At 53.4% G+C, this 57671-nt stretch carries 52 protein-coding genes and 4 pseudogenes (2 of these 56 running past the window's edge); 30 read left to right on the top strand and 26 right to left on the bottom strand.

Annotated features, from left to right (window positions below):
- The 3 genes from AC0V6Z_RS09115 to AC0V6Z_RS09125 all read right to left on the bottom strand — a co-directional run.
- On the bottom strand, positions 1–152 hold the 5' portion of the coding sequence (locus AC0V6Z_RS09115; protein ID WP_472638206.1) for a DUF3489 domain-containing protein. Its footprint begins 49 nt before the window's first position; 152 of the gene's 201 nt are visible here — the first part of the coding sequence; its start codon is at positions 150–152; the stop codon falls past the left edge of the window.
- A gap of 151 nt (positions 153–303) precedes the next feature.
- Entirely contained in the window at positions 304–699 is a 396-nt protein-coding gene (locus AC0V6Z_RS09120; RefSeq protein ID WP_472638207.1) for a DUF5681 domain-containing protein, read from the bottom strand.
- Positions 692–1162, bottom strand: coding sequence for a DUF5681 domain-containing protein (locus tag AC0V6Z_RS09125; protein ID WP_472638208.1), 471 nt, complete (start codon positions 1160–1162; stop codon positions 692–694). The genes AC0V6Z_RS09120 and AC0V6Z_RS09125 overlap by 8 nt, the downstream gene beginning before the upstream one ends.
- A 29-nt stretch (positions 1163–1191) precedes the next feature.
- Here AC0V6Z_RS09125 and AC0V6Z_RS09130 point away from each other — a divergent pair, with 29 nt between their 5' ends.
- Positions 1192–4509 carry an NACHT domain-containing protein gene (locus tag AC0V6Z_RS09130; RefSeq protein ID WP_472638209.1) on the top strand — a complete coding sequence of 1106 codons (3318 nt, stop codon included), beginning with the start codon at positions 1192–1194 and terminating at the stop codon, positions 4507–4509.
- Positions 4510–5105: 596 nt separating this feature from the next.
- On the top strand, positions 5106–5603 hold the full coding sequence (locus tag AC0V6Z_RS09135) for a hypothetical protein (RefSeq protein WP_472638210.1): 498 nt from the start codon (positions 5106–5108) through the stop codon (positions 5601–5603).
- Positions 5604–5685: 82 nt separating this feature from the next.
- On the opposite strand, the gene AC0V6Z_RS09140 is transcribed toward AC0V6Z_RS09135, so the two are convergent.
- The 4 genes from AC0V6Z_RS09140 to AC0V6Z_RS09155 all read right to left on the bottom strand — a co-directional run bounded on the left by AC0V6Z_RS09140 (position 5686) and on the right by AC0V6Z_RS09155 (position 9401).
- Positions 5686–6378: a LamG domain-containing protein gene (locus AC0V6Z_RS09140; RefSeq protein WP_472638211.1), complete on the bottom strand. Its 693-nt coding sequence runs from the start codon at positions 6376–6378 to the stop codon at positions 5686–5688.
- A gap of 23 nt (positions 6379–6401) precedes the next feature.
- Positions 6402–7421 (bottom strand): MAC/perforin domain-containing protein, encoded by a 1020-nt coding sequence (locus tag AC0V6Z_RS09145; RefSeq protein ID WP_472638212.1) that lies wholly within the window; start codon positions 7419–7421, stop codon positions 6402–6404.
- Complete coding sequence (locus AC0V6Z_RS09150; protein ID WP_472638213.1) at positions 7390–8583, bottom strand: hypothetical protein; 1194 nt, start codon at positions 8581–8583, stop codon at positions 7390–7392. The genes AC0V6Z_RS09145 and AC0V6Z_RS09150 overlap by 32 nt, the downstream gene beginning before the upstream one ends.
- Positions 8584–8933: 350 nt before the next feature.
- Entirely contained in the window at positions 8934–9401 is a 468-nt protein-coding gene (locus AC0V6Z_RS09155) for a hypothetical protein (protein WP_472638214.1), read from the bottom strand.
- Positions 9402–9705: 304 nt separating this feature from the next.
- Here AC0V6Z_RS09155 and AC0V6Z_RS09160 point away from each other — a divergent pair, with 304 nt between their 5' ends.
- The gene (locus AC0V6Z_RS09160; protein WP_472638215.1) at positions 9706–10422 is read left to right on the top strand and encodes an IS6 family transposase; all 717 of its coding nucleotides are present in this window, start codon (positions 9706–9708) and stop codon (positions 10420–10422) included.
- A gap of 59 nt (positions 10423–10481) precedes the next feature.
- A pseudogene (locus AC0V6Z_RS09165) lies at positions 10482–10745 on the top strand (DDE-type integrase/transposase/recombinase); the annotation flags it as partial.
- 202 nt (positions 10746–10947) lie between these two features.
- Here the strand turns inward: AC0V6Z_RS09165 and AC0V6Z_RS09170 are convergent.
- Together AC0V6Z_RS09170 and AC0V6Z_RS09175 are read right to left on the bottom strand one after the other, a co-directional pair.
- Positions 10948–12360: an ATP-binding protein gene (locus AC0V6Z_RS09170; protein ID WP_472638216.1), complete on the bottom strand. Its 1413-nt coding sequence runs from the start codon at positions 12358–12360 to the stop codon at positions 10948–10950.
- Entirely contained in the window at positions 12357–13079 is a 723-nt protein-coding gene (locus AC0V6Z_RS09175) for a response regulator (protein ID WP_472638217.1), read from the bottom strand. Before AC0V6Z_RS09175 ends, AC0V6Z_RS09170 begins: the two co-directional genes overlap by 4 nt.
- 224 nt (positions 13080–13303) lie before the next feature.
- On the opposite strand from AC0V6Z_RS09175, the gene AC0V6Z_RS09180 reads away from it, so the two are divergent.
- The 6 genes from AC0V6Z_RS09180 to AC0V6Z_RS09205 all read left to right on the top strand — a co-directional run bounded on the left by AC0V6Z_RS09180 (position 13304) and on the right by AC0V6Z_RS09205 (position 18396).
- Positions 13304–13729 (top strand): alpha/beta hydrolase, encoded by a 426-nt coding sequence (locus AC0V6Z_RS09180; protein ID WP_486176469.1) that lies wholly within the window; start codon positions 13304–13306, stop codon positions 13727–13729.
- Complete coding sequence (locus AC0V6Z_RS09185) at positions 13656–14150, top strand: alpha/beta hydrolase (protein ID WP_472638219.1); 495 nt, start codon at positions 13656–13658, stop codon at positions 14148–14150. The genes AC0V6Z_RS09180 and AC0V6Z_RS09185 overlap by 74 nt, the downstream gene beginning before the upstream one ends.
- Before the next feature lie 51 nt (positions 14151–14201).
- Complete coding sequence (locus AC0V6Z_RS09190; protein ID WP_472638220.1) at positions 14202–15461, top strand: serine hydrolase domain-containing protein; 1260 nt, start codon at positions 14202–14204, stop codon at positions 15459–15461.
- Between the two features lie 251 nt (positions 15462–15712).
- Positions 15713–16438: an alpha/beta hydrolase-fold protein gene (locus tag AC0V6Z_RS09195; protein ID WP_486176513.1), complete on the top strand. Its 726-nt coding sequence runs from the start codon at positions 15713–15715 to the stop codon at positions 16436–16438.
- Positions 16439–16486: 48 nt separating this feature from the next.
- Positions 16487–17488 carry an alpha/beta hydrolase gene (locus tag AC0V6Z_RS09200; RefSeq protein WP_472638222.1) on the top strand — a complete coding sequence of 334 codons (1002 nt, stop codon included), beginning with the start codon at positions 16487–16489 and terminating at the stop codon, positions 17486–17488.
- Positions 17485–18396 carry a hypothetical protein gene (locus AC0V6Z_RS09205; protein ID WP_472638223.1) on the top strand — a complete coding sequence of 304 codons (912 nt, stop codon included), beginning with the start codon at positions 17485–17487 and terminating at the stop codon, positions 18394–18396. The genes AC0V6Z_RS09200 and AC0V6Z_RS09205 overlap by 4 nt, the downstream gene beginning before the upstream one ends.
- 116 nt (positions 18397–18512) lie before the next feature.
- Here the strand turns inward: AC0V6Z_RS09205 and AC0V6Z_RS09210 are convergent, their stop codons facing one another.
- The 7 genes from AC0V6Z_RS09210 to AC0V6Z_RS09240 form a co-directional block, all read right to left on the bottom strand.
- The gene (locus AC0V6Z_RS09210) at positions 18513–18977 is read right to left on the bottom strand and encodes a transferrin-binding protein-like solute binding protein (protein WP_472638224.1); all 465 of its coding nucleotides are present in this window, start codon (positions 18975–18977) and stop codon (positions 18513–18515) included.
- A complete protein-coding gene (locus AC0V6Z_RS09215; RefSeq protein ID WP_472638225.1) occupies positions 18892–19587 on the bottom strand; it encodes a transferrin-binding protein-like solute binding protein in 696 nt (231 codons plus the stop codon). The genes AC0V6Z_RS09210 and AC0V6Z_RS09215 overlap by 86 nt, the downstream gene beginning before the upstream one ends.
- A 65-nt stretch (positions 19588–19652) precedes the next feature.
- Positions 19653–19997: a hypothetical protein gene (locus AC0V6Z_RS09220; protein ID WP_472638226.1), complete on the bottom strand. Its 345-nt coding sequence runs from the start codon at positions 19995–19997 to the stop codon at positions 19653–19655.
- Positions 19978–21036 carry a hypothetical protein gene (locus AC0V6Z_RS09225; RefSeq protein WP_472638227.1) on the bottom strand — a complete coding sequence of 353 codons (1059 nt, stop codon included), beginning with the start codon at positions 21034–21036 and terminating at the stop codon, positions 19978–19980. Before AC0V6Z_RS09225 ends, AC0V6Z_RS09220 begins: the two co-directional genes overlap by 20 nt.
- Before the next feature lie 28 nt (positions 21037–21064).
- A complete protein-coding gene (locus tag AC0V6Z_RS09230) occupies positions 21065–21346 on the bottom strand; it encodes a hypothetical protein (RefSeq protein ID WP_472638228.1) in 282 nt (93 codons plus the stop codon).
- On the bottom strand, positions 21333–22028 hold the full coding sequence (locus AC0V6Z_RS09235) for a surface lipoprotein assembly modifier (RefSeq protein WP_472638229.1): 696 nt from the start codon (positions 22026–22028) through the stop codon (positions 21333–21335). The genes AC0V6Z_RS09230 and AC0V6Z_RS09235 overlap by 14 nt, the downstream gene beginning before the upstream one ends.
- A complete protein-coding gene (locus AC0V6Z_RS09240; RefSeq protein ID WP_472638230.1) occupies positions 21970–22377 on the bottom strand; it encodes a tetratricopeptide repeat protein in 408 nt (135 codons plus the stop codon). The genes AC0V6Z_RS09235 and AC0V6Z_RS09240 overlap by 59 nt, the downstream gene beginning before the upstream one ends.
- Before the next feature lie 447 nt (positions 22378–22824).
- Here AC0V6Z_RS09240 and AC0V6Z_RS09245 point away from each other — a divergent pair.
- Positions 22825–23025: pseudogene (locus AC0V6Z_RS09245) on the top strand (IS6 family transposase); the annotation flags it as partial.
- Here AC0V6Z_RS09245 and AC0V6Z_RS09250 read toward each other — a convergent pair.
- From AC0V6Z_RS09250 to AC0V6Z_RS09280, 7 genes are all read right to left on the bottom strand, one after another.
- Positions 22988–23347 carry a hypothetical protein gene (locus tag AC0V6Z_RS09250; RefSeq protein WP_486176514.1) on the bottom strand — a complete coding sequence of 120 codons (360 nt, stop codon included), beginning with the start codon at positions 23345–23347 and terminating at the stop codon, positions 22988–22990. The pseudogene AC0V6Z_RS09245 and the gene AC0V6Z_RS09250 sit on opposite strands and share 38 nt — an antisense overlap.
- A gap of 203 nt (positions 23348–23550) precedes the next feature.
- Positions 23551–24465: a metal-dependent hydrolase gene (locus tag AC0V6Z_RS09255; protein WP_486176470.1), complete on the bottom strand. Its 915-nt coding sequence runs from the start codon at positions 24463–24465 to the stop codon at positions 23551–23553.
- A 117-nt stretch (positions 24466–24582) separates the two neighbouring features.
- Positions 24583–27336 carry a winged helix-turn-helix domain-containing protein gene (locus tag AC0V6Z_RS09260; protein WP_472638232.1) on the bottom strand — a complete coding sequence of 918 codons (2754 nt, stop codon included), beginning with the start codon at positions 27334–27336 and terminating at the stop codon, positions 24583–24585.
- A 79-nt stretch (positions 27337–27415) separates the two neighbouring features.
- Complete coding sequence (locus tag AC0V6Z_RS09265) at positions 27416–27871, bottom strand: styrene oxide isomerase (protein WP_486176471.1); 456 nt, start codon at positions 27869–27871, stop codon at positions 27416–27418.
- Between the two features lie 53 nt (positions 27872–27924).
- The gene (locus AC0V6Z_RS09270) at positions 27925–28257 is read right to left on the bottom strand and encodes a 2Fe-2S iron-sulfur cluster-binding protein (RefSeq protein WP_472640882.1); all 333 of its coding nucleotides are present in this window, start codon (positions 28255–28257) and stop codon (positions 27925–27927) included.
- A gap of 25 nt (positions 28258–28282) precedes the next feature.
- Positions 28283–28459, bottom strand: a complete 177-nt coding sequence (locus tag AC0V6Z_RS09275) for an OmpW family outer membrane protein (protein WP_472638234.1) — start codon at positions 28457–28459, stop codon at positions 28283–28285.
- Between the two features lie 19 nt (positions 28460–28478).
- Positions 28479–28979, bottom strand: a complete 501-nt coding sequence (locus AC0V6Z_RS09280; RefSeq protein WP_472638235.1) for an OmpW/AlkL family protein — start codon at positions 28977–28979, stop codon at positions 28479–28481.
- A 233-nt stretch (positions 28980–29212) separates the two neighbouring features.
- Here AC0V6Z_RS09280 and AC0V6Z_RS09285 point away from each other — a divergent pair, with 233 nt between their 5' ends.
- Genes AC0V6Z_RS09285 through AC0V6Z_RS09300 form a run of 4 tightly spaced genes read left to right on the top strand, consistent with a single transcriptional unit; the run spans position 29213 to position 32126 of the window.
- Positions 29213–30820 carry a class I adenylate-forming enzyme family protein gene (locus AC0V6Z_RS09285; RefSeq protein ID WP_472638236.1) on the top strand — a complete coding sequence of 536 codons (1608 nt, stop codon included), beginning with the start codon at positions 29213–29215 and terminating at the stop codon, positions 30818–30820.
- Complete coding sequence (locus tag AC0V6Z_RS09290; RefSeq protein ID WP_472638237.1) at positions 30820–31287, top strand: glutathione S-transferase N-terminal domain-containing protein; 468 nt, start codon at positions 30820–30822, stop codon at positions 31285–31287. Before AC0V6Z_RS09285 ends, AC0V6Z_RS09290 begins: the two co-directional genes overlap by 1 nt.
- Positions 31280–31513: a glutathione S-transferase family protein gene (locus tag AC0V6Z_RS09295; protein ID WP_472638238.1), complete on the top strand. Its 234-nt coding sequence runs from the start codon at positions 31280–31282 to the stop codon at positions 31511–31513. Before AC0V6Z_RS09290 ends, AC0V6Z_RS09295 begins: the two co-directional genes overlap by 8 nt.
- 1 nt (position 31514) lies before the next feature.
- Positions 31515–32126 carry a 2-hydroxychromene-2-carboxylate isomerase gene (locus AC0V6Z_RS09300; protein ID WP_472638239.1) on the top strand — a complete coding sequence of 204 codons (612 nt, stop codon included), beginning with the start codon at positions 31515–31517 and terminating at the stop codon, positions 32124–32126.
- Here AC0V6Z_RS09300 and AC0V6Z_RS09305 read toward each other — a convergent pair.
- Both AC0V6Z_RS09305 and AC0V6Z_RS09310 read right to left on the bottom strand, forming a co-directional pair.
- Entirely contained in the window at positions 32123–32347 is a 225-nt protein-coding gene (locus AC0V6Z_RS09305) for a hypothetical protein (RefSeq protein ID WP_472640883.1), read from the bottom strand. The genes AC0V6Z_RS09300 and AC0V6Z_RS09305 overlap by 4 nt on opposite strands.
- Positions 32348–32436: 89 nt before the next feature.
- A complete protein-coding gene (locus AC0V6Z_RS09310) occupies positions 32437–32577 on the bottom strand; it encodes a DDE-type integrase/transposase/recombinase (protein ID WP_472638240.1) in 141 nt (46 codons plus the stop codon).
- Between the two features lie 653 nt (positions 32578–33230).
- On the opposite strand from AC0V6Z_RS09310, the gene AC0V6Z_RS09315 reads away from it, so the two are divergent.
- The 5 genes from AC0V6Z_RS09315 (at position 33231) to AC0V6Z_RS09335 (ending at position 42424) form a co-directional block, all read left to right on the top strand.
- Complete coding sequence (locus AC0V6Z_RS09315; protein WP_486176472.1) at positions 33231–34376, top strand: DUF6923 family protein; 1146 nt, start codon at positions 33231–33233, stop codon at positions 34374–34376.
- Positions 34377–34378: 2 nt separating this feature from the next.
- Positions 34379–35176, top strand: coding sequence for a hypothetical protein (locus AC0V6Z_RS09320; protein ID WP_472638242.1), 798 nt, complete (start codon positions 34379–34381; stop codon positions 35174–35176).
- Positions 35169–38915: an SdrD B-like domain-containing protein gene (locus AC0V6Z_RS09325; RefSeq protein WP_472638243.1), complete on the top strand. Its 3747-nt coding sequence runs from the start codon at positions 35169–35171 to the stop codon at positions 38913–38915. The genes AC0V6Z_RS09320 and AC0V6Z_RS09325 overlap by 8 nt, the downstream gene beginning before the upstream one ends.
- Positions 38915–39976: a hypothetical protein gene (locus AC0V6Z_RS09330; RefSeq protein WP_486176473.1), complete on the top strand. Its 1062-nt coding sequence runs from the start codon at positions 38915–38917 to the stop codon at positions 39974–39976. The genes AC0V6Z_RS09325 and AC0V6Z_RS09330 overlap by 1 nt, the downstream gene beginning before the upstream one ends.
- 183 nt (positions 39977–40159) lie before the next feature.
- Positions 40160–42424, top strand: a complete 2265-nt coding sequence (locus tag AC0V6Z_RS09335) for a TonB-dependent receptor (RefSeq protein ID WP_472638245.1) — start codon at positions 40160–40162, stop codon at positions 42422–42424.
- A 211-nt stretch (positions 42425–42635) separates the two neighbouring features.
- Here AC0V6Z_RS09335 and AC0V6Z_RS09340 read toward each other — a convergent pair.
- Positions 42636–43337: pseudogene (locus tag AC0V6Z_RS09340) on the bottom strand (IS6 family transposase).
- Between the two features lie 318 nt (positions 43338–43655).
- Here AC0V6Z_RS09340 and AC0V6Z_RS09345 point away from each other — a divergent pair.
- From AC0V6Z_RS09345 to AC0V6Z_RS09390, 10 genes and pseudogenes are all read left to right on the top strand, one after another.
- Positions 43656–43967, top strand: coding sequence for a TonB-dependent receptor plug domain-containing protein (locus AC0V6Z_RS09345; protein WP_472638246.1), 312 nt, complete (start codon positions 43656–43658; stop codon positions 43965–43967).
- Entirely contained in the window at positions 43967–46630 is a 2664-nt protein-coding gene (locus tag AC0V6Z_RS09350) for a TonB-dependent receptor (protein WP_472640884.1), read from the top strand. The genes AC0V6Z_RS09345 and AC0V6Z_RS09350 overlap by 1 nt, the downstream gene beginning before the upstream one ends.
- 280 nt (positions 46631–46910) lie before the next feature.
- Entirely contained in the window at positions 46911–47765 is an 855-nt protein-coding gene (locus AC0V6Z_RS09355) for a TonB-dependent receptor plug domain-containing protein (RefSeq protein WP_472638247.1), read from the top strand.
- A complete protein-coding gene (locus AC0V6Z_RS09360; protein ID WP_472638248.1) occupies positions 47716–50064 on the top strand; it encodes a TonB-dependent receptor domain-containing protein in 2349 nt (782 codons plus the stop codon). The genes AC0V6Z_RS09355 and AC0V6Z_RS09360 overlap by 50 nt, the downstream gene beginning before the upstream one ends.
- A gap of 126 nt (positions 50065–50190) precedes the next feature.
- Positions 50191–50931 carry a FadR/GntR family transcriptional regulator gene (locus AC0V6Z_RS09365; RefSeq protein WP_472638249.1) on the top strand — a complete coding sequence of 247 codons (741 nt, stop codon included), beginning with the start codon at positions 50191–50193 and terminating at the stop codon, positions 50929–50931.
- A gap of 106 nt (positions 50932–51037) precedes the next feature.
- Complete coding sequence (locus AC0V6Z_RS09370; RefSeq protein ID WP_472638250.1) at positions 51038–53311, top strand: polysaccharide lyase 6 family protein; 2274 nt, start codon at positions 51038–51040, stop codon at positions 53309–53311.
- A gap of 56 nt (positions 53312–53367) precedes the next feature.
- Positions 53368–55506, top strand: a complete 2139-nt coding sequence (locus AC0V6Z_RS09375) for an alginate lyase family protein (protein ID WP_472638251.1) — start codon at positions 53368–53370, stop codon at positions 55504–55506.
- A gap of 116 nt (positions 55507–55622) precedes the next feature.
- A pseudogene (locus AC0V6Z_RS09380) lies at positions 55623–55790 on the top strand (cupin domain-containing protein); the annotation flags it as partial.
- Positions 55791–55872: 82 nt separating this feature from the next.
- On the top strand, positions 55873–57270 hold the full coding sequence (locus AC0V6Z_RS09385) for an MFS transporter (RefSeq protein WP_486176474.1): 1398 nt from the start codon (positions 55873–55875) through the stop codon (positions 57268–57270).
- A protein-coding gene (locus tag AC0V6Z_RS09390) for an SDR family NAD(P)-dependent oxidoreductase (RefSeq protein ID WP_486176475.1) crosses the window boundary here: on the top strand, positions 57188–57671 show its 5' portion. The gene runs 269 nt beyond the window's last position; 484 of the gene's 753 nt are visible here — the first part of the coding sequence; the start codon lies at positions 57188–57190; its stop codon lies off the right edge, out of view. Before AC0V6Z_RS09385 ends, AC0V6Z_RS09390 begins: the two co-directional genes overlap by 83 nt.

Raw genomic sequence — 57671 nt, forward strand, 5'->3', positions numbered from 1 at the left:
TTCGTAACCTCGATTGCGTGGCCGTCTTTGCGCAGCCGCGATATGGCAGCGCGGACAGTGTGCGGCTGCCATTCAAGCGCTTTCGATGCATCGACAAGGCTCACGCCCTCTTTCCGCTTCATCAATTGGATCAGTTTGGCCTTCTTGCTCATGGCTTGTCTCCGTTTCTGTGGGACATTGGCGTCCCACTGAGACAAGCCCAGAACCGCTAGCGGTTGAGGGCGGAACTGCTATCGGATTAAGGCTCAATCCGGTGCGTTTAAGGCCGGGCCATTGGTGCTCGAACTGGAGGCGAAGTCAAGTCTAGGTTTGCTTGATGCGCTCTACTCTGAGGGGAGAATCCTCTGGCCCATACGTGCCTTCACTGATCCATAGGCCTACGGTCAGTTTTGCCTCAGCCTCCTCGCAAAACTTCGCATTCCAGTCGTTGAACGCCTCAAGAGCCTTTTCATCGCCAGCCAAAGCCAGATTGCGCAGTTGCAAGAACAGCAAATCTAACGTTCGTACTGGTTGTTTAACACCGTCGATGGTTACTATGCGTTCCTCGTTGGCGATCTCGCGCAGAATGGTCTTTCTGTTTCGTGAGCCTTTTTGTCGACCGCCAGCGTTGCCGCTCTCGCCTGACCGAAATCGACCGCTTTTAGGAGGGTTGCAATAGCCGACTTCGGCGTTGTCATTGCCATTGTTATTATCAGCCATGTTGCTTCCTATACTCTGATAAAGGGTGGGTCTTGGACTCGTTCATGGGCAGACCATCATCTGGTCCGTGCCATGGAGGAGGGCCGTATTTCTCAAGCATCGCCCAATATTCATCTGCGTCCCATCGCCTCGGAAAGCGTACAATGGGGATGTGTTTTGAGTTGGACGGTTGCACGACAAGTCCGACATCTTCGAACAGCTTTAGGGCTTTCAGCAATTTACGGGTGGATGTGGTCTTTGCAGCTTCCTCAGTCTTCTTGCGCAGCCCAACTTCTAGGGCTGACATTTTCTTCACCTTGCCGTTGGATCGCACCGTTACCGGTTTGGTGAGGATGGAGCTTGGATCATACCCGACTTTGCCTTTAGGCTTCGGTGGTCGGCCAGCCGGATTACCGCTCTTGCCCTTGGAAAACTGATGCTCTTTGGGCGGTTTGCAATACCCGGTTTCATAGTCATCAGACATGAGTCATCTCCTTTTCAAGACGAGCCTCTGTGATTTGGTCAAAGGTGGCATCCGAGCTAAGCAAGCGTGGCCTTAAGCCCAGTCTCAGCCTGCAGCCGCTTGATGATGATATCACAATAGGCAGGATCGAGTTCGAGCCCGGAGAGCGCTCAAACCTTCTTGACGCTTTGTTGGATCGCGCGAAAGATCAACTAGACCAAGCGAGCGTTAGGCAGCAGGCTATCACCTCTAATGGCCGTCCAGAACGGATCTTGCTCTTGGGCGGTCCAGGCCAAGGCAAATCGACGTTATCGCAATTCATGGCGCAGATTGCGCGCGCTTCAATATTGACCGCGGATAGCTCGAAAACAGTCCCAGCCGAAATTGCAAAGATCGCCGAGACAACTCTAAAAAGAGCGGAAGAATCTGGATTGGCAATAAGTCTGCCTAAACGCTTCCCGTTGCGGATAGACTTGCCGAATTTCGCTGACTCGATCACGGATGACGATCCTCTCTCCCGGTCGCTTATGGGCTATCTATGCGGGCATATTGGGAGAGTGGCAGGAAGCGAAGTTCACCCCGATGATCTTCGTAGATGGATCAGCACCTATCCGACGCTACTCATTCTCGATGGCCTAGATGAGGTGCCCCCCAGCGCAAATCGGGACTCCGTGATCCGAGCTGTTAGTGAGCTTTGGGACGAAGCTCCCGATGCTGACCTGATGATGGTCATAACTACGCGACCGCAAGGGTATAATGATGATCTTGATCCGCGCCTCTACACAAAACTCGAGATGGTGCCGCTAGCGCCTGAAGAGGCGGTAAACTACGCGACAAAGCTAGCCTCTCAGATACTGAGCGATCCAGTTCAACGAGAGCGCGTACTTACCCGCATTGACGACGCTTCCAAAAGTCCAACCACATCGAGACTGATGGTAAGCCCGCTACAGGTGGCTATCTTATTGGCGCTAATCGACCAGAGAGGAGATGCGCCGTCGGATCGCTGGAGCCTCTTTGAGAAGTACTTCAACGTTGTTCTTGAGAGAGAGCAAGGCAAGGTGGGGCAAGTCGGAGAAGCCATGAGACTGTGGGGAAGAGCAATCACAGTCTTACACCACAAAGTGGGCTTTATTCTCCACGTTGACGCCGAGAGCCAAGGTAGCAGTGAATCTTTTGTCACTGGCGACCAGCTTTCACAGTTGATCAGAGGTCAACTGTTGGATGAAGAGTTCGAAGGAGAAGAACTCGAAGCGGCCGCAGAACAACTGCAAACTGCTTCGACCGAACGGCTAGTCCTCATTGTTCAAAACCAAGAGGATCAATACAACTTCGAAGTTCGATCATTGCAAGAGTTTATGGCTGCTGCCTACTTAATGACAGGCCGTGAAGTCGTTGTTCAAAGGCGCCTGGAGAGAATAGCTAATCGCTCGCATTGGAGGCACGTCCTGCTGATTGCGGCCAGCAAGTGCTTCTCTGTAACCGATAGCCAACATTACCGAGACACAGTAATTACTCTATGTCAGACAATGAACATAGAGGCCGAAGCAGTCGACCGGCTCGTAAGAACGGGGTCTCAATTGGCATTCGCCTTGTTGGAGGACGGTTTAGCATACGATCAGCCGAAATACAGACGCCTTCTCCTCGCAATGGCCGTTCAGCTGGCTGAAGCTGGACCACTAGCGATACCCGATAAGCTCGCGCTGCAATGTGAGCAAGAATTGGATCGGTCAGCAATACTAGTCACATCAATGCTCGGTTCTACGATCCCAACTATTCAGAGAGGCGCAAAACTCCTGCTGCTCAACTGTGCATCGTATGATCAAGACTGGGCAAATGAAAAGCTCGAGGAGACGTGGCCGGTAGGTGCAGACGGCGCGGTCGAAATTTTTCAGTACTCAGGAAAGCTGCAACCTGAAAATTCCAGATCTCGGCATATGAGAAAGGTCTTCGAGCGCTCAAAACCTCTCAATTTCTTCAAGTCTGTTCGATCTAGTAATATACCATCACTTCGAAGTTGGCAGCGAGAACTGGTCCGTGTTTTTCCGATCATGGATGTATTGGAATCCAGAGAGAGACATCCGATAAAACTTACGCTTGATGAAAAACGACTACCGCTCACCTTTCAGGTTGCGCCGATAGATCCGCCAACTTCGCTTCAGCAAGCATACGCCGACATCCCAGAGACCGACGAATGGGAGCCGCTGCAGCTGTTGCGCAGTTTCGGCTCCAAGCCATCAGTTGACAGTCTTGCGGAGCTCCTAAAATGCGCGACTAGCCAGCTGGAGCTGTTTCGAAAACTACCCCACCTTCCCTGGGTCTTCTCAAGTCTGTTGGCTGGAAAAGACGGCCCGCGTGAACTGACCGACTCTGCAAAAAGAGTTCTAGCTGGCGACTACGGCCAATACGAAGATTGGCAAGCAGCTGAAGAGCGTTGGAAGCGCCAAGGTATAACGATCGAAGATCTTGCCGTTTGGTCGAGCGGAGAGTTTTTCGAGAAGAGAGTGGCAACAGTTGGTCTCGGTATGCATTCTGTTAGTATCAGTCATGAAGTAGCTGAAGAGCAATGGGTAAGCCGCCTCTTAGAATTCGCTAACGAAGCTCAAAGATCGCCTAAAAAGCAACTCCTGGGCACCGTACAGTTCGCATTGAGCATAGCGGCGCCTTCAGCGTCTCAACGGTTTGAGGAGTTTATAGGGCCAGACGAAGCATTGCTGCTCCTGCAAGAATGCCAAGGTGCGTGGCAGAGGCAACATTGGATCGATTGGCTCCCTTTTGCTCGAGCCGACGTCTTTAGCAATAAGAGTGTTTTGGCGCGCCTGGACCAGGTGGGGCGCGAAGGCAGCTTCTCTCTACTTGATCCCTACAATGGCCCGTCGACACCTTTCGCAAAACTAGCAAAGTCAACTTACGAATTCCCGGGCGTTATTCCAATACTAACCTCTTTCTTGGCAATAAGTCCGCAACTTACGGCTGAAGACATTTTCCCAAGAACGAGATTAGCTAAGCATGCGAAGTCCGAAGACAGTTACATTTCAGCATGCGCGCAGCTACTTCAAGCGATTGTGCAACAGAAGGGTTTGCCGGTTGGATTCGACCTTGAAGCAAGGCCCGACAACGGAAGCCGATGGGACATGCGAGAGCTCTTGGGTTGTTTCTTGGAGCCAGATAGACTGTCACGCGATCATGGCATGGAACTGGCCAATGAGGTTGCTGCGAAGCTGCTAAAATCGCAGTCAATCCCACAAGACTCTTTCTTTAAGCAGATGCAAGCCCATGCAGACCGTCGGTCGAGTGAAGTAAAGCTCGAAAGCTGTTGGAATGATCTGGATTTGGGCAGCCGTTTGTTTGAGCACTTTTCTAGGCCCTGATCAAAAGTGGATTCACAATCGGTTCGAGATGTGATTCAAGATAGTTTTTGCGGGGGTTATCTCGGTGCGGTTGGCGGATGCGCAGTGGGCATTCTTTGAACCCTTTTTTTGGCGATACTACAATTATGGCCGCGTTTGCGTCGTTAGCTAGAGGTCTGCTTTCGATCTCTGAACCGCCGAGACCGGACTGTCTGCCTTCGGCCCAGTTTTGGTCGTGGTCTAACGACCGCAAATGGGGGTGTTAGTTGACGGTCCGCTTTCGAATGACAGGCCGCAATCAACTTTGAACGCCAGCTCATCGACAGACAGACTTGCAAAAATTGACCGCTCTGGAGTCCTAACCAAGAGGCACATCCTCATGGCTTGATAAAAGGAAGGGATAGGGTGCTCTATATCTAGCGGAGACGATTTCCTCTGTGAGTGACAGCGCCATCGTAACAGCTCGGAGAAACTCCACTGTTCATTTTTTGGGCGCTAAACATGAACCTCCCCTTTGCATTGGGTAAGCGTTCGGTACATGTTGACCCAATTAAATGCAGATTCGGTCGCACGAACAAAGAAGCCAATGTGCTTCATTTTATGATAGGGGTAGGATCATGGCTAAGATTGCGACGATGATAACTGCAGCAACGATTTCAGGCGCATTAGCGATAAGTTTCGTACCAGAAGCTGTCGAAGCACGGGGCAAGGGCGCGAAGACAACGGCGTCGAGCGCAAGCAAGACTCGTCCAGGCGCGAGCAAGTATTCCAAAAAGACCACCAAGCGCGCTCCGGCCCGCACCGCCGCATCTGTGCTCAATCAACGAGCTCGCAATGAAGGCGCGCGCAACATCGTAGCTTATAAGAGCGCTAAGAGCACCCGCAGCAAGTCTTCAGCGTCGCGGCAGATGGGTAAAGGAAAGCCTGCCAAGGCTATCAATAATGTCTCGAAGCCAGGCATTCTGACTCGGATCGGCAATTGGTTCAGCAGCCTGTTTTCGGGAAAGCCCAAAGCAGCGCCGCGCAAGGTCACTTTCCGTGATCAGCAGCGCCCAAGTGCAGAGCTTCAGCGGCTAGTCCGTCTCCCCAATGGGAAAGTTGGGCAACGCCCATAATAAAATCTCTTAAGCTTAGAAAAAGGGCCCCGTAGTTCAAACTGCGGAGCCCTTTTCTCTTTGGTGTGACGTAAACAGGATTTTACTGATCGATCACCACGATATCCTGATCGACAAAATTACTGATCATTGTGAGGTATTCGAGATCGGGATGAGGGTCGCTGACATCGAGCACATCCTTGAGTCGATACTTGATTAGATTGTCCGCCGTGACGGCAACATCCCAAATCCGTATGCCACCGATTGCGCCAACAAACCCGTCCTCCTCGCCGTAGGCTGAACCAATGTAAAACCCTTCGCTAGGAACGGCCTGGAGCGTTAGATCAAGCTCACCTGCCAGCTCACCATCAACCAGCACCGCCGCGGGGCCGCCCAGATCGATCAGTGCCACATGGTGGGCCTCTCCATCACTGAAATCGAATGGTACGACGTCAGTTTGCTCGCCTGATGTGACCGCTAGCCCATCGCGCTCACGTTGTATTGCGACGAGATAAGATGCGCCTTCTTCGCCAGCATTGGACAGCACGACTGGATCAAAGTCAGGTGCGTCTTCCCAGCCAGCCTTAACCCAGAATTCAATGGTCGATTGCTCAGCAGGAGCAAGGCGGTCATCCGGTTCGAACGCCAGCGTTTCCGTGCCATCGAGCGTTAGCATGTCGAGTGCATAACCTTCTGCGGCAACGGTCTCACTTTCGACTCCGCCGCTGCATGCGGGCAGAGTAACAAGCGCCAGGCCCATCACCGCACCAGTCATCATCCGTCTTCGAATTAGCATATGTCTTCCCCCAATAGCTTTAGTCAGCGGACCCTTTTTACTTCGGCGATCAGATGGAGTTCCGGTAGGCTTGCGGAGCGCTTCCTGATCACTTTGGTGACATCTTGGGTTCCGCCAACCTTGAAGATTGGCGGAACCGAGAAGCCCCAGCTTGTCTTATTTGCATAGGTACGGTTGTTCCGGACCAGCGTGACCCGTTCAGTTTTGAGGTTTACATGCCAATTTAGTGTTGCCTGGCTAATCTCCTCATAAGTGCCGGTCAGTCTGATAGGCTGAAGGTCGAGAGACTTGCTGCGAGGTTCGCCGTACCAGCAATTGATCTTCATATCACTCCATGTGCGAGTGCCGCTGTTCTTGGAGCCAAAGATCTGCGTGCCATTGCCAAGCTCTAGCCTTACCGATCCATCGATCAAGTGCTGAGGATTTGTTTCCAAACCCTTGGGCAGTCCGTTGGCGCCATTGCGGCAATAGATGCGCAGCGGCTTGATCTCATATGTCATTTCTACGCGCGGGCGTTTGTCGCTCAAACCCTGTCCAAATTGCTCAAGATAGGCGGCGGTTGCTTCGCGCAATTCGGTGCGAACCTTTTTATAAATTTCGGGCTCGCCCGGAAAGTTAAGCGGGTTCAAAAGCTCGTAGAGCGGCCGGATATCAGCCAGGATCGGGTAAGGCGTGCCGCTACCAAATCCATCTTGATTCCAGCTTCCGGTGCCACCAACCGCTAGGAAATCTTTGTACTCTGTTGATTCCAGCAAAGAGTTCGCTTCCCGATTTTCCTCAAACCGGCCCGCCGATATTGACGCTCCAAAGCCGCCTATTGCAAGACCAGCATTACCATTGATATCCTCCGACTTTGACTGCCATTCATTGAGCTGACTTTCTTCAAACTCAGCATACATCTTGGCAGCGGAGCCATAAGTTACGGCATAGGGATAGTGAGTGCCAAAGCGCTCGATCAGCTCGTCATAGCGGCCATACCGCCTTGCATCTTCAATCGCGTCCACAAACTCATCAGACAGCCGGGCAAAAGGTTGGTCGAGCACGAGTGCATAGATCTTGTGCTAAGCCATAGCCATTGGTGATGGACCGGGCGTTTGCTTCACGCATGCCCTCGGTCTTGCTGTCAGTGTAATTGGCACCAATGCCGCCTGCAGCAGCTTCTCCTTCGAATCCGACATTCATGCCCAGGCTGACAGTGACTGTGCGTTGATATTCGCGCTCAGTCCGAATTAATTCTGAGCTCATTACTGAGCCCTGCGCGCCCTCGGAAACAAGTTTGAAGCCCAAGGGCACCGTGCGTTTTTCGGTAACGGTGTATTTGTCGGGGTCGGCGGCTTCGAACACGCGGCCCTTGCTGTTCGTATTCAGCTGAAACAGATCCTGTGAATACGCGTCATACCCCTTCAGACTGGCATCGAGATTGTCGAGATTGCGCTCAATCATCCAAGCGTTGGTCGATGCCGTTTCCTTGTCGCCAAACGCGTCGGTTGTCGGACGATAGTAGTTCGTGCCTTCGATCCGGAGGCGGACGCGGCCTGTGCGTGTGACATCGACGTCGATCCGTCGCATTGAACTGGTATTCACCACATCTGAACTTAGGTTTTTGTTGAGAAGATAAGTTTTGCGCGTGCCGTTAGCAGTGAAAACATCCGCGAGAGGTGTTTCGTCTTCCTGGCGGGCCGTGACCACATTTTGCGGGTCGGTTGCGTCTCTGATCGTAAGCAAAGAGGCGTCCTCTTCTGCCTCAATCATCAACACCCGCGGTGTAACGAATGTGCTGTGAAGCAGCGACGGATCAAGCGAACCGCCAGACATGCTTGAGAACCCGTCAACTTCAATCGAGGTGTCGAGCGCAAGAGGTAGATCTTCGGTCCAAATGCCATCGAGCCGGAAACGGCAATCGCCCGCTTCGATCGCGGCCGCAACATCCATGCCTTCGTCAACATCTTGAGAGGCCGTGACACGTGCACGGGTCACGCTAGCGCTGACCACGCCAGACTTGGCGGTCGTATCGTCGTTGGCATTAGTGAGACCGCAATCCGTGCTGATCGCTTCGGTCACGAGTTTGGAAGGTTCCGCGAGTTGGATCGGCTCGTTTCCGTTCCCGCTGTTGTTTGATGGATTAAGTAATCCGCTGCCAGCATAGACCCCCACACCTGCGATTGCCGTTGCTCCAAGAGCCAGTGCTACGCGTTTCCAATTCATCGCTTACCCCCATCTGCAAGTACGTAGAATTTCAGTAATCAATTTCCCGAATCTGACCTGTGCATCACATGCCCTACGAGAGTGCGTTCACATAAAGCGCTTTTAGTATGAATGCCCTCTGTATTGCGAACCTGATTCGCTTTCCACGCGTCATCAAGGCTCAATTCGATGCAGAAGTCCACTTATGGGTCGTGAGCAAAATGTCGGCATTTAGCGGATCAGCGAGAGATGCCGACAATCGCCTTACAGGTCGCAGCGGTTGAGCAAGCCTGGGCAGCTTATGGGGGTGAAAGGACGGCTTGCTTTAGGCTCCGTGGTCACCGAAACGGAAGGATCACTATCGAACTAAGTCATCGTTCGAAGGAATATGGCACGCAATTAGTGATCTCTTTGAACTTCGGTTCCTTTGACAGAATGAGGTTATAAGTCTCCGCATCGGTCCAAGGTATGGCAGGTTCTGTTTCGGTTTCACCCTCGATATCTGAAAAGACCCCGAGACTGTGAGAATCATAGTAGAAATTGTATTCGCAAGAGAATCCATGCGGAATCGCTTCATTAAAGCCGTGCGAAATGAACGGCCGCAGATCCTCTGCGGCAATATTGATCCGAGCTTGGCTTTCGATACTTCGAAAACTATCAAAATTGCCGTCTCCAAAGCCGTTGGGATTAAGAGGAGTTGCCTCCTCCTGATTGCGCTCAGCGCCAAATGCATGCTCGATGAACCAGCCACGCCACCACATCACCGCTATCATAAGAGCTGCAATGCCAAACCCGAGCCAAACCAGTCTATTCCGAACTATGAGGTCAAACCTTTCCATGCACTATCTCCATGCTTTCAAAAATTTGCATCAAGCTATTCACTCTTCCAAATACTCGACTAGGTCGATGCTCGTGACCTTGCGATGAGATAGTTACCGCTCTTAATACGTATCATGTAGGGCGCCTAAACGTCTATGGCAGCGCCCACGTTATGGCCCCCTTTCTGGATAAGAGCATGTTTGTTCTTACGGACGAAGATGACTTTCTCTTTGGATGGGTTTCATACGGTCTTGTCAGACTAACTGGTCTTGTCAGACTAACTGTACCTATTGCGGAATGAGGCGGCGAGGGTAGGGCGATTGGATGCCCAGACGCCGCAAACCAGACAGCCCATTCAAGCGCTTTAACTCATCACCCGAGGTCATCCGGCTTGTGGTTATGATGTATGTCCGCTTTCCACTGAGTCTGCGGAACGTCGAGGATTTGCTTTCCGAGCGGGGGATCGACATTTGCCATGAGACGGTGCGGCATTGGTGGAACAGGTTTGGCCCGATGTTCGCCGCTGACATAAAACGCCAGCGGATCAGCCGGATGCGAGGTTTCCGCCATTGGCGCTGGCACCTCGATGAAATGTTCGTGAAGATTAACGGCGAGACACACTACCTCTGGCGGGCGGTGGATCAAGAAGGCGAAGTTCTCGAGAGCTACGTCACCAAAAAGCGCGACAAGAAAGCTGCACTTCGCTTCATGAAGAAGGCACTTAAGAACCACGGAAGTCCGGCTGAAGTCGTCACCGATGGGCTTCGATCTTACCCGGCCGCCTTCGACAATCTCGGCATTGAAGGTCGTAGGGAAATGGGTAGGTGGTTAAACAATCGAGTTGAGAATTCGCACTTACCATTACGACGAAGAGAACGTGTCATGCAGCGATTTCGGAGGATGAAGAGCTTGCAGAAATTCGCCTCAGTTCACGCCAACGTCCACAACCACTTTAATACCGACCGCCACCTCACCGATAGACAGACTTACAAGACCAACCGCACAGCCGCACTGGCTGAGTGGCAAAATCTCATGGCCTGATCGATGGCGAGGGTAGGGCGCTCTGCGTCTAGCGGAGACGAGTTCGCATTAGACTGACAGCACCGATGCGAGAATTGGGCAATGAATGCCGACGTGAAATGGGAAGATGGAAAAACAACCGGGCTGAGAACAGCCACTTGCCGTTCCGACGAAGAGAGCGAGTTATGCAGCGTTTCAGAAGGATGAAGTCGCTCCAGAAGTTCGCTTCAGTTCACGCCAACATCCACAATCACTTCAACTCCGAACGCCACCTCATCGATAGACAAACTTACAAAACCCGCCGCTCAGCAGCATTTGCTGAGTGGCAAAACCTCATGGCTTGAGAAACGGCGAGGGTAGGGCGCCCTATGTCTAGCGGAGACGAGTTCGCGTTAGACTGACAGCACCCGCTCTCGCCCCAAAAGGAAGTGTTTTGAGAGACTCCACGTCTGACACCAAAGACTATGGATTTGCCACTTTTCGTCTTTGGATTTCAGCTTGAACTACGGCAAAGCGATGCAGCCATTTTCCGAACAAGCGGCTAAGTCATGCGGCGCGGCATCGGTTAAAGGGCAGCTGAATAACGGCCTTCAAGCCCTTTGGCTCATTGCACTCAAGCTTCAAAACTCCATCGTGGCCGTCAACGATGGCCTTGGTAATCGACAGGCCAAGGCCAAGACCTCCCTTTTCACTTTCTCGAGCTTCTGAAAGACGGGTAAAAGGGTCAAGGACCTTAGCTCTTTGATCGTCTGGAATACCAGGTCCGCTATCTAGGACCCAGATTTCGATGCACTCATCGCCTTTGACCAGTTCTACATCTGCGCTTCCGGCATATTTCACCGCATTGTCAATCAGGTTTCTAATCGCACGAGCAAGAGCGATGGGGCGACAGTCGTAGTGCATGTCACCTTCGCCTTTGAAGCTAACCTGATGCCCGAGTTCCTCAAACTCGCTGCACTCACTTTCAATGAGCGCCCGTAGATCGACATGCTGCTTGGACTCATATCTCGACTCGCCACGCACGTAGTCGAGCGCGGACGCAGTGATGCGCTCTATTTTTTCAATGCTGGCGATTATCTCCTCACGCGCTTCCTCATTTTCAATCAGCTCGGCCTTTACCCTCAAAGCCGTAAGCGGTGTACGAATATCATGGCCAACTGAGGCCAGCATTTGTGTACGCCGCTTCATCTCGTCACGCACTTCGCGCTGCATCATGTTGAATCTTCTGATCGCATTCCTGATATCGCCCGGCCCGTTTTCCTCAACATCCTCCACTTCCAGATTTGAGCCAAACCGCGACACGGCTTTGGTCAAGCGAGAAAGCGGCTGCGTAAGACGGCGAACGAAGAAGATTGCGATGATGCCGACTAAAAGGAAGAAAAGATCGATCCGTATGGCAGAAAGAATTGTATCTCCACCGAAGTCGAATTTTTGCTCAGTGACGCCCAGATTGAACCATTCTCCTGTTTTGAGCCGAATACTGATCACCACGCCTTCAATCGGAAAGTTGATCTGGTCAGGTTCGCATTTGAAAAAAGCAAAATCGCGCTGGGTGAATGCGGCGTTCGCGACAGAAACGTCGTTCATCGACTTATCCAAGGATATGGACTTCGGCATCTTTCCGAAATTTGCCAGAACAGAGCGCCGAATGTCCTTTGCAGCCGCTGTCTCCGACGGGTTCGCGTAGGGCTTATCCGTTACCGTGAAGCCTTCATCGCAGGACGAAGCTGTCTCAACAAATCCCGGTATTTCTTCCGGCCTCATTCGGTCTAAATTGACGACTCTAAATATTATCGTCTTGGCGATGTAATCGCTTTTCGCCCACTCCTCCGTAGAGCGAATTTGGCTAACCTGATAGATGGCCGAACCTGCCAATAGGACCACGAAAGCCAAAACAAGAATTACAAGAATTTGGTTCTCGGCTGTATCAAATGCAAAGCTGGATGTTTTCTTTCTCAAGACCAGGCAAGCTCCGCTGAAAACACATATCCGCCGCCCCATTTTGTCTGAATAATGGCTGGGTTTTTGGTGTCTCTCTCGATCTTGCGCCGCAAGCGGCTGATCTGATTATCAATTCGACGATCAAATACCGGTGCGCTTGCGCCACGTGTCAGGTCCATGAGTTGATCTCTGGAAAGAGTAGTGCCCGCATGTTCAATTAGAGCCATAAGAAGCGCATGCTCTCCCGAGCTTAGCGGTACGACCAGATCATCTTGCCCGACGATCTGTTTTTGGGAGAGATCGAATTGCCAACGATCAAATTTGACCTTGCCGTTGAGACGCTCCGAACGCGGCGGAAGCATGAGGGTGCGCCGAAGCACGGTCTTGATACGGGCCTTGAGTTCCCTGGGGTTAAAAGGTTTCGAGACATAATCATCTGCACCGAGCTCCAGTCCGACAATTCGGTCAGCGTCATCCTTCAGGGCTGTAAGCAAAATGATCGGTATGCGAGTGGTTGCTTGCAATCGCTTGCAGATGGAAAATCCATCTTCACCCGGCATCATTACATCAAGCACGATTAGGTCAATTTTCGCCTTGGACATGATTTTATCCATCTCACGACCATTTTCAGCGTGACTGACCCGATACCCGCTCTCACTCAGATATTTTGCAAGCGGGCGGCGGATATCGCGCTCGTCATCAATAATAAGGATATGTGGGCTCTGGGTTTCAGTCATAGACTTTTTCGTGCAATTTACGGCGGTGGTAATACTGCAGTGGACCGCAGCACGGATAGATCTTTTGTATCAAAATGTCTCAAATCTCCGCCTCGCGAAACCTTGGTACAATAATGGCCTTTCGGTCAGCGTCCTTCATCGCATAGCTCTCTCACACCCACGCTGGAAAGGTCGCAAGTACAATCGCGTTCTTTGTCCACATCGCGGAAGTGCAGGAGAAGATGATGAAGAAAACCGCCGTCGTACTTTGTCTTTTGGTCTTGCCCTTCACCAGCTTACAGGCCGTCGGACTCAAGCCTTACGAGATGCCTCGAACGGAGGTCGTGCCGATCCAGGAAAGCGGCACAGACCGGCAATATGAACTCTATATCAAGCTGCCCGAAGACTATACGGAATATACCCACGCCAGATACCCGGTGATCTACACTACCGATGCAGTGGTGCACATGGATATGCTGTCTGGTGCCACCGAGTTCTTGATGCCCAATGTTATCTTGGTCGGCATATCATATCAGACAAATCACCCGGAGGCGCGGGCCAATATCAGCCGGTTTCGGGACTACACGACGACCGAGCATGACAACCCGGAAATTCAAGCTAGACTTCAGCCTGGGCAGGCTAGGCAATCATCTCTCGTTTATTCGCGATGAGATTATTCCGCATATCGACGAAAACTACCGCACCAACCCTAGTGAGCGCACCTATTTCGGGTATTCTCTAGGCGGAGAATTCGGCGCGTATATCCTGCTTTCACAACCGGACAGTTTCAAGAATTACATCCTCGGCAGCCCTGCCCTTAATGACCGCAGCGCGCAATACATCGATGAACTCGAAGTCGAGACGTCATCCGCAATGCGAGCTCTGAACGCCCACGTTTTTGTGTCTCTTGGTGAATTGGAGGTCGACGCGAGAGAACGCGTCGACAATCTGATGTCAGTTCTAGAGCGAAGAAACGGATCTGGCGTGGCGCTTACTGGCCTCCAGATAATCGAAGACTCGAACCATGCCACGGCCTTTCCTGAAACCGTAATCCGCGGCGTCAAATGGTTGGCGCGGTTCAATAGCGAGTAATTCTCTACGCTTACCCAGCGACAAGAAGATGAGCCTTTCAAAGGATAGATCATGAAGCGTGCCTTACATCTCATTCCTCTCACGATGGCCTCCCTCATAATGATCGGCCTGCCAACTCAGCTCATAAAGGCAGAAGAGGCTGCGCAAGAAACTAAGCACTGGGGCGATCCCAATGTGGACTATGTTTCATCAGCGTGGCCAATTGAGGCAGACAGCGATCTATTAGACATCCGAGAGGTGCCAGTACTCGGCAGCGGCTTTTTCGAGGTTGCTCCTGAGGACAGAGACGACGGCATTGCCGTCGGCGAATTGGGCGTAGACGGCGGCGACCGACAGATGGTTTTGGGTCTGGCGGAGGAATTGTCCCTCGGTCAGCACGGTGCAGTCGACAGTTTGCTTATCTCTCACAAAGGCAAGCTTGTTTTTGAGTCCTATTATCAACGGGGCCGGATCAACCTTAGCCACCCACAGGCATCAGCAACGAAAACCTACACCAGCCTCGCGTTGGGGCGCGCGATCCAGCTGGGCTATCTGACCATGGACGATCTGCACAAACCCGTGATCAGCTTCCTCACCGATATTGATCGATCCGACCTTGTCGAAGGCGCGGACAAAGTCACGTTACACCAAGCACTGACCATGCGCTCGGGTATTCGCATCGAAGATGCAAAGGCAGAGGAATTTGAGCAATATCGTGACCTAATCGATGGGCAAAAACTGGTTCAGTCCATATTCGAGCAAAGCGATCCGATAACCGATGAGGTGCTGACCGAGTTTGCTTACGGGAACTACAGCAGCATGATCGTCATGCAGGTTATTGATGCCGTTGTGCCCGGCAGTGCCGAGAGTTTCATCAAAACCGAACTCCTCCAGAAGATGGGCATCGCCGGTTACGAGTGGCGTATCGGTCTGGGCGGCCTGCCAGCAGGAGGTTGGAAATCCAGTTTCACCTCGCGTGATATGCTCAAGTTTGGCACCGTCGCAATGAGCAAAGGGCAATGGAACGGTGAGCAGCTGATCCCAGAAGCGTATATCTCCAAAGCGACCAGCAGAATTCTCTATAACGGTGATGATCGCATCTATGGTGGCGGCAAAGATGTCTCTGGTCAGGGATATGGCTATTTCTTGTGGAGTGCCGACTTAAAAGTCGGCGATAAGACGTATTTCGCAACTTCAGCGCAAGGTGGCGGTGGACAGTTCATAATCCTGATTGAGGAACTGGACCTGGTCATTGTGACAACAGCGGGGATGCGAGACCCTAAGGCTCTGCAGATAGCAGCGGAACGGATCGTCCCGGCTTTCGTGGACTGAGATGCCAACCGTTGTGTCGCAGTTGGCGATGGTCGCAATGATTTGCTCGCGAAGACCGTGACATTGATTCAATACAAAGAAAGGCCAGAGGGATGCAGCACAATCTCGGGTTTCATACTGCCAGCAGTTCCCAAGCTTCGCTAGCTATCGTCACTCTCCGAAGTTTGAACGCTTCGCTTGCCATGATGTTCGCGGTGTTGATTTCAGCATGTTCGGGTGACTTTGCTGTGGAGCCAACCGACGTGCGTCAGATGCGCTTTGCCACTGAGTCAAGACATCGGGGCACACCATGGCACGTTACAGTCACACTTCCCGAAGGCTACGATACTGCAAGCGAGGAAAAATACGCCCTTCTCATGCACTTTGCATTCGATCAGGAAAGCTATGAATGGACGCGGGAAGTAGTGGACGGGTTCAACGCCCGCGGAGGTCAGCATGACATCATTCTTGCGTCGCTTGACTATGTTGATGGCTCTGTTGAAGTCGGCGACGAACAGGCGAGCGAAAACGCCAACAAGACTCTGGCGCATGTCGAAGATGCAGTGCTTCCGTTTCTGCGTGAAGAATATCGCGTTGATGGGAACGTAACCTTCGCTGGATGGTCACGCTTTGGTCGCTTCGCGACCTACGCTCTAGCGCGAAGGCCGGAATTATTCGACGCAGCTATCGTCAGGAGCAGCGCACCTGATGATAGCGACCTTCATGATCGAGTGCGCGAGATGCTGGAGAGCAAACCCCAACTGGAGCTTTTTGTCTATCATTCGATCGGCACCGAAGGGAATGAAGCGGACAGGCGACCAATCTTTGAGCGGTTCAAACAGGTCCTACAGGGTGTGGCCCCGAACGGGGTTCGGTGGAAGTCTGAGGTTATTGATGCGGCCGATCACGTGGATACCTTTAAACAAGGTCTGCGTTCCGGTCTCTCAGCCTATTTTGAGGCCTCCGAACAATTGATCGACCAAAACGGCGAACCATAGGCATGAGGGCTTTCTGAAGTGGGAAGCGTCGTTAGACCCAAGAAAGTAATGCTCGGCCTCGTGATAGCAGTCGTGCTGTTGCTAGGGGGCGGCATACTGACTCAGTGCTATCTTGAACGCAAAGATGCAGCCCAATATCCAGCGCCAGGTGTTATGATAGATGTGAATGGCACAAGGCTGCACCTTCGCTGCATCGGCGAAGGCAGTCCGATGATCGTGATGATTGCCGGTGCTGGCGCGCCATCAGTTGTGTCGTATGAGTTGCAGGATCGCATCGCGCCGCAGACAAGAGTGTGTTCGTATGACCGGGCCGGGCTTGGTTGGAGCGAGCCTGCAAATCGCGAACAAGGCGTCGCCGAGGTGACCCGCGACCTCCATGATCTCCTCGCCCTAGCCGGAGAAAAGGGACCCTTCGTTCTCGTTGCTGAATCATATGGAGGAATGATAGCTTTGCTAGCTGCAATGGACTGGCAAGATAACGTGGCGGGCCTTGTTTTGATTGACGCCTCGGAACCTGATCTCTGGTTTGAGAAGACAGCAGTTACAATTGGTGCGCTTGGGCGGCACACAGCCTTGATGAAATTTGGATGGCGTACTGGAATAGTTCGAGTTGGCCTAGATTATGGCCAGCCTGATTGGATTGACGAAATGTCGATCCAGAACAGGGAATGGTTCCAAGCGATCTATTCCCGCGACATGCCCGGTTACGGAGAATACGATTCAGCCTTCAGGCTTACTGATCCGAAGATTTATGATCGGCTTGAATCGGAAGGATTGGGGAGCCTTCCAATCACCGTTCTGGCGCGCGGGAAAGTACCGAGTGGTCTGCCCCCTGAATTTGAGGACGAATGGAGGACAGCCCAAGAAAAGCTGTCAGGATACTCAAACGCGTCCGAGCTAATCATTAGGCAAAATTCAGGTCATGCGATTGCAGGTGAAGATCCGGATTTTGTGGCGGCACACATCATACGCATGATTGAGAATATCCGAGGTCAGGCGCCGGATGCATTCGATTCCTTGGCAGAACAAGACAGGAGCATAGGAGAATGAAGAGGCGCATCTTACCATCAATTCTAACCGCACTCGGCGCAGTGATCTTTGGCGGTTGCAGCCCTGATCAAAATGACAGCAGAGAGCTTATGGAGCCATACTTCGGGCAAAAACCGCCCGGCCTTGTCCCCGAGGTGTTCGCGCCCGGCATTGTATCCCTGCCCGGACGGCACGAGGGTTCCGTCTCATTTTCTCCCGATCTTGATGAAGTCTATTTCAACGCGAACAACGAAGCCAGGGAAGCTCATATCTATTTTTCGAAATTTGAAAGCGGCGAGTGGTCTTCGGTCAAGAAGGCCGACTTAACCGGCGGGCAGATCGATGAGCAAATGCACCCCTCTGTGACACCCGATGGGAAGAGGCTCTATTTCGCAGCGATCAGCTCAGATCTGACATACAACAAGATATGGTACGCTGATCGCGTCGAGAGCGGTTGGGGTGAGGCAAGGCAATTGCATTCACCCATCAACGAGGATCAGGTTTTCTTTCCCAACCAATCTGCGAACGGTGATCTCTATTATTTCAGCATAACGAATTTCCAGAACCGTCGCGCTTATGGGGAAGATGGTTCATTCTCGGAAATTGAGCCCGTTGGGGTTGATTTCGGAGTTCACGCCTTCATTGCACCGTCGCAAGACTACATCGTGCTCAACGCTCGAAACCAGAAAGACGAAGGTCGAAGCGACAATGACCTCTATGTCTCCTTCAAAACAACCAACGACGAATGGACCAGGCCGGTCAATCTAGGGGATGATATAAATTCCACCGGAAGTGAGAGAGCTCCCACGATCTCTCCCGACGGCAAGTACCTCTTCTACGGAAGTGATGAAGAAGGAGGTGATGGGGATGCCGATATCTATTGGGTGAGCACACAAGTCATCGAAAACCTGAGATCCGCAGTAAACTAAGGCAAACGATCAACTCTCAGTCTGTGCCAAATGTCCTGACGACGGACATTAGAGTGACTGCGAGGCAATCAAGCTCGTGCATTTACGTAATGCTAAATCGCTATCACCGCCAAAATCTATTGCCTTTTCCCGACAGTCACACCTTCAATGAATGTCCGACCCTCCGGCACATCATCTATGATATCGAACACCGCCCCAAATTCTTCGGCACCAGGGCCAAAGAACGCGCCATTGAGCGACCCAACGTAACTTTCGCTTTGAAGTGCGCTACCGAAGAAACCGTTCGTCGCGATCATCCCGCCGAACAGATAGGTTCCGATCGAAGTGTTCATCGCATCGGCTTGAGACAGTACGAACGTCATATCGAGCGTTCCAGCACCAAAGTCAGCGATCACGCTCGAAGTGCCCGTAATCTCTCCTTGATAGCCAGTTGGAGCGACTTCTCCGATGGCGAACACCACGCCGTCATACGTCCCTGTTCCCGCCTGCGGCAGGCTAGGCAGTCGGCGTTTGCACCCCGAAAACGCCCTGTGTTTGCCCGGCCAAATTACCAGCGGGGGATTGCAAACCGATCTGCGCAAAAGACGTATACGTCAATGCGATGGTCGTGTTCTCATCCCCGGGGTTAAGAATTCGGTCGGTCACACCGGGCTCGCCCGCGCGGTTGTAGACCGAAAAGGTATCGTCAGATTGGGCAGCATCTAAATCGGCCGACGAGAGCGTGATCCTGAATTCGGAAGGCGAGTCCGGATTAACCGCGATCTCATACGTGCCAGCGGTCGGATCAAAGCGCACATCATCGCCGCGCGGCAATCCGCCGCCGGTCGTGAACAGTGCGTAGGCTTCGACCGGTTCGGTCGCCCCGGCAAGCGTTTGGCCGCCGGTCAGCGCATCGTCTTCTGCGCCGATGAAAGTGCCAACAACGCTACCGTTGTCGTCTGAGGCGGTGAACGTCCCACCGGCCTCCTCTGCCGCTGGGCCGAAGAATGAACCATCGAATGTGCCGGTGTAATTGCCCAATCCATCGAACGACAAGCTGCCGCCAAACGAATTAATCCCCGATGCAATGGTCCCGGTTCCGGCCAAAGCCGCCGTCACGCTTTGTGACGGGACTCCAGATAAGAAGATGTTTTCTGATATGTCGAGGCCACCGCTAAGGTCAATCGTGCCTGTTTCGAAGTCTGCGCGCAAAACGCCTGTGCCAGTGATTAGCAGGTCGGCGTTGAAATCAGGGTCTACCCCGCTTCCCGCAAACCTCAGAGCATAGTCAGCGCTCCCTGTGGTTGGGAGATCGCCAGCTGGAGTTTCGAAACCGTAGATGAAAAACGAATGGCGCGACAGCCGGCTGTCTGGTCGTCAGGCGCAAAAAGCTTCCAGCCCGAGGCATTCACATATGTCAGGCGATCGGATTCAATGCTGGCAGAATCGCTTGGCCCCAGATTGAGAAAGCCGAACTGCGGGTCGAGCAGAGCATCGACCCCGTCGCCGACGAAAAAGAACCTGCCCGATGCAGCGTCAAATCTAACTGTGAGACGGCTATCAGCGGTTCCGATCGAATCGAAATCAAAGAAACCGTTCTGGCTAAGCACGATCCGTTGCATTGAACGATAGCACAGCTTCCGATGCCGCGAACGTTTGACTATTGTCGAGCGGCGGATCGGTATCATTGAACTGGGTGTTGGGCGGAGTTACCTCCTGGCGACCCATGATCGTACCGGTCGCAACACGCTCTGTCCCGGTATCGACGACAGAGAACGCGCCTCCAATCTCCTCAGCGGCAGGACCGAACAGACGCCCTGCGATCGCGCCATCGAACTGGCCAAAATCGCTCAAGGTGAAAGTTCCAGTAAACTCTCCGGTCGTCGCTGACAGGCTCGCCAGACCGCTGAATGCGCTGCCGGGGCCAAGATTGGGTGCGAGCGTCAGGCTGCCGAGAATAACGAGGCTACCCGAGGCGAAATCGATCGACGCCACTCCGTTGCCACCGAGAGGGGATACATTCTCCCCGATCGTAATCGCCCCTATCAGATCTACGGCATAGTCAGCCGATCCGGTCCTGGGCACGTCTGCATCGGGCGTTTCCACGCCATAGACGATCGAATCGATCCTGCCCGATCCTGATGTTGCGTCCGTGGTTGTCGACTGCCAGAACGCGCTGCCGACATATTGATACGTGATCGGGCCAGATGTGCCGGGCCGCGTTAACGTAAGCGTATCGGTCGTGTCTCCATTGGTGATGGAATACACGACGACAGTATCGCTGCTTTGCGAGTCATCGATATCGCTGGCGACAAATGTGATCGTGCCACCGGGCGTTTCGAGCGTGTAGGCTTGCGTGTCCGCGTCATAAATGATGCTCGCGGTGATCGCGCCTTGTGATGTGGTAACAGTGGTGGCGTCAGCGGCCAGTGATGCAGAGGCCGCAACATTGGTGAAGTCTTCGCTCAGCAATGTGCCGGTGAGATCACCATTGGCATCGCTAGGTGGCGGCGCTGGAGCCGGTGCAGGCGCTGGGCTGCCTCCTCCACCCGTCGGCGGCGGCGTTGGCGTGCTCGAAACGCCTCCACCACCACCACATGCAGACACAGCAAAAGCGAGCCCGCTCGCAAACGAGCAGAGCAAAATTTTTTTCGATTTCATAATGCGGCCCAACTCCCCCAAATCAGAATCAGAACGCTAATACAAAACCAAGCTCGGTGGCAACCCTTTGAAAATCGTTAACTCCAACACTGGAGCGATTGTCCTCGAACCGCACTCGGGCAACGGGCGCGAAAGGACCAATGCGCAGATTTCGGAACGTGCCCGAAAGGCCCAGTGTAACGCGATCATCGACTCGCCTTTCTGGGAACAGCAGCAGTCTCTCGTCGAACTCCAGCAGATTGTAGCCAGCGCTGGCTACAACTGTGATCTCGCCAAATTCGCGGAAAGCATAAATATCAATGCCGAGCATCCACGCTCGAAAATCCGGGGTCGTTGGCAATTGCGCGCGCGCCCGACACGCGAATCCCACCCCCTGATTTTGTAGAGAAAGCGCGGTCGACCCCTGCTGCAAGGTTAAACCTTTCGGCTGACCGAAGATCGTTAAAGCGGTCATCCGAGCGTACGTAGGCCGCATCGACCCGCAGTTGTGCTCGTTTTGCCAGTACGTGGCGATAATCTGCAGTCGCGCCATAGGCGAACGTAAAAGGGCGCGTGCCAAACCAGCGCCATGATGTGGTTGCATTCACGCGAATACGGTCGGTCCCGGAACGAAATTCTGGTCCTGCCTGGAGCGCTACAATGTAGTCGTCGAATTCGGATTCACGGTACAGCCGCCCGCGCGCATTGGCGGTGATATTGAGGCTGGTCGTTCGTGAAACGGCTTGTCGATATTGAGCCTGGCCTTGGAGGGCGAGGCCTACTCCTGATGTCTCCTGAGCGTCATCGGAGAGTGTGAAGTCACCGATCACTGTCTCGAGCGAATCCGATCGTGTGGCACGGTTGATATTGCTGTCAGGGGCCAGCGCGACTTCGAAATTCAGGCTAAACGGCTTCGCTGCATTCATCGATGACGCGAAGAAACGCACAGCGCGTTCAACATCTGGCGGCAGGCCGAGCGGCTTGCGCAGCCCGCAGTTCGCGCTCGGCCTCACGCAGATTTCCCATCATTATTTGCACCCGCGCCAATTCGAGGCGGACGCGCGCAACATCGGGTTGTTCGTCCAAAATCTCGCGAAGCAGGATTGCTGCGCCTTGTGGGTTGTCGAGGTCATCAGCGAGCATCATTGCCAGCCGAAAGCGGGCTTCGTTACGCAGCTCTAGCGGACTGTTTGCGATCAGGGCTCGATACGCATTCTCTGCGGTTTCGTAGTTTCCAGCGGCGCGCGCCTTGTCGGCAAAATCGAACAACTCTGCTGGTGTGAGGGAGACGGACGGTGGTGGTTCTGCGTCCGTGCTCGGCTCGGCAACTTGAGCCTGTGCAACATTCGTAGCGCTCAACATTGCCGCTGAGCACACAAGTCGTGCCGTCAGAGAAATGCGATTATTCATGCGTCCCGTCATCCCTCTAGCATTGAGCGCAGACAAAGCAGTGCTGACATGCATGACGCATGGTCAACTGTGGTGGGCGCGGCAGGGATTGAACTTGCAACCCCACCCGTGTGAAGCGTGTGATCAACCACTTAGCTAGGCGCCCGCCTGATCGTGCTTTCTGTCTGCGACCAACACAAAGACGGCCGAATAGTGATCGTACTGTTTCTTTGCAAGCGCGGCTTTGCAGACGCCAGACGCGATTGCAGCAGCAACGATTGCAAGGCAGGGTCTTGTCAGACGGTCTTGTCAGATTAAACGTACCTGATTGAAGTTTAGGGTCGATTGGGTAGGGCGGTTTGATGCCCAGACGCAAGAAGCTTAGCCGGTCCATTTCGCTATTTCAAGACATCTCCGGAAGTGATCCGCATTGCGGTGTTGATGTATGTGCGTTTTCCTCTGTCGCTTAGGAATATCGAAGATCTTCTGGCTCAGCACGGGATCGATATCACTCACGAAACTGTCCGTTTCTGGTGGAACCGGTTTGGGCCGCTGTTTGCAGCGGACATCAAAAGGCAGCGGATCAATCGTATGCGAGGCTTTCGTCATTGGCGCTGGCATCCTCGAAGTTGCCCGATGTGTTTGATAACACAACCGAATGATAATACTCCTCGCTGCGAGGGCTATCAACAACGATTGGCGCCGTGGTAGGATCTGGGAAGAGCGGGTTTTGCAATCCATCTTCCACCGGGCTTCGCATCTGGCCTGTCGTCATATGCATCATCCAGTTATGCGACCATCTTTGTGATGCATAACCGGCCCGATCACTGTAATATCGCGCGCTGGAACTGTTGTAGCTGCGGACAAGCGAGAGCCCATTCGGAAACGCACCTTGACCAATCTGAAGATCGACGGTTTCCATTTTGTAGGCCCCCGGTCCCATATCCACATCTCCAGGGCTTCTGCTCTCAATACTGGGGGGTGGATCGGGTTGAGCTACAATCTGCTGGCCTTGAGCAAAAGCAGGCGAAACAGAAGCCAGACAAACAGGAACCGCCAGACTGGCTACACCCAGCTTTAATGGCGGGGGAAACACATTAAGAGATTTCGATGCGATCAGACTAAACGAACTCGTCTAAATCCGTGTCAAGCGAAGCCTGTGATTTCGCGCATTTTCTTGCGGTCAATCTTCAACGGATCGCCGCCCCTCCGCGTGAATCGACGCCATGCGATGGCGATCTTGTTCTGCTTTGTCGTCGCCAGCGGATGCTGACGCGGGTGATATTTCGATGAGAATGTAGGCAGCGAATAGCGCACCATTTTTGCAAAGGTCGAAAACAGGAACCACATCGACTTGGTCGCGCGCCACGGATTGCGCATCAGACCCTCAGCGCGGCACATTACCGTATAGGCCAGCAGGACCTCTTTGGCGATATGCAACAGCGCCTTGAGGATCATCCACTTGCGATACCACTCATGTTCGCCAAACATATGCTTGTAGACTTCGAAAGCCACTGCGCCATGCTCGACTTCCTCGACCTGATGCCACACCCACATCGCTTTCACTACCGGATCGGAGTCGCTCATCCATTTTTCATAATTAGCCAGAACAATCATTCCAGCTAGGAACGTGAAGGTCTCGTATCCAGCGGTGAAGCCAACCAGTTCCTTTAGGGAATGGCTCTTTGCCATCGCCATGAACTCACGCTTGTTACGCTGCTCGATCTCGCCGATCTTTGGGTAACGCTCCGCCATCAGCCGATTGAACTCGATGAAATTGCGCGCGTGATGGGCCTCTTGTCCGGTTATCGCCTTCATGTCTTCGACCAGATCAAGGTCGGCAACATACTTGCGCGAGGTGTTCATCGTTTTGACAAGATAGCGCTCAAAATAGGGCACATGGACGCTGAACGCATTCAGAAAGACGCCGAACTCCGGGCAAGAACGGCTCCACATTATTGACTCGGCTGACAATTCATCTGCACCGAAATCAAGGTTGCGGATTGGAATATTATCCATTGGGTGTTCGAATTCGTGTTCAGTCACTGCCGCTGTTGCCATCGTGGCTCTCCTCTCAGGCATCGCCGACTCATTTGAATAGGCACGCCTTTCTCACAGCTACCTACATACACCAAATTGCGATGTTCGTCGCTAGACTAAAGTATGGGATGTGGGGAGTCAGGGTTGGATGATCTTGTTTTGCCGGGCTCTGGCGATCGCGGCCGATCGGTTTTTGACGCCCAGTTTGCCGTATATGTTGCTGAGATGCCATTTGACTGTGGGCAGTGACAACAGCAGCATGTCGGCGAGCTCGCTATTGCTCTTTCCTTCCGCAAGCAGGTTTACAAGCTCCAGCTCGCGCGGTGTTAGCTCTTGGATAGCAGTCGGATCGGTGCCCGCTGAACTTGACGCTATTTCGATTGCTGTGTCTCCGCGCAGCATGGCCAAAACATGCCTCTCGAAACCAATCTGTTGAGACAGGAATTGGCTGTCGCTTTCACCTCTTCGGTCAGTCACGGCCTTGATCAATTCGTCGATCTGCGGCGACATTTCGAAGAACGGGGCCGCCATGCCGCTGGGCGCGGCCATTGCTGTAGCGTCCGAGAACGTGCGCATGGCCTCGGTCTGGCGCCCGGCGTGCCACATGGCGATCGCACGCAATAGGCCCGGTTCGATTGCTGCCCGCCCCGAATTTGGTTGGCGGCTACCCGCCGTCAATTCCATCAGCATCCCAAGTGCATTGGAGCATTCGCCCCGTGCAATGGCAAGACGGCATCCAGCCATCTGACGATGGCGGGCAAGGATCGGATCAGTCAGATCGATGCCAAAAAGGTTTTCGGGCTCGCTGAACCCCCAGCGCCGTGCGAGCGCTTCATACTCCTCGTCTCGGCCCTCCGTGATCAGAAGTCGAAGCTCTTCCACCGCCAATGCAACGGCAACGCGCGGGACAGTTCGCGCGAGTGCTTCTTCCTGACCGTTCCTGAGGCACACAATTGCATCCCTCATTTTTCCTAAAGCGGCAAGTGCACGAGCTTCGGTCGTGTGCAGTACCCGAACAGGTTCCATCGTGGCGATTCCAGGTAATTGTTCGGAACTTCGGTTGAGGAAATCCATTGCTTGGCCGAATTCACAGCGTTCATAGGCAATGACCGCGTCAAGCACAGCAATCAGCGAACCCGAAAATGACTCCTCACCAATGTCACTTGCAATGTCATCTTGTGCCCGGTCGCGATGTCCCTCCGCTTCTTCCAGGCGGCCCTGCTCCACGCATAACATTGCGCTGATCCAGCATGCCCACACTTTAATATATCTAGAGCTTGCGCGCACGCCGTGGATACTCGCCTTCGCTGCGGCCTCCAATCCGCCTTCCGGGTCTCGTCCTGGGATGCAGGAATAGGCAATGACATTGTAAAGCGCACCCAGGTGAATATCGGTCGCATCAGGCCAGCGATCGAGTGCAACCATTGCATAGTCACGTGCTTCTTCTGTGCGATCTCCACTGGCCAGTGAAATGGCAATTATGACATCGGCCAAGCACAGTGCCTCGTCCTTTTCACCCTCCGACAGGTGCCAGCCCGCCATATCATCGCTTGCAAGCCGCGCCTTCACTTGCTCGGCGATAGCCATACCTGCATCCGATGAACGCGCAAAGGTGAGCGACCAGGCGTGGTTGAGCATTATAAGAGGATGGTGTGAGTGATAACGTTCGGGCAAGCGCCTCATCCAGTCAAGGACAGTGCGATGATCCCCAAGCCGCTGAGCGACATGAGTGGAATATTGAGCGATCAGGCCAGCGGCGTCTTCATACCGCTTGGCCATGAGTTGATACTGGATCGCTTCGGTGAGCAAGCCCTCGCGCTGGAACCATTCGCTTGCATGGGTGCAAACATGGCCAAAGGCGTCTGCTCCACGTTTGTGAAGTTGTGCTGTGAGGAAATCGGAAAACAGGTGGTGAAAGCGGAACCAATGGCCGTTTTCGTCCAACGTTACAAAAAACAGATTTTCGCGTTCAATCCGATTGATAAGAGCATCAACATCGCTCAATCCAGAGACATGCGCGCAAAGATCTGCATTCATGCGTTTGAGCGGGCCAGTGCTTATCAGGAACTTTTGCAGTTCGGGATCAAGCGAATGGAAGACACCTTCCATAAGATAGGTCGCAAGTTCCGCATTTGCGCCAGAGAAACGATCAACCAGATTAGCAGCATGATCGGGCTGTTTGGCGATGGCAAGGGCCGCGAGCTGCAAACCCGCAACCCAGCCTTCCGTGGTATCCAACAGTTTTCTATTCGTTTCCGGACGCAAAGTCAGCTCGAATGATTTGGCGAGCATTGTCGCTGTTTCATCGTGGTCAAAATTTAACGCCTGCTGATCCAAACGCAGCAACCTGCCTTCCAACGCTAAACGGCTGAGGTGCAGATCGGGATGGGTTCGGCTCGCAATCACCAGACGCACATTAGATGGCAGGGCGGCCATTAGTCGCTGCATTCCGCCCAGAATCGCGGGGTCGGAAATATGCTGGAAGTCGTCGAGAAAGATGAGCGCATCATGTGTGATCGTGCTGACACCTTCGCACAAGATCTGGAACATCGCATCAGGCCGTGCACTTTGCGGGCCGCTAAGGCTGCCTTGCATTTTCATGGTCAGTGCTGGCTCGATAACTTCAAGCGCTGCGGCCAGATAGGTCAGAAATGCAGCGGGATCATCGTCTTCTGTCTCGATTGTAAGCCAGCAGCATTTGCTACCTTTTTCAACCGCGCGGAGGAACAACTGTCCCATCAGAAGCGACTTGCCCGAGCCAGCAGCACCGACGATTTCGATCACTTGCGCAGGATCGGTCTTCGCAAAGACCCGCTCAATCAAGCGCTCTCGATCAATACTTCGCGTGGGGGGAACAAGCGGACTGAGCTTGGTCTCTATAAGACCTTTCATAATCTGCCAGACGCGCTCTTTCGGCATTGATCGTGATTGCCTCTCAGAGTTTTGGAGCAGTTACATAAATCTTCATGTCCTAGTCATCCCGGCCGACGACGCCCCTAAGCATAACAATTACGATAATCATGAGCACGAAAGCAAAGATGAAAGCCGGACCGAAAGCCACAACGCCCGCCCAATTGCCTTCACCAACCGGGTTGTCGCTCAGCGAAAGTCCGCGGTTGGGCGCGAGAATACCAAAGATGTAGAACGCTGCGTTACCCCAAACCGTCGCAATCGTGCCGTAGCAGATGAACTTGTGCGCCTTGTTGGTCAGTTCAAGCTTTACCATCAGTAGCGCAAACAAGATCGCCATCAATCCATTCATAATGTTCCCGACATGCACGGCGCGCCATTGCGCCGGTGTACCCGGTATCTGATAATCAATCATAATCGGGACGGGCGATAGCGAGATAACGCCGAGCACGCTGAACAGCAGACCGAAGCCGCCAATCAGCCCTAGCAGGCAGACGACGAGGCCGTTCTTGATCATGAGGGCCTGATACCGCGTTAACATATCCATTTCTCCCGACTTGCCTGATTGGTTCAGCCTTCGATGACGACCGCCTTTAGTCCATGCAATGCAGATGCAAGTTTGATCTGGCACGACAATCGAACGCACTCAATATCGGGGGCTGCCACAAAACCGAGCATATCCTGCTCCGCCTCATCGACAGGCGGAAGTCTGTCACACCATTCCCGATCAATGGATATCTGGCACGTACCACACGATGCCTCTCCGCCGCAAAGTCCCTGAACACCCTCGACGCCTGCATCTTTGGCAAGGTCTTTAAGGGTTTGCCCCTCCTCACCGACTAGTTCGTGTACCTGCCCGTCTGTGCCGATCAGCGTGATTTCTACGGTTGCTCGCTCGGAAATTTTCTCTCTCCGCCGGTTTGTCTGTTTAGAACTTCTTGCCGACCGTCACCGCAAATATGAACGGATTGATTTTGACATTGTTGATCGGGATATCGCCAATATTGGTGGTACTGACTGTTACATCTGTATCTGCGTCGACATACCATGCAGAGGCATTGAGCAGCCAACCATCAGCAACCTCGATATCAGCGCCGACCTGCAACGCTATGCCAATGGAATCGTCAACATTTACAGTCGATGGGCTTAGCCGCACTTGCATTGAGGGCATCACTGGCCTCCCCGTCGAAAAACAAGGTGTAGTTCAAGCCCACCCCTACATAGGGTTGAAACTTCGATTCTGGCTTTAGTGGGAAATACTGGACCGAAACGATCTCCGGCAGATATTTGCTCGAGCCGATTTCGGGACTTCCTGTCGCCAATGGGACGCCGCCCTCCAGCTCGGCGTTCACGGTGAAGGGCAGTGCAAGGATCGCTTCGATGCCAATATGATCCGCCACCATATAGGTGAAGGTGACGCCCGGCTGAGTGTCGCTTGACAGGGAGCTAACGCGTGAATCCGGCAGTGGAGGCGCTGCGACCACAATCGGATCACTGGTTTCGCTACTCGGTTCGACATGCGCCACGCCGACGCGCACGATCAGATCGCCAGCTTCATGGGCAGACACCGAGACAGGCATAGCCAAACAGGTGCCGACAACCGCAAATATTGCAAAGTTCCGCATAGTCTTCCCCTCCGGTTTTGGCGCAACCGTTCTCGGCGCGCTCTTTAGTTGGCTCTTTCATTGCGCTGTTTTCGAACTGTGCGCCCCATCCCAAAGTATGGGTCGAGATCTCGTCCTGCCAAACACGGTCTGGCAGTTTTTCGATCGCGACTGCGCGCTATTACAGAACAGCACTGGTCAATACGATGTCTCTTGACTAGCACACTTGTCCGGACAAATTTCAGGAGCGCACAATGACGCAAAAGCTTCGACATATTGCGGAACTCGTATCTGATCGGGCGGCCGATCATCCGGGCTTTCCGGTTCTAACCTTTGTCGACATTGGCGAGAACGGTGATTTAATCGATGAAACTCTCGACTTTAAGACGCTTTATGACAACGCCTCGCGTCTGGCCACGTGGATACAAAAAAGCGGCATCCAGCCCGGGCAACGGATCACATTCATTCTCCAGAATCATCCGGAATTCGTCGAAGCTATGGTGGCGGCGGCTCTCACCGGAACGATCTTTGTCCCTCTCGATCCACGCAGCAGGGGCGAGAAACTCGCCTACATGATCAATTCGGTCGAGAGCCCGCTCATCATTGCGGGCGAATACGCTCTTGATGCGCTGGCACAAGTGTCTGGAGCGCTTGATCTTCGGCCTGATATTCTGGTGATTGACGCAAGTATCCAAGAATGCGCCAAGCTGCGCGACCGTCACGGACTTGCAATCCAATCATATGCCGAATGCTTGGCAGAGAGCGATCCTGCCGCCATGCGTTCCGCGGTCATAGACCCTGACGCGGCTATGTTCATGATGTTCACATCGGGCACGACTGGCCTGCCAAAGGCGGTTCAAAGAAGCCATTCGTCTTATATGCGCGGATATCGCGGGCTCGAGGCACTGGGAGTACAGCCACAAGATACGATCTACACGGGTCTGCCCCTTTGCCATATCAACGCGCAAGCCACGTTGATGATGGCCTTGTCTATGCCGCAGCGAGGGGTCTTCAGTCGTCGGTTCACCAAAAGCCGCCTATGGGACATATGCCGCAAATATGATTGCAACGTCTTCACTTTATTGGGTGGGATGATCCCGGAAACCTTTTCCGTTCAAGCAAGCAACAATGATGCGGACAACCCTGTCAGGTTGGTGATCACATCAGGTATGCCGGCCGAATTATGGAACAAGTTTCGTGACCGCTTTAACGTGGAGATCAGCGAAGTCTATGGCAGCACCGAAGGGGGCGGCACGCTCATTAACGCCATGGGGGCTGGGCCGATTGGCTCGATTGGCCGAACCTTTCCCGGTCAGGTTGCCGCAGTGCTTGACGAAAATGACGTTGAATGTCCGCCTGGTAAACCGGGAGAAATCTGCTTTCGGCCAGAGCATGGCGCCCCGGAAGCCGTCACGTATTTTCGAAACAGCGACGCCAGCCACAAGAAGGTTCATAGCGGCTGGTACCGCAGCGGCGATATCGGACACATGGACAAAGATGGATGGTTTTACTTCCACTACCGCAGCGGTGGAGGCATTCGCAGGAATGGTGATTTTGTAAACCCGGCATCAGTCGAGGGGGTTCTCGTCCAGCATCCCCACGTTCTCGATGCTTACGTGTATGGATTTGCGAGCGAAGATACGGTGGCAGGAGAAAAGAAAGTTGTCGCCGCGCTCGTTATGGATGATGCGGGAACACTTGAGAATGTGCAGCGCTGGTGTCTTGAGCAGCTCCAGAAAAATGAAATACCTGAAATTTGGCAACCCCTTCCCACTATCCCAAAAACAGTTTCGGAAAAGCCGATTGAGAGAGAGTGTATTCGCCTGTTGCAGGAAGCCAGTAATATTGAGGAGATTGCTTGATGATTGACCTCTATTTCGCACCAACTCCAAATGGTTGGAAAATCTCTGTCATGTTGGAGGAATGCGGGCTGCCTTATTCGGTTCGCGGTGTGCATATCGGGAAAGGGGAACAATTCTCCGAAGAATTCCTGGCAATCAGTCCGAACAACAAGATTCCCGCCATTGTCGATACTGATCCATCTGATAGCGATGAGCCGATTTCAGTGTTCGAGACGGGGGCTATCTTGGTCTATCTGGCGGAGAAGACGGGGCAGTTTTTGCCAACATCCACGTTAGAGCGAAAATCGGCGCTTGAATGGCTTTTCTGGCAAGTGAGCGGATTAGGGCCTTCGATGGGTCAGCATGGACATTTCAAGCTCTACGCGCCTGATCCGATCGACTATGCGATCTCTCGTTATCGGCGAGAGGTCGAGCGCCTGTTTGGCGTGCTGGAAAGGCGTTTGGCGGATCACGAGTTTCTTGCTTAGCCAGCACTATTCTATTGCCGATATGGCCTGCTTCCCATGGGTTCAGACCTATAAGGCACAAAGCATCGATTTACCGGGTTATGAAAACGCCTTTCGCTGGTATGAAACACTAAAGCAGCGTCCTGCACTGAGGCGCGGAATGGCCGTGGGCCGCGAACAGATCAATCGCCGACCACAGGACGACCCGGCCGCGAATAAGATCCTTTTTGGCAATGAGAGGGCGTAAAATGGCTGCTAGAATCGAATTCTTCTACGACCTTTCTTCGCCATGGACGCGCTTGGCGTTTCACAACATGCGGGCAATCTTGGATGAGACCGGCGCGTCGATAAAGTGGCGTCCATTTCTTGTTGGCGGCGTCTTCAACGCGGTCAATGATGCAGTCTACAAGGGCCGAAACAATCCTGACGATCCCAAGGTGCGCCATGTCTATCAATGGCTCAAACAATGGGCGGATCTAGCAGGTGTGCCGATGAATTTTCCGTCGGAACACCATCCGATCAAGTCAGTGCTGGCAATGCGGGTTTGCTGTGCGCTGGAAGACGATCAGGAAAAGCTTTCCAGCTTCAGCGAGAGCGCATTCGATGCTTATTTCCGCGAACAGAAGAATATCGATGACCCTGCCATTCTAGAGCAAATCGCCGATGAGTGCGGGCTTGATGGAGGCGAGCTGTTGACGCAGGCTACAGAGCAGCGAACAAAGGATCGTCTGCGCAGCAACACCGAGGAAGCGATAAAGCGCGGTGCGTTCGGTTCGCCAACTATCTTCGTGGATACTAAATACCTCTATTTTGGCAACGATCAGCTGCCGTTGGTTCGACAGAGGCTTCGTGGCAGTTAGCCCTTTGGGGGTCTTGTAAGTCTGTCTGTCGATAAGGTGGCGTTCGGTGCTAGAATGGCTGTGGACGTTGGCGTGAATGGAAGAAACTTCTGCAGTGTCCTGGTTTGCCTAGAACGCTGCCTCACCCGTTCTCTCCGTCGAAACGGTAAGTGTGAGTTTCCCGTCCCGTTGTTCTTCCAGCTCCCAATCTCGCCGCGTTCGAGATGGTTCAGTCCGTGCATCGCTGATGGATAGGATTTGAGACCGCCGGTCACGATCGTTTCAGCTTTTCCTTATCGTCTCAATACCTTCTTCAAGAAACGCAAAGCTGCTATTTGTTGCGTTTCTTAGTAACATGGCTCTCGAGCACTTCGCCTTCATACTCGGCCGCTCGCCACGGATAATGCGTCTCACCGCTTATCCTCACGAACATCTCATCGAGTTTGCAGCCCCAATGACAGAAGCCTCGCATGCTATTGATCTGCTGACGCTTAGCGTCGCCAGAAAACAGTGGGCCGAAGCGGCTCTACCCTAGCCTCACGGTCTCAACCGTCGATCAGGTGGTTTTACTTTAACGAGCCCTGTCCACTCTCATCACTTCGATCCGTATAGAGTATGGTCAGCTCAACAAGATAACCTCTATCTCGGTTACAACACTGATTTCGATTTTACATGATTTAACAATTTCAAAATTTTATCTTAACACACAATGCGATAGAGGCTTCAATTCATTTCGGGGGATTTATTGTGATCATAAAAAATACAGGTCGTGGGCAGGCCCACTATTACAATCTTAGGCTGAACCTGAACTCTTATTTTTCAGAAACATCTGTACATCCACTTAATGTATACAAGGCTTTGGAATCGTAAAATTCATATATCTTCATATAAAGCTATCTGAACAGATTACTTTGATTTCTACGCTAATAAATTATCATCATAGTTGTCAATTTAGAGAGTTTAAACAAGTGAAGTTTTCAGAATATATTTATAATTTATATTTATTCGAAATAATGAATTTACGTAATCTTACTACAGTATGAAAATTTAAAAAAATTATGCTCCAAAATTCTAAAATTTTAGATGCAGCGTCAAAGTCAATTAATTTGGGATTGGTTGCAAAAAATGAAAAAGCTCAAGCAAAAAATCATTCGTCGGAAAATTTTGGTCAAAAATTTAGTTTTTGCCGTTGCTGCCTTTGGTTGCGCCAATTCTGTGCATGCACAATCCACACTTCCAACATTCACATGTGATAATTCACTTTATGAAGTGATATCGGGGCAATTGGCTGTCTACAACTTTCCCGCACGCGATTATACTTTTATCGGGGCGGCATCCCCGGCCTATAACGGGCTGGGATACAACGCCAATGACAATTACCTTTATGGCTTTGTTCAAGAGGCTGGCCCATTGGAAGGGCATCTCATACGCGTCGGCAGCAATGGCGCTATCGAGTCTGTAGCTGATGTAGGCATAACTACACCTCGTGGTAGCTTTGACAGCACAAACCGGCTTTTCATTTCTGGTAATTCAACCAGGTTGAATTTTATTGATGTGACGACCCAAACTACCGGCAATATCACATTTACGACCCCTTCGGGCGCAACGCCAGCGGCGGGAAATACATTAGACTATGCCTATCTGCGGTCCGCTGGTCAGGATCTGATCATTGGCGCCCGTGATGGCAGTCTATCTATATACAATCTCACAACTTCGGAGGCAGAGGCGGTCGCAGTTCCGGGTTTGCCGTTGGACGGTTTTGGGGCAGCCTGGGGACTTGCTGACGGGCGTTTATACATCAATCAAAACTCCACCGGCGATCTCTATATCATTGATGATCCGACCGGAACGCCAAGCATTGCCGGAATTCTATCGGCGACACGTTCTAGTCAACATGATGGTGCGGCCTGTTTCCCTTCGACAGACCCTAATTTTCTCACACCAGAGGCAGATCTCTCGATCACCAAAACCAACACACCGGGTGCCAATGGCAATATCGATCAAGCAGATGACTCTGTCTTCACCGGTGCCGCTACAACTTACACATTAACTGTGACTCATAATGGGATCGATCCTGTCTTTGGCTCAATTGTCACAGATGTTCCAGGTGCAGAACTGACCTGTCCAGCTACCAATGCTGTGACGATCACCGGAAGCGGGGTTCCCGCAGGCAGCTTTACAATAGCGGATTTGACTGGCGTCGGCATTACATTGGGTGAGCTAAGAAGTGGTGATTCCATCACCTTGACTTATACTTGTCAGGTGAATTGATCATGACAAACCAATCAGAAAAAAACTTGTCGAATTCATCTAGATTTGTTGCATCAACAGGCATGCTAACCAGCGCTATTCCGCTGATGATCATGGCGACAGCTTCAACTGCTTATGCTCAAACAGCGGAGAATGCGGCGACTGTTACGGTGCCTTCCGGGACTACAGATACCAACACCAGTAACAACAGTGCTACAGATAGCGATACTATATTTGCAGCTTTGGTGGCCACTAATGATAGTGCCTCAAACGTAGACGGCCTTGCAGGTGCTCTCGGGATATTGAACGTCTTTACCGGCGATACCGTGAATTTAGCAACGGCCAATAGTAGTAATGTGACGCTAAGTCTGGCGCCAGGTGAGACTGTTCCCGCAGGAATTACATTTGATTCATCGACGGGTGATGTTGGCGTTGATGCGAACACCCCTGCTGGTACTTATACTTTCGACTATCAAATTTGCGAGCCAGCAAATCCAACCAACTGCCAGATAGCAACAGTTGAGATAGAAGTTGTCAGAAACGACGCTGATCTTGTGACGGCGAAGACGCTGGCCTCTAGTGATGCAGAGCCAGCAGAAGGCGATATAGTTACCTTCCAGATTGAAGTGACCAATAATGGCGCTGTGCAAGCGACGAATGTCTCGCTGACGGACCTGATCCCACCAGGCCTGACCGCTACAACCAACAATGGCGGCGTTACTGCCGGTTCCTACAATGACACGACGGGTTTGTGGACGATTAGCGCGCTTGCCAATGGCGCATCTGCAGCGCTGACCATCGAAGGTACGGTCGATGCCTAGCCAGGGCGGCAATACGATTCAAAACGTTACAACAGCGGCATCTGGCGATCAGCCCGATCCATCAACTGCGGGCGATGATTTAAATGAAGCAGTGGTGGTTGATGATGAGATCGAAGCAACCAATGATGCGCCGCCGTCAGTAAATGGTGCGACTGGGAGCAGTAATGTAATCAATGCTTTTGACAACGACACATTGAATGGCGCGCCTGTAAATATTGCAGCTATCGAAGCCTCGATTACCACTCCGGCGATCCCGAACAATCCTGGTGATCTGGTGCCGGTACTTGATCCGGCGACCGGTATAGTATCCGTACCGGCCGGTACGCCTGCTGGCAATTATACTATTACCTATCAAATCTGCGAAGCTGGCAGTACCACCAACTGTAAAAGTGCAGTTGTATCTGTAGAGGTAACTGCCGCACCGATTGTTGTTGCTGATGACGGTGCGAGCGGGATTAATGGTGCGAGCGGAGCAACGGCTGTTGTGAATGGGTTCACCGGTGACACCATCAACGGTGTTGCTGCTGGTCCTGGCAATGCGATCTTGAGCGTTGCACCAGGTTCAAGTGTTCCGCCGCAGCTGACCTTTGATCCGGCAACTGGCAATGTTGATGTTGCCCCGGGCACACCGGCTGGTTCGTACAGCTTTGACTATCAGATCTGCGAAACACTCAACCCAACCAACTGCATGACAGCAACCATCACGGTGATGGTGGATGCGGCACCGATTGTTGCTGATGTGGATGATGTGAGCGGCATCAACGGAGCGACTGGTCAGTCTGGTGTGCTTGATGTGCTTGATGGCGATATGCTCAATAACAATCCGGCGACACTGGCTGATGTTGACATCAGCGTGTTGACACCGGCTGTCCCGAACAATCCTGGTGATCTGGTGCCGGTACTTGATCCGGCGACGGGTCTGGTGGATGTGCCTGCTGGCACGCCTGCTGGCACTTACATGATCTCTTATCAGATATGTGAAGAGCTGAACCCGGGCAACTGTGCGGACAATATTGCTACCATCACGGTGGATGGGAGCCCGATTGTTGTTGCTGATGACGGTGCGAGCGGGATTAATGGTGCGAGCGGAGCAACGGCTGTTGTGAATGGGTTCACCGGTGACACCATCAACGGTGTTGCTGCTGGTCCTGGCAATGCGATCTTGAGCGTTGCACCAGGTTCAAGTGTTCCGCCGCAGCTGACCTTTGATCCGGCAACTGGCAATGTTGATGTTGCCCCGGGCACACCGGCTGGTTCGTACAGCTTTGACTATCAGATCTGCGAAACACTCAACCCAACCAACTGCATGACAGCAACCATCACGGTGATGGTGGATGCGGCACCGATTGTTGCTGATGTGGATGATGTGAGCGGCATCAACGGAGCGACTGGTCAGTCTGGTGTGCTTGATGTGCTTGATGGCGATATGCTCAATAACAATCCGGCGACACTGGCTGATGTTGACATCAGCGTGTTGACACCGGCTGTCCCGAACAATCCTGGTGATCTGGTGCCGGTACTTGATCCGGCGACGGGTCTGGTGGATGTGCCTGCTGGCACGCCTGCTGGCACTTACATGATCTCTTATCAGATATGTGAAGAGCTGAACCCGGGCAACTGTGCGGACAATATTGCTACCATCACGGTGGATGGGAGCCCGATTGTTGTTGCTGATGACGGTGCGAGCGGGATTAATGGTGCGAGCGGAGCAACGGCTGTTGTGAATGGGTTCACCGGTGACACCATCAACGGTGTTGCTGCTGGTCCTGGCAATGCGATCTTGAGCGTTGCACCAGGTTCAAGTGTTCCGCCGCAGCTGACCTTTGATCCGGCAACTGGCAATGTTGATGTTGCCCCGGGCACACCGGCTGGTTCGTACAGCTTTGACTATCAGATCTGCGAAACACTCAACCCAACCAACTGCATGACAGCAACCATCACGGTAGACGTTGAACCGCCAGAGATCACAGCGAGTGCGGATAATCCCGAACCCGTGCGTAGCGGAGTTAGCAACCCAGATGCCGGGAACGTCCTTGCAAATGATACTCTAAACGGAGCGTCAATCAATCCAGATGACGTGACGATCTCGATCATTTCTGGCCCAGGTGATCCTGGTATCATACTCGACCCAGCGACCGGAAATGTGTCGATTGGGCCCGATGTGCCAGCTGGCACATACACCATCGACTACGAGGTCTGTGAAGTTCTAAACCCGGCCAACTGTGCGACGAGCACTGTTACCATCGTGGTTGACCCGGCCATCAGCTCGGTCGAAGGAACAGTGTTCCTTGACACTGATGCAAATGGGCAACTCACGGACAGTGATGAGCCGCGCGCAGGCTGGATCGTTGAGATTTTGCGCGACGGTCAATTGATTGCGACCACGGTAACCGACGCTGATGGCGACTACCGCTTCGATGATCTGCTGAGCGGGCCTGGTTATATGATCCAGTTCCGCAGTCCTGAAAACGATGTGGTTTACGGCCGGATCGAAGATCTGGAGCTGGTCTCGAACACGATTGTGATTGATCAGAACCTGCCAATCGATCCATCGGGTATTGTCTATAACAGCGTGACCCGAGAACCCTTGAGTGGGGCGGTCGTAAGCTTGCTCGGTCCCAATGGTCTGGAACTACCAGATGTTTGTTTCATCGATCCAAGCCAGCAAACCCAGACCACTGGTGCAACAGGGGAATATCGTTTCGATATTGTTCCTGGTGCTGCTCCGCAATGTCCAATAGCTGAAACCGTCTACACAATTGCGATTGCGCCTCCCGGTGAATTCAGCTTTGTTTCGACCGTCCTACTGCCGGAACAGGGTGCGCTCGACCCGACCGGTCAATCTGGGCCTGTACAAGTTTCAGGTTCAGCAACTGTGCCGACCGAGGCTGATCCGACTTATTACCTCAGCTTCGCGCTTGAAGCGGGCGATCCCGATGTGATCAACAATCACATTCCTATCGATCCGTTTCTTTCGCGCAATCCATTGATTGTAACAAAGACAAGCACAAAGCGGGATGTCAGCACCGGCGATCTGGTTCCCTACCAGATCATTGTACGCAATGCCGAAAGTGTGCAACGTGCTGGTGTCACGGTCATCGACCTGCTGCCGCCCGGTTTCAAATACATCATAGGTTCGGCTAGCGTAGATGGTGCGCCGGAAGAACCGGTGGCAACCAACTCCAACCGTCAACTTGAGTGGCGTGAACAGGTAATTCCTGCAAACGGTTCTGTCAGTTACAACCTGACGCTGACGGTGGGTGCGGGTGTAACCACCGGAACGAAAGTCAATACCGGTTTTGCGCTGGACACACTTAGTGGAACGCCGATTTCGAACCGCGGCACTGCGGCGGTCAGAATCGTTCCAAGCAGTGTGTTTGATTGTTCTGAACTGCTCGGCAAGGTCTTCGAAGACCGCAACCGGAATGGTTATCAAGACAAAGGCGAGCCGGGTGTTCCAAGCGTGCGATTGGCGACGGTGAATGGCCTGTTGATTACCACTGATGAATTCGGCCGTTATCACATTGCCTGCGCTGCGGTCCCGGATTCAAGGATCGGATCAAACTTTGTCCTAAAACTTGATCCGCGAACTCTTCCGCTTGGATGGGCGCCTACCACCGACAATCCACGTTCCATCCGCCTGACCCGCGGCAAATTTGGTGAACTTAACTTCGGCGTTGCACCGATCGAGGCAAGGGAAACCAGACAACGCGATGATAATCAGGGTGGAGAAGAATGATGAACAAGTCACTGCAATCACTCAACATGTCTCTGTTTGCTGGTTCAGCTTTTATTGCTCTTGTTGCGGCGAGCGCTCCTGCTCAGGCAAAAGCGAATGAGGAGCAACAAACCCCTTCGGCTGCTCAGATCGAGTCAGGTGTAAACTCTGCTGCCACCAACGAGTTTGGTGAGGATAGTTATCAGATTCGCTTCCGTGCGGATACGCTGGTCCTCAATCCGGTGATGAGTGTAGGTCTTTTGGATCGGACTCGTACAGCAGTGCGCAACGAACAGGTTTCGTTCCAGACCTACAACAACTATCCATCATTCTTGGAACAAGGTGAGATCCGGATTTTCGAAGCGGGTGTTTCACCTGACAGTGAACCGCTTGCGACGATAGCTGTCGATGAAAACGGGTACGCCAGTTGGACCGCAACCGAAGAAATGCCGGAAGCATTGTATTTCGTATTCCGCGTCCAGGGCAAAGACGGTAACTTCGATGAAAGTGCTGCGCACGAACTAACCCTGCTTAACGAGGATTTTGCAGAGAATACTGATCCCGCCACGGCTTCGAGCTGGGCGGAATTTGGCCTGGTAGACGAAGCCGCGAAGCGCAACATCAAACTTGAGGGTTTGATGGCAACTGTTACCGGCAAAGCCGATCCTCAAACAGAAAAAGTGTTTGTTTCGGGACGGGCAGTTCCAGTTGATATTGATGGCGTGTTTGTCGAGCAGCAGATTGTTTCCCGCAAAGATGGCGAGATGGTCGTTAGCATCCTTCGCAATGGTGAGGAGATCAAACAGGCTACGCAGAGTTTCGCAATCCCGAACGATGACTGGTTTGTAGTCGGACAGGGAGAGATTACTCTGGGCAGGAGCTTTGGCAGCGGTCCGTCGCGCGAGGTTTCTGGCGACAGCTTGGCCGATGGGAGCTATGCTATAGGGCGCGGAGCATTCTACGCAAAAGGCGTCGTGGGGGACGATTGGCGTATCACTTCGTCGCTCGATACTGGTGAGGAATTGCTGGAAGACATTATCAGTAATCTAGATCGCAAAGACCCGCGGCAATTGCTGCGCTAGCTTAACAGCGAGCAATTTTACCCCACTTATGGTGATGATTCGAACCTTGTCGAAGACGCGCCGACCCAAGGCAGCTTTTACCTCCGTGTGCAGAAGGAAGAAAATCAGCTAGTTTTGGGGAACTTCACCACCAACATAAATGGGGCTGAGCTAGCGCAACTTGATCGTGGCTTGTTCGGGGCATTGATTGATTTAAACAGTAGCGAAACCACCGAGTTTGGCGAGCGTACTTTACAAATCACAGGCTTCGCATCTGATCCCGGTACTGTTCCTGCGAGAGAAGAATTCAGGGGCACTGGTGGCTCCTTGTATTTCCTGAAACGCCAGGACGTTTCAGTTGGCTCAGAACGCGTACGGATCGAAGTGCGAGACCGTGAAACTGGTATCGTGCTCGAAACGCGCGAACTTTACGCGCAACAGGATTACGATTTTGACCCGCTTCAAGGGCGTATTACCTTGCTCCGGCCACTTTCCTCCACAGCTGCCAGTTCAGGTGTAGTTCGTGAAGGCAGTTCATCGGGCAATGTGCCTGTGCTGGTAGTCCGGTATGAGTTTACCCCGCCAGCTGGCAGCCTTGAAGGTTATACATTCGGTGGCCGAGCAACAGGCTGGTTGGCCGAAAAAGTCCGCTTTGGCGTTACCGTTCAACGCGACACCTTAGAGGAAGCTTCACAAACTTTGTTTGGCGCGGACGTTTTGGTCAGGGCAACAGCGGGCACTTACTTCAAGGCGGAAATCGCCCAGAGCGAAGGCCCAGGCTTTGGTCAGTCAAATTCAGTCGATGGCGGTTTGTCTTTCACTGATATTGCCACTCCGGGTATCGCTGGCTTTGAAGCAAAAGCATGGCGCACTGAGGCAGCAGTTAACGTCAACGAGTTGCTTGGCAACACAGGCAATGGTGCCGTGTTTGGTGGCTTCTTCGAACATTATGATGAGGGCTTTTCCTCATCCGGCCGTTTGACACCGTCAGAAACGGAACGTTGGGGTGTGAATGCGTCTCTACCTTTCGCAAATGGTAAGGTATCGGCTGGTTATGAAAGCCTTAGCTCAGCAAATACTGGAACTAGCGGGACAGGTACCCTCGATCTTGAAAATACCTTTGCTGTTGGCAATGGCGGTCTAACCGCAAAAGCTGGTCTTCGTTACGAAGATCGCGTAAGTGGGCAGCTATTCAACAGCGTCCAGGATGGTACCCGGACCGATTTGGCCCTGGAACTCGGTTATGCTCCAGGCACCGCAAATTGGTCCGCTTATTCCTATGGCCAAATTACCTTGGATCACGACGCAACGCGCCAACGCAACAATCGCGCTGGTGCTGGACTCAACGCAGAGTTGACCGAGCGGTTGTCGCTCACCGGTGAGGTATCCGGTGGCGACGGTGGTTTGGGGGGTGATGTAAAGCTCAACCATCGCTTGGCTGAGGGGTCAGAGGCTTACGTCGGTTATAGCATTTTTGCTGATCGCACGGACACAGGTTTCGATAGTCAAAACATCTTCACTCGTTCCAATCGCGGTTCCTTGGTCGTCGGTGCTCGTCGGCGATTGTCTGACGCGCTGTCGGTCTATGGTGAAAATCGGATTGGGATCGGAGGATCGGTCCCTGCGCTAACACGCAATTTTGGCCTCACATTCGAACCAGTTGAAAACCTTAGTCTGACAGGTACGTTTGAGGCAGGTCGGATCGATGATGCAAATACAGGTGTGTTTCGCAGAACTGCTGGATCGTTCGGCATCGGCTACACCAATAGAGATATGAGGATTGGCAGCTCAGTGGAACTGCGCCGAGAGACAAACCCACTGGGCCTTGATCAGACGGTTTGGTTGCTGCGCAACGACATTAGCTATGCGGTCAATCCTGATTGGCGTTTCGTGGGTCGTTTCAACTTGGCTGATGCCGACAATTCCAGCGCATCCATTTCGGCAGCTGAGTTTACCGAAGTGGTTGCAGGCTTTGCGTATCGACCAGTGAACAACGAAAAGCTGAACGCCTTGGTTCGTTTCACATATTTCGAAGATCTAGGTCCTGTGGGACAGATCACTGACTCTGGACAGGTCGAAAGTCCGAAACAGATCAGCCATATAGGCGTCGTTGACGTCAACTATGACCTTTCTCAAAAGCTGACGCTTGGTGCGAAATACGGTTATCGGACAGGTAGAGTGTCACTTGCCCGTGAAAGTGAGGAGTTTGTGAGCTCAACGGCCCATCTTGCGGTGCTGCGTGCAGACTACAATGTGGCCCAAAAGTGGGATGTTCTGCTCGAGGGTCGAGCGTTGTGGGTCACCGCAGCCGACGATCTTCGTCTAGGCGCTCTTGGCGCAATCTATCGACATGTTGGTGAAAATGTAAAGGTTGGTGTGGGTTACTCGCTATCGGATTTCTCCGACGATTTAACCGATCAAAGCTTTACGAGCCATGGGCCATTCATCAACTTTCTTGGAAAGTTCTGATCGGGTGCGGTGGTGCTGTTAGACTAAGGCGACCGGTCTTGTGAGATTAAACGTATCTGATGGTCTTGTCAGACCAACGAGGCATTTCTGACCTGCTACCGGAGGTTCATGAGCTGCAAGTCGAGAGCTAAACCACCAAGCCCATTTCGCTGTTTCAACGGTACTGTCAGGTTAACTTCTCCGACACGCATCGAGGCGCTATACTGAGATTTCACCCATGTGCTGCGGACGCAATTTTCCACTCGGCCATTGCCTGGTCTCGGAATGTTCGCATTGTCTTTCTTGAGATGAGATGACGCTGGATATTGAAGGTGTTGTAGATAGCTGAGTGGGTTGAGGTGAAACGCTGAGCGTGTCCTTGAGACTTGAACAGCTGCATCTTTCGCTCTCGTCTTCGGACGGGTAGGTGCGAGTTCTCTGCTCGATTGTTGTGTTTCAATTGGCCGGGTTGATGGCGCTTGGAGCAGCCTAGTTCTCGTAGCGCAGCACCATAAGATGCAAGTCCATCAGTGACGATAGCCTCGGGAACGAAGCCTTGGTTCTTGAGCAGTTTCCTCAGCAATTTCAGTGCTGCCTTCTTGTGTCGACGCTTTTGGACAAGAACATCCAGCACTTCTCCTTCTTTGTCGACGGCTCGCCACATCCACATGCGCTTGCCGTTGATACGAACGACCATTTCGTCCAAATGCCAGACGCAATCTGCTCGCCCACGCCTCTTTCGAATATTGGCTGCGATAGCTGGTCCAAACTTATCGACTCAGCACCGAACAGTTTCATAGGTCACATCGATCCCGCGTTCAGCCATCAAATCCTCGACGTCGCGCAAACTCAGCGTAAATCTGAAATACAACCACACGGCTTGGCGGATAACATCGGGCTGAAAGCGATGACGCTTGAAACAAAGTGGCTGCATATCCGCTATCTCTAGCTCCAAGATCTTAGATTCGGAGACTAGTTAGCGCTAGACTGACAGCACCGATAGGACCATTGGGTTCAGCAAGGCTTGCAGTTTGGCTTGCTTCTCACTCCATCCCAATCATTCGGAAATCTTAAGATCGCCAAATTGGTATGACAGAAAATGACTAACAGGATTGTTCAATAGGTTGACATCAGGTCATGCCAATATACAACGACGGCCAATAACCAGAAGAGTTCACGGGAGAGAGTTATGGGTTATCGGCTTACCGCTGAGGTGCGGTCTTCAAAAAAATCGCGACTTTTTGCAGGTTTGATGGCTGGTTCAGCGATCATGGCCTTCGCACCAAGCGCGGCGTTGGCACAAGATTCGGCCACGCCCGAATCTGCTGAAGAAGAAAATACAATTATCGTCACCGGCATTCGCAGCTCGCTGCAAAGCGCGCTCAATGAAAAGCGAAATGCGGATAGTCTGGTCGAGGTTATCCAGGCGGAAGACATTGGTAAGCTGCCTGACCAAAACTTGGCTGAGGTTCTTGAAAACGTTACCGGCGTGCAGATCACTCGGACCGCTGCGGCGTCGGTACTGGGGTTCAAATTCGCGGTACAAACGACAACCAAGTTCTGATCAACGGTGTTAAAACTGTTGCGGCAGGTACCGGCCGTGGCGGCATCAGCTTTGAAGACATCAACCCGGCGATCATCGCCTCAGTTGAAGTGATCAAGGCACCAACCGCAGACACGATCGAGGGTTCTGTTGGCGGCACCGTCAATCTGCGGACCATTCGTCCGCTTGATATTTCTGACCGTATTTTGAGTTTCCGAGCGCAAGGCGAATATAGCGAGCTATCAGACAGCGTGACACCGCGTCTTTCCGGTAGTTTTGGCAATGTCTGGGATACTAGTGCTGGCACAATTGGTATCGTACTGAGCGCGAGTTATTCCGAGCAAGAGGCAACCTCTTTCCGACCGCGCGTCGACCGTGATAACCTGATCAATGCTGGCCAAGCGGTTACCGCAGCTGGTGCGCCTGGGCCGGATTTCCCATTCCTCAATATCCAGTTCCTCAATCAGGAACGTGAAAATTTTGAGTTCGAGACAATCAACTTCGCTGGCTCCCTCGAATGGGCGCCAAGCGATAATCTGATGTTCTTCTTCGACACGATCTACAACGATCAAGAGCGGCGTCAGGACAGCTCGCGGATTCAGGCCTCTGGCGTGAGCGCGGTCGATACTGTCAACGTCCCGGACGGTTTCGAGACGGTCAATTTTGGGTCGCTCGATGGGGTGGCCCTGGGCAGCATCGAGGCCGCCTTGTTCGGCACAATTCAGCCAAACTTGGCCCAGGACGACGATGATCCGAACCTGCGCTTTTCGAGTGACACTGGCGCGCGCGTAACCAAAAGTGAACTCTATCGCTTTGGTACCGAGTTTGAAACCGGTCGCCTTACTACGCGCGTTGAATTCGCTCGCTCGACCTCGGATTCGTCGAACCCGAATTTGAGCACGACGCTCAACTTCATCAACCCCAATCCGCTAACCCCGCTCGATGGCAGCAGCAACGATAACAGCGTTCCGTTCATCTATGATCTGCGCAATGGTGCGCTGACATTCGGGATTGATTTTGCCTCCCCATTCGCGCCGACCGTTGAGCAATTGCTCGATCCGGCGAACACGGTGCTGGACGCCGTAACGAACAGCAACAACCGTACGCAAAATAAAGAAGACGCTTTCCGCATCGATACCACGCTTGATCTGGAAGATGTCCTTGGCATTATAACATCGGTGGATGCGGGTTATCGCTATAATGACAGCTCCACTCAGTTCGATCAGCTGCGCTCAACCTTCGGTACCGGCGCAATTGCCAACAGCCCACGCGGCTCGACCTTTGCGGACCTGATCGTTGCAGGGCCAAGCAATTTTGGTGCGTTCGACGGCCGAGAGCTGGCGTTCCGCAACTTTGTGTTGATCGATCCAAACCGCTCGTTCTCTGATCGTGAGGCGGTTTTCGCTCAACTGCAGGCCGCGCTTGATGCAACGCCGGGCGGACAAGCGGCGATCGCCAATGGCGGACGTCTACTGGGCGATCTGAATCCGAACTCTGGGGGCAACCTCGGTGCGTCGTTCCGGATCGAAGAGCAAACGCATGCCTTCTATGCTCAGGCCAATTTCGAATTTGGTGTTGTTCGCGGCAATGTCGGCCTTCGCTGGGTCGATACTCAGATCGACTCCTTCGGTAATGCGGTTGCAGGCGGAATTGCTTCGCCGGTGACCTCCTCAGGCAATTACAATGAGATTTTGCCGCGTGTGAACGTGATTGCTGATCTCACCGATGATCTGGTGTTCCGGGCCAGCTACACCGAGGACATTAACCGTCCCGACTTTAACGACCTATCGCTATCGGTGTCATTCCCAACCGGGCCAAACAACGCTGTGGCATTGGGCAATCCGAACCTTGCACCAGAGACGGTGCAGTCCTTCGATGCTTCGCTGTCATGGTACTTTGCTCCATCATCGCTAATCAGCATCGGCTTCTTCCATAAAGACCGCACGAATCTGTTCGTGACGCAGGTCGAGGATGCGGTTGAGGATGCAAACGGCTTCCGCGATATCACCGATCCATGTGAGGGTGGCGGTATCTTCAATCCAGTTCCAGATCGCAATGTTCTGTCGAACGTGCCCGGCAATGGCCTGTGCGTGCCGTTGCAGACGATCATCAACGATACGGCAAACACGACGCAAACCGGTATCGAGGTTGCGTTCCAATATGACCTTTCGCAATTTGAGGACACATTGGGCTTTGCTTCAGGTTTCGGCATCCTCGCCAACTACACCTACCAAGACTTTGGTGGTGGTGAAGCGACCAACGAAAACTCAGGCCGCGGCGAAGATATCTTCCAGGCGATCAATCCAAACATCGCCGTGCCAGTCACAGCGGTGCAGGGCCTGCTCGACTTCTCAGAGCATGCTTACAACGCGACGCTCTATTACGAGAAATACGGCATTTCGGCCCGGGCGCGTTACACATGGCGCGACGCATTCCGCACACTCGATACGGCAGGCGGGGCGTCGCTTAACTCGACGCTCGGCTTCCCAACTGTGACGGAGGCAAGGGGGCAGCTCAACGCCAGCATCACCTATGATGTGACCGATTATCTCAACATCGGTGTAGAAGGCGTGAACCTGACGAAGTCCAGAATCACTCAGCGCTGCGTGAATGAAGGTGCGCTGCTGTGCTTCCAAGGTCTTCCAGATCGCCGGATCACATTTGGCGCGACGCTGAAACTGTAACAGCTGAGCTTACTTTAACTCTCTCGGCCAAATCACAGATGATATTCCCGATTGGCATCTGGATCTAGCCAAGGAGGCGTCTTGCAGATCGCCCGCGACTGGGCGGCTAGGCAAAACAGGCGTCACCGTCTCCCCGGTGGCGCCTAATTTGCATTGTATGGCCTGCATGCATGCAACAATTGGCATGATAGAAATTAGAGTAGAGGTCTGACATAAGGGTTGACATCAATGTCCTGCCCTCTACCCTTCTTCGCGGACACATTGCCTTGGGAGGGGTATCATGGCATTTCGTGAGAATAGCTCACGCGGCTCACTGCGTATTTCATTTTCAGTTGCGGCATTGCTTGCAGGCACGGCTTTGGCTTCGGTTCCGGCAATCGCGCAGGACGCAGAAGAACCTGAAAGTGTTGAAGAGGATGACGGTGAGATCATCGTCTCCGGTATCCGGGCGACCATTCAGGGTTCTATTGAGGAAAAGCGCAATTCAATCGAAGTGTTTGATGCACTTTCAGCGGACGAAATTGGCGATATCCCTGCACTTTCTATTGGTGAAGCGCTTGAGACGCTCACCGGCGCTGGCTCTCACCGGGAACAGGGTGGGGCGACCGAAATCTCGATCCGCGGCCTAGGCCCTTTCCTGAGTTCAACTGTGATCAATGGCCGCGTTGCCACCAACGGCAGCGGCGATCGGTCGGTGAACTTTAGCCAGTTCCCATCTGAGCTGTTCAGCAAGGTCGGCATCTACAAGACGCAGGCGGCAAGCTATATTGAGGGCGGCGTTGCCGGACAGATTGTGCTCGAGACGATCAAGCCGCTCGACTATGGCAAGCAGCGTATTCAGGGCGATTTTAAACTCAACATCAATCCGGACAATCTGGATATTGATGCGGATCAGCGTTTTCAAAAGTTCGGCTATCGCGGGACGCTGAGCTATGTTGATCAGTACCAGCTTGGAGACGGTGAGCTTGGCATTTCGCTCGGGTTTTCGCGCAATGAGACGACCAACCCAGAACAAGAGGCCAATGTCTCAAACACCATTCGTGCTTGCGTGATTGATCCAGGCACGACTAGCGACGGTGTGTTTGATGATGGCAATTGTGACACCAGCGGAAGTACGATTGCCGAGCTTGCGTGATGGCAGCGTGAACCTGCCTTTCCTCATCGCCCGCAACAGCTATGCGCTGCGCTCAAACATCACGGATGATACGCGCGATTCCTTCTTTGGCGCGATCCAGTACAAACCAAGTCCGAACGTCGATATCAATGCCGACTTCCAATACTCCACTCGCCTATTCCGCGAGCAGCGCAGCGATTTGAACTTTGCGGAAGGTCGCCGGATTGATGGCCCGGGTGATCCGAATCGTCTCGACTTCGATCTAATCGTTACCGAAAGCGGGGCTCTGCGCCAATTTACAAACGAGCAGCGTATAGAAGCGGTCAGCGAATATCTTGAGCGCGACGAGGAATATTACGGCGGCGGTCTGTCGATCGATGTGCAGGCAACCGACCGTCTGCGCTTCTCGCTTGATGGCTCCTATTCTCAGACCCGCCGCGTTGAAGAGGCGGTGCAAATTCGCTTCCGTACCGAGGATGGCGAGAGCATCTTTGGCAACACCGATGCCGATGGCAACCCATTCTTCCCAGAGGCATTTGAAAGCGATCAAACGCCAAATGCTGGACGCACAAATGGGACGGATGACCGCGTCGAGACCGCTGTTTTGATCCGTCAGAACGGATCGCAGGGTTTGAATTTCTTCACTCAGAACTTCGACGTCACCGATTACACCTTGTTTGCCAACGATCCCCGTCTTCGGGCTGATCTGGAGCAGGACCGCTTTAACAGCGTCTGGGCGATGCGCGGCGATGTCGAATATGAAATGGATGGGTTCTTCAGCTCGATTGAAGCCGGTGCGCGTTATCAAGAGTTGATTTATCGTGACGTACCGGGCGCTCAAAACGGTAACAGCCGGTTTGAAAACACTTACAACGACACTGACGGTTCCGGCGCTTTGTTTGTTGCCAACCAGGAATGCCGCACGGCTTTCCCGGAAACCGGTTTCCTCTCGTCAATTTCCGGTGGCAATCCGCTGATCACCAATGTTGATCTGGCGGGCAATGTGATCGGTACATCGAATACATTTGCAACTTTTGACGCGCGCTGCATTGCACGAGTGCTGGAACGAGAAGATCCTTCGGGCCTGGAGTTCGATAGCGATGGAAATGCCATTTTCCCAACCGGTGATTTCGACTCCATCGATAACACCGATGTGACCGAGCGTACTTGGGCAGCCTATGCTCAAGCCAATTTCGACAGCGAATGGGGCGATACCCCAGTTCGCGGTAACCTCGGCCTGCGCGTCGTCGGCACTGATATCGTCACGCGCGGTTTCCGTTCTGATCTGTCGGTTGTTTTCACAGCGGCTGATCCGACTGATCCAAACTCAGCCGATGAGTTTGAGTTGGTGCAGGACACATCCACTCTGGTTAGCAATCTGTCAGAAGCTTCCTACACCGAGTTTCTGCCAAGTCTGAATCTGGTTGCAGAATTTCAGCCCGATCTGCTGGGCCGCTTTGCAATCTATCGCGCGTTGTCCCGCCCCGATCCATCGGATCTTGGCAATGGCCGAACATTTAACACCAATAATGACGAGTTCACTTCTGCTCAGCAGGCGATCACCGGCGGCGTGGACAGTGTGAATGCAACGGGCAACCCGGCGACGGACCCGCTGCTGTCATGGAATATCGATGCTGGCCTCGAATGGTATCCGAATGACGATACAATCCTTGCCTTCAATGCTTACTACAAGAGCTTCAATGGCGGGTTTGAAACAGTCAGCGTTTTGGAGACCTTCAATATTGAAGGCCAGAACATTGCTCTGCCGGTAACATCGGTCAACACGACCGACGAGACCAGCACGATCTACGGTATCGAGGTTACTGCGGCGCATCGCTTCAGCTATCTGCCAGCACCGCTCGATGGTCTCGGTTTCAAGGTCAGCTATAATTATGCCGATTCAAACTTTGAGTTTGAGGACGATACGCTGGGCGCGATCACCACGATTAATGCCGACGGAACTACCAGCACCAGCAATGGCTTGATCCCGCCAACAAATCTGTTTGGCTTCTCCAAACACGTGCTTGCGGCTCAGGCTTATTATGAAATTGGCCCATTCGATCTTCAGGGTGTCTATAAATATCGCAGCAGCTACTTCCAGCAGTTCATCTCGAGTCCCGGTCGGATCCGGACGGTTGATGATGTCAGCGTGTTTGAAGCGCGGATTTCATATGAGCTCAACAACAACGTGAAATTCACTTTGGAAGGGATCAACCTGTTCAACGAGCCGCGCACCAATTTCCGCGGTGCACCGGATGATTTCGGAGCAATCCAGGTTTACGGACCGCGCTATTTTGCGGGCGTCCGTTTCAAATTCTAAGCTTTGCTGGCCGCCGATAATCGGAGCAATAATTGGCGGTCAGCGACCTAACTGGAATTAGGAAGGCAAATCGACTAAGGGAATTGGTATAGAACTGTCCCGTCCATAGCGGAGTAACCAGCACCAATGAGCAGCAAGAGACTTTTTCAAGCCGTTGCGGAGCAAATCGCAGAGCTAATCGACCAAGGCGCTTACCCGCCTGGGACCCGGTTGCCTGGTGAACGCGAACTGGCTGAAAAGCTTGGTGTTAGTAGAGTAACCATCCGCGAGGCGGAGATTGCACTGCAGGCGATTGGCAGGCTGGAGATCAAAACCGGCTCTGGTGTCTATGTCAGTGAAAATCCACCCGCTTTGGGTGAGGCTTTACCGAACGCCAGCGCCTTTGAAGTGACCGAAGCGCGATTGCTGGTTGAATCCGAATCTGCTGCGCTCGCTGCGCATAATATCTCTGATGAAGGTATCGCCAAGCTGGAGCTGCTGATTGAGCAAATGCGCCATGGAAGCGAGGAAGAAGCGAACGAGGCGGATGAGCAATTCCACCTCACCATCGCAGAGGCATCAAACAACGCCGCAATGGTGCATACGATCACGTCACTGTGGCGGATGCGTGAGGAAATTCCGGCAGTTAAGTCGACCTATGAAGCTGTTTGTGTGCACGATGCGGAATCGCGGACCGAAGAGCACCGCGCGGTGTTCGATGCGCTGAGGGATCGTGATCCAGGGGGTGCGCGGGCGGCAATGCGAGAGCACTTCCACCGCCTGCTCGAGGCAATGCTTGAGGCCACCGAAAGGCAGGCCTTAGAAGAGGTCCAGCAGCAGGCCAATCAGAGCCGCGAGCGGTTTTTGGCCTCAGCTAAGATCGGCTAAACCAATTGGTATTACAAAAAATCTAAATCTAACATGCCAGATTGATTGACAGGCGTTCGACTCTCCTTATAGTCACACCCAATAAGAGGACGGGAGAGTTTTGGGGATGTTGTCGAGGCTGTGCCTTGTGGTGTTTGCCGTGTGCCTGGGGTCAGTCCCTTCGCTCGCAGAAAACCACTTTGTCCGAAATCAGAACGAATATGCCCATGCGCTCAAAGATATTGAGGCCGGGGATGTCATCATCCTGGCCAATGGCGAGTGGCGTGATTTTGAGCTGGTGATCACTGGCAAGGGTAAGCCGGGCGAGCCAATCACCGTTATCTCTGAAGAGGCGGGCAAGGTTTTCCTCACCGGGCAGTCGAGCCTGCGTATTGGCGGCGAGCATATCCTGGTGACCGGCCTGGTTTTCAAGGATGGCTACAGCCCGCGCGGCGAGGTGATTTCCTTCCGCCGAACGAAACAGGATGTCTCGCGCAACAGCCGTGTCACCGAGGTGGTGATCGATAATTTCAGCAAGCCGGATCGCTACGAATCCGACTATTGGGTTGGCATTTACGGCTCGAACAACCGCTTTGATCACAATCATATGGTTGGAAAGACGAATAAGGGCGTGACCCTGGCGGTGCGGCTCGACAGCAAGGAGAGTCGCGAGAACAATCACCGGATCGAATACAACTACTTTGGCCCACGCCCGGTGCTTGGCTCGAATGGCGGCGAAACGCTGAGGATTGGCACGAGCAAGTACTCGATGTTCAATTCCAACACGTTGGTCGCCTACAATGTGTTCGATCGCACCGATGGCGAGGTGGAGATCATCTCATCCAAGTCGGGCGGAAACGTCTTTCGTGGCAATCTGTTTTTGCGTTCACGTGGCACGCTGACCCTGAGGCATGGCGACAACAATGTCGTCGAAGGCAATGTCTTTATGGGGCATGGCAAGGATTACACCGGAGGGATCCGCGTGATCAATCGCGGGCAGACTGTGCGCGGCAATTATATGGAGGGGCTGCGCGGGACGGCATTTTCCAGCGCTCTCGCGATTATGAACGGTGTGCCCAATTCTCCGGTCAATCGCTATGTTGAGGTTGAGCGCGCGCGGATTGAGAACAACACGATTGTCGATAGCGCACGGGTCGGGTTCAATGTTGGTGCCGATGAGGAGCGCTCTGCCCCGCCTAGCAATTCGACCTTTGCAAACAACCTGCTGAGCGGTCTTGAGGGGCAGTCATTCCTGGAGGTCTACGACGATATCTCCGGCATTGCGTTCAGCGGTAACCGGGTTGCCCAGGGTGAAGTCGAAGAGCAATTGGCTGCGAAATTGGACCGCGCCCCTGTCGCAATGGAGCGCGGTACAAACGGTTTGCTCTATCCAGCCGATCCAGAGTTGAAGGCGCTGGGCGCGCCGCGCGACCTTAAGGTCGTCTCGCTCGAACAGGTTGGCGCAAAGTGGTATCCAAAGCCGGGGGACGAGCTCGCCTTTGGCTCCTCTGGCCGTGTCATCAAAGTCCATCCGGGCGAGGGCACCCTCGCAGAGGCTGCAATGTCTGCGGACGATGGCGATGTCTTGCAGCTAGGCACTGGCGACTACACAGTCGATCGCTCCATCCCGCTTGACAAAACAATCGCTATTCGCGGCGCGTTTGAGCAAGGTGCAGAGCCGCCGCGTATCCTGTTCACTCGGCCGTCTTTGATCGAGTTGCGCGAAGGTGGAAACCTGCAATTGAGCAATCTGGTGATTGATGGCGAGCTTGCACCGGACTCGGTTGGCAACTCGGTCATCCGCACAACCACCTTCCCAATCCAATCGAATATGCGGATTGAGCTGGACGGCGTGACTGTGCGCGGCCTGGTGGTGAACAAGTCGTTCAACGTCCTGACCCTTGGCAAGAGCGCGCTCGCGGACCGCGTGACGATCCGCAACAGCAATTTTGCCGATATCACGGGCACGGTAGTATCCGCCGCGGCAGAGACTGAAGATTTCGGCCAGTACAATGTCGAATATCTCGACATCACGAATAGCAATTTTGCCAATGTCGGCGGCGCGATTGCCAATGTCTATCGCGGAGGCCGTGACGAGAGCACCTTTGGCCCATTCGTCAATATCTCTGGCAACAATCTGGTGAACGTTGGCAAGGCCGTGACCAATGGTTCAGCCGCTGCGGTCAATTTGCACGGGGTGCAGATCGCCGATGTAGCCCGCAACGCGGTCGATGGCTCGGCTCCATTCCGAGTGGTTCACACGGTTGGCACGCCTAAGACCGCGATCACCCAAAACGCATTTTCGAACACACCGCAATTGGTTCTGGAAGAACTCAATTTTGAAGGCGATCACCGGGCGAACCAGTCCGGGAACGTGTTTGACGCAGGAGGAAGTGAGTGAAGCGTGTCCTTTTTCTCGCAGCAGCCTTTGCTTGCTCAGCCTTAACGCAGCCGGCTTTGACCGCTGCCCACGACGAGACCGCCGCGCTTGGGGGAGCTGCGGCGGTCTCGGACTTGCCGCCGCTTTACAAGGCCGAACTGGACCGGGCGCACAGCTTCGTCGATCAGATGATGGCCGAAGGCCTGGTGATGCCGCTGCCCAAGGATCCGGGCGGCGGCTACACGCACGAACAGCATAAGCGCAATTACAAGGCGATCTATCTCGCCGGGCAATTGTTTCAGATCACAGGTGAGCAAGTCTATGCCGATTACGCCCGTGATATGCTGCTTGCCTATGCTGATATGTACCCGACGCTCGGCGAGCATCCAGCGCGCAAAAATCAGGGGCCAGGCCGGATTTTCTGGCAAGTGCTTAATGACGCTGTGTGGTTAGTGCACTGTGTGCAGGGCTACGGCGATATCCGCGACACGCTGAGCGATGCCGACCGTGAGCGGATCGACAATGACGTGTTTCGCCGCGCGGCCCATTTCCTCTCGGTTGAATCGCAAGCGACCTTTGACCGCATTCATAACCATGCGACCTGGGCGACCGTCGGCGTTGGCATGACCGGATATCTGCTCGGCGATCAGGATATGGTCGACCGCGCGCTTAAGGGCTCGGACAAGAGCGGCAAGGTCGGCTTTCTACGCCAGACAGAGCTGCTGTTCTCGCCCGAGGGTTATTACAATGAAGGACCGTATTATCAGCGTTATGCGCTGATGCCGTTTATGGTCTTTGCCGATGCGATTGAGCGCAATGACCCCGAGCAAGGCATCTGGGAGCACCGCGACGGCATCCTGCTGAAGGCTCTGCGCACCACTGTTCAGCTAAGCTATGGCGGATTTTTCTTTCCGTTCAACGATGCGGTCCGCGACAAGAGCCTTAAGACCGATGAACTCTATCACGGGGTCGCAATCGCTTATGCGCAAACGGGCGATCCTTCACTGCTGTCGATTGCAGAGTTTCAAGATCGCACGATCCTGAGCAGGAATGGGCGTCTGGTTGCGCGGGATTTGGCTGCGGGTAAGGCTGAGCCATTTCCGTTCCGCTCCATGGTCTTCGGTGATGGTCCGGATGGCGATGAGGGCGCTCTGGCGATCCTGCGGCAAGGCCCGATGAATACCAATGGTGAGCCATCCACCGTGCTGATCGCGAAGAACACCTCGCAAGGTCTCGGGCACGGCCATTTCGATAAGCTCGGATGGCAACTCTATGACAATGGCAATGAGGTAATCCGCGATTATGGCGCTGCGCGCTTCCTCAATATTGAGGCTAAAGAGGGCGGACGCTACCTGCCGGAAAACACCAGCTGGGCGAAGTCCACGGTCGCGCACAATACCTTGGTGGTTGATGAGCGCAGCCATTTTGATGGCAAGGTAAAGGTCGGCAATCAGAACGCCCCGACCCAGCTCTATTTCTCCGACGCGCCTGGCCTTCAAGTTAGCAGCGCCAGCATTGATACCGCCTATGAAGGCGTTACGCTGACCCGCACCATCGTGATGCCGGAGATACCTGGGCTCGAGGCTCCGATTGTGCTCGATTTGACGCATGGAGATAGCGACGAGCCGCATCTCTATGACCTGCCGCTGCATTACAGCGGGCACATCATGGAGCATGACCTGGCGGTGCAGAACTTCACTGCTGGGCGCCCGGTGCTGGGTCAGGCCAATGGCTATCAGCACATTTGGGTCGATGCGACTGCCAAGGAGAGCGATGGCAAGGGCGCGCTCACCTGGCTGCTCGATGAACGGTTCTACACTTACCGGTTTGCCTCGGGCGGTGCGCTCGACGTGGTGCTGGGCGAAAGCGGAGCGAACGACCCCAATTTCAACCTGCGCCGCGAGCCTTTGATCATGCTGCGGGCCAACCGTCCCACTGGCTCCGTAAGCATCGCTGCGCTGCTCGAAAGCCACGGGAGCTATGACGGAGCGGCGGAACAGACGGTCTCCAGCCGCAGCCGCATCGCCGCCATGCGGCATGCCCATGTCGATGGGAAAGATCTGGTCGAGATCACTCTTAAAAACGGACAGCGTTTCGCGATCGCTGTCTCACACAACAAAGACGCGCAGGCGGCCCATTCGGTCGTGCTGGACGGAGAGACGATCGCATGGAGCGGCTTTGCCGCCGTGATCCCTCTCAAGGGAGAGGAAAGCTAGAGATGGCAAGTGTGATGAACGCGGCAAGTCCGCCCTTTGTGGTCGCAAAGGATACACCCGAAGAGGATCTGGGAGACGGAATTGCCCGCCAAATCTTGGGCTATGGCCCAGAGATCATGATCGTTCGGGTGTGGTTTAAGGAAGGCGCCGTGGGCGAGGTCCACGCGCACCGCCACAGCCAATCGAGCTATGTCGAAAGCGGCAAGTTCGAGGTGTTCATCGACGGCGAGAAGCGCGTGCTAGAGGCGGGTGACTGCTTCTATATCGCGCCGCATCTTGATCACGGCGCAGTGTGCCTGGAGGCTGGCGTTTTGATCGACACCTTCAGCCCGCTGCGCGAAGATTTTCTGAGTGGGGGGCCTGATCATGCTCAAAGGCAATTTGAGATATGTCATCGTTGTGCTCGTCGCGGTTGCGACGGTCATAAACTACATCGACCGCGGCGCCTTAGGTTTCCTGTGGCCGGAAATATCCAAAGAGCTCGAACTCACCGAGCTTGACTATGCAATCATCCTCAATGTCTTCACCTTCGCTTATGCCTTCGGGCAATCGATCTTTGGCAAGATATTTGACTGGATCGGAACACGTCTGGGCTTCGTCCTGTCGATTGTTGTCTGGTCGGCGGCGACCATGCTGCATGCGGTCGCTACTGGGCTGACCAGCTTTGCGGTTTTCCGTGCGCTGCTTGGCGTGTCGGAGGCGGGCAATTGGCCCGGTGCGACAAAAGCCAATGCCGAATGGTTCCCGATCAACGAGCGGGCGCTCGCGCAGGGCATCTTTAACTCTGGCGCTGCGATTGGCGGGATTGTCTCCGCACCGATTATAGGGCTGCTGTTCGTCTGGTTGGGCAGTTGGCAGGCGACATTCGTTGCCATTGGCGCGCTTGGCTTCCTTTGGCTGGCTCCGTGGTTGATAATCTACAAGAGTGGTCCCGATGCGCACCCATGGATCAGCGCGGAAGAACGAGAATATATCCTGACAGGGCAACGCAATGTTGAGACCAATGAGGTCGCAGACTACGCACCTGACACAAAGGAAATCCTCAGCCGCAAGGAGAGCTGGGGTGTGATCATGGCCTCGTTCTTTCTCGACCCGATCTGGTGGCTGTTTGTTGGTTGGCTGCCGATCTACCTCTTCAAAACCTACGGTTTCGGAGTGGAAGAAATCGCGGTCTATGCATGGATTCCTTATGTCGGTGCGATGTTCGGAGCATGGTTTGGTGGCTTGCTTGCAGGCAACCGGATCAAGGCTGGATGGACCGTTAATCGTACGCGCAAGACAGTGATTGCGCTGGGCGGAGTGATCATGCTCCTTTCCTTGCTCGCGACCACTCAGGCTAGCACGCCGCTATTCGCTGTGATGTTGATGGCGGTGATCCTGTTCGGTTTCCAAACAGCGGTGGGCAATATTCAAACCCTGCCGAGTGATTTCTACAGCGGTAAATCTGTGGGCTCGCTTGCCGGTTTCGCCGGAACAGCAGCGAAATTGGCTGTGGTTGGGCTCAACTTCCTGATCCCGGTCATCACAGTGAACAGCTACACGCTCGGCCTTTGTTGTTGGCGCCGGGCTGGCGATCATGACCGTGCTTTCGGTGCTCATTTTGTGCCCAGACATCAAACCTCTCAAACCGAAAACGGCTTAGGTGCCGCTCTCTCCTCCCCAGAAATAGGACGAAAACACAATGAAATTTGCAGGCAAAGTTGCAGTGGTAACCGGGGGCAGCCGGGATATCGGACGCGCCATTTGTGTGAAGCTCGCCAGTGAAGGTGCGCATGTTGTTGTGAACTACAACAGCAATGAGAAAGACGCGGATGCAACGCTTGCAGAGATTGAAACCGCTGGTGGCAAAGGCATCAAGGTGAAGGCCGACGTGACCAAGGCGGCCGATGTAGATGCTTTAATTGCGACCACGCGAGAGGCGTTTGGCGATGCGATCCATATCCTCGTAAACAATGCGGGCGGCTTGGTTGCGCGCAAGACGCTTGGCGAGATGGATGAAGAGTTCTTCAACCTCGTCATGCAGCTCAACACCACCTCAACTTTCCTCGCCTGTAAGGCGGCTGTGCCGTTCATGGGTGAAGGTAGCGCAATCGTGAACCTCGCCTCGCTTGCTGGCCGTGATGGCGGCGGCGGCGGCGCTATCGCCTATGCCACATCCAAGGGTG

It is taken from the genome of Erythrobacter sp. SN6-5 (assembly GCF_057364945.1).

What these genes read in the sequence shown, in the direction of transcription:
- AC0V6Z_RS09370 (WP_472638250.1), top strand. Translation starts at nt 51,038, where the DNA reads ATGTTGTCGAGGCTGTGCCTTGTGGTGTTTGCCGTGTGCCTGGGGTCA.
- AC0V6Z_RS09120 (WP_472638207.1), bottom strand. Translation starts at nt 699, where the DNA reads ATGGCTGATAATAACAATGGCAATGACAACGCCGAAGTCGGCTATTGC.
- AC0V6Z_RS09260 (WP_472638232.1), bottom strand. Translation starts at nt 27,336, where the DNA reads ATGAAAGGTCTTATAGAGACCAAGCTCAGTCCGCTTGTTCCCCCCACG.
- AC0V6Z_RS09150 (WP_472638213.1), bottom strand. Translation starts at nt 8,583, where the DNA reads ATGAATTGGAAACGCGTAGCACTGGCTCTTGGAGCAACGGCAATCGCA.
- AC0V6Z_RS09160 (WP_472638215.1), top strand. Translation starts at nt 9,706, where the DNA reads ATGCCCAGACGCCGCAAACCAGACAGCCCATTCAAGCGCTTTAACTCA.
- AC0V6Z_RS09285 (WP_472638236.1), top strand. Translation starts at nt 29,213, where the DNA reads ATGACGCAAAAGCTTCGACATATTGCGGAACTCGTATCTGATCGGGCG.
- AC0V6Z_RS09255 (WP_486176470.1), bottom strand. Translation starts at nt 24,465, where the DNA reads ATGGCAACAGCGGCAGTGACTGAACACGAATTCGAACACCCAATGGAT.
- AC0V6Z_RS09125 (WP_472638208.1), bottom strand. Translation starts at nt 1,162, where the DNA reads ATGTCTGATGACTATGAAACCGGGTATTGCAAACCGCCCAAAGAGCAT.
- AC0V6Z_RS09320 (WP_472638242.1), top strand. Translation starts at nt 34,379, where the DNA reads ATGACAAACCAATCAGAAAAAAACTTGTCGAATTCATCTAGATTTGTT.
- AC0V6Z_RS09305 (WP_472640883.1), bottom strand. Translation starts at nt 32,347, where the DNA reads ATGCACGGACTGAACCATCTCGAACGCGGCGAGATTGGGAGCTGGAAG.
- AC0V6Z_RS09265 (WP_486176471.1), bottom strand. Translation starts at nt 27,871, where the DNA reads ATGATCAAGAACGGCCTCGTCGTCTGCCTGCTAGGGCTGATTGGCGGC.
- AC0V6Z_RS09175 (WP_472638217.1), bottom strand. Translation starts at nt 13,079, where the DNA reads ATGACTGAAACCCAGAGCCCACATATCCTTATTATTGATGACGAGCGC.
- AC0V6Z_RS09135 (WP_472638210.1), top strand. Translation starts at nt 5,106, where the DNA reads ATGGCTAAGATTGCGACGATGATAACTGCAGCAACGATTTCAGGCGCA.
- AC0V6Z_RS09385 (WP_486176474.1), top strand. Translation starts at nt 55,873, where the DNA reads ATGCTCAAAGGCAATTTGAGATATGTCATCGTTGTGCTCGTCGCGGTT.
- AC0V6Z_RS09355 (WP_472638247.1), top strand. Translation starts at nt 46,911, where the DNA reads ATGGCATTTCGTGAGAATAGCTCACGCGGCTCACTGCGTATTTCATTT.
- AC0V6Z_RS09325 (WP_472638243.1), top strand. Translation starts at nt 35,169, where the DNA reads ATGCCTAGCCAGGGCGGCAATACGATTCAAAACGTTACAACAGCGGCA.
- AC0V6Z_RS09240 (WP_472638230.1), bottom strand. Translation starts at nt 22,377, where the DNA reads ATGTTGAGCGCTACGAATGTTGCACAGGCTCAAGTTGCCGAGCCGAGC.
- AC0V6Z_RS09190 (WP_472638220.1), top strand. Translation starts at nt 14,202, where the DNA reads ATGAAGCGTGCCTTACATCTCATTCCTCTCACGATGGCCTCCCTCATA.
- AC0V6Z_RS09300 (WP_472638239.1), top strand. Translation starts at nt 31,515, where the DNA reads ATGGCTGCTAGAATCGAATTCTTCTACGACCTTTCTTCGCCATGGACG.
- AC0V6Z_RS09225 (WP_472638227.1), bottom strand. Translation starts at nt 21,036, where the DNA reads ATGAAATCGAAAAAAATTTTGCTCTGCTCGTTTGCGAGCGGGCTCGCT.
- AC0V6Z_RS09185 (WP_472638219.1), top strand. Translation starts at nt 13,656, where the DNA reads ATGACAACCCGGAAATTCAAGCTAGACTTCAGCCTGGGCAGGCTAGGC.
- AC0V6Z_RS09205 (WP_472638223.1), top strand. Translation starts at nt 17,485, where the DNA reads ATGAAGAGGCGCATCTTACCATCAATTCTAACCGCACTCGGCGCAGTG.
- AC0V6Z_RS09155 (WP_472638214.1), bottom strand. Translation starts at nt 9,401, where the DNA reads ATGGAAAGGTTTGACCTCATAGTTCGGAATAGACTGGTTTGGCTCGGG.
- AC0V6Z_RS09365 (WP_472638249.1), top strand. Translation starts at nt 50,191, where the DNA reads ATGAGCAGCAAGAGACTTTTTCAAGCCGTTGCGGAGCAAATCGCAGAG.
- AC0V6Z_RS09345 (WP_472638246.1), top strand. Translation starts at nt 43,656, where the DNA reads ATGGCTGGTTCAGCGATCATGGCCTTCGCACCAAGCGCGGCGTTGGCA.
- AC0V6Z_RS09315 (WP_486176472.1), top strand. Translation starts at nt 33,231, where the DNA reads ATGAAAAAGCTCAAGCAAAAAATCATTCGTCGGAAAATTTTGGTCAAA.
- AC0V6Z_RS09280 (WP_472638235.1), bottom strand. Translation starts at nt 28,979, where the DNA reads ATGCGGAACTTTGCAATATTTGCGGTTGTCGGCACCTGTTTGGCTATG.
- AC0V6Z_RS09310 (WP_472638240.1), bottom strand. Translation starts at nt 32,577, where the DNA reads ATGCGAGGCTTCTGTCATTGGGGCTGCAAACTCGATGAGATGTTCGTG.
- AC0V6Z_RS09360 (WP_472638248.1), top strand. Translation starts at nt 47,716, where the DNA reads ATGATGGCAATTGTGACACCAGCGGAAGTACGATTGCCGAGCTTGCGT.
- AC0V6Z_RS09200 (WP_472638222.1), top strand. Translation starts at nt 16,487, where the DNA reads ATGCTCGGCCTCGTGATAGCAGTCGTGCTGTTGCTAGGGGGCGGCATA.
- AC0V6Z_RS09290 (WP_472638237.1), top strand. Translation starts at nt 30,820, where the DNA reads ATGATTGACCTCTATTTCGCACCAACTCCAAATGGTTGGAAAATCTCT.
- AC0V6Z_RS09330 (WP_486176473.1), top strand. Translation starts at nt 38,915, where the DNA reads ATGAACAAGTCACTGCAATCACTCAACATGTCTCTGTTTGCTGGTTCA.
- AC0V6Z_RS09195 (WP_486176513.1), top strand. Translation starts at nt 15,713, where the DNA reads ATGCGCTTTGCCACTGAGTCAAGACATCGGGGCACACCATGGCACGTT.
- AC0V6Z_RS09140 (WP_472638211.1), bottom strand. Translation starts at nt 6,378, where the DNA reads ATGCTAATTCGAAGACGGATGATGACTGGTGCGGTGATGGGCCTGGCG.
- AC0V6Z_RS09230 (WP_472638228.1), bottom strand. Translation starts at nt 21,346, where the DNA reads ATGCTCGGCATTGATATTTATGCTTTCCGCGAATTTGGCGAGATCACA.
- AC0V6Z_RS09220 (WP_472638226.1), bottom strand. Translation starts at nt 19,997, where the DNA reads ATGCAACGGATCGTGCTTAGCCAGAACGGTTTCTTTGATTTCGATTCG.
- AC0V6Z_RS09180 (WP_486176469.1), top strand. Translation starts at nt 13,304, where the DNA reads ATGAAGAAAACCGCCGTCGTACTTTGTCTTTTGGTCTTGCCCTTCACC.
- AC0V6Z_RS09250 (WP_486176514.1), bottom strand. Translation starts at nt 23,347, where the DNA reads ATGGGACCGGGGGCCTACAAAATGGAAACCGTCGATCTTCAGATTGGT.